This window comes from Acidilobus sp. 7A (assembly GCF_003431325.1).
Lineage (GTDB): Archaea > Thermoproteota > Thermoprotei_A > Sulfolobales > Acidilobaceae > Acidilobus.
On record NZ_CP010515.1, the window covers coordinates 1377568 to 1435238 of the forward strand.

Sequence of the window (57671 nt, forward strand, 5' to 3'; positions counted from 1 at the left end):
GCTGACCCTTGTCTACAGACTGCTGTACTCCGCCTTAATTATGGTGGCGCTATACGCGGCCTTTCCATCGCTTGGGCACGTCTTCGTTGCGACGTCGCTCTCTCTAGCGATCTCAATAGCCCTTGGGCTTGAGTGGCTTCACCAAGTAGTGGGGTCTGACTCGTCGCCCTGGCCTACCCTGGCCGAGTGGGCTAGGACTTCGAGGCCGCTGCTAATTGCGTATGTTGTTGGCTTTGTGGCGTCACTTGACGCGACAATAGCGTACCCCCTCGTCGGCTCAGCCGTTGTGGCGGCCTTCTTCGTCGCGGCGGCCGTGGCGACGCTTGTAAGGGAGTCTGCAAATACAGGCCTTCGGTACCTTCACGTCTACGTCCTCTCAACAGGCAACGTGGCAGCTGCCCTAAGGTCAATCTTCATAGTGGCCTCACTCGCGACCCCGCTTTTTGTTTACGCGGCCGTGCACCCGCTCTACATAATTTATGTCTTCAATTACAAGTACGGCTGGGCATCATGGGCCCTGACAGTGTTTATGATAACAGCTATAATTGAGGTTCTGAACGGAGGGCTCTCAAACCTAGTGATGGGCTCTATAGGCGAAGTCGGCGAGGGCTCCGTCTCTAAGTTTGAGCGCTTAAACATAGTGACGTCTATACCCTCCTTAGTTTACATAATAGCGCTGGCCGGGGCCTTCATCATGCTAAAGGGCCTTCAGCTTCAACTTATTATATTGGCGTGGTCCGCTGTTTACATGGTGCGCTTTGCCCTGTCGGTTGGCATATACTATTACTGGTTCCTTCCAGGCAACGCCAAGGGAGAATTTAACAGGCGCTTGGCGAAGCTGGCCTTGAGCGCCCTGCTGGCTATTGCCCTCTCTCTTCTCTTTAGTCCGCTCGCGCCGCCAAGCAGGGGTCTCTTAAGGTCTATAGCAATTCTAGCGGAGATGGGAGTACCTTACTTAGCGGTGTACTACGCTATAGTAGCAGTTGTTGACCCTGAGCTAAGGTCGGTTGCCTCCAGGCTGCTTAGAGCGGTTTCAAGCGGCAGCCTATCTTTATAGTTCAGACCAGCTGAGCTGTGGCAACGCCCTGCTGCTCTGCGATATTAGGCCCGGTGGTGAGGCTAATAATAGAGGAGAGCGACAGTCGTGTCGGCGCGCATAGAGAGGCTCTCAACAGGAGTACGCGGCATAGACGAAATGCTAGGGGGAGGCATACCAAGGGGCTTCTTTGTTGCCGTGGTGGGGGAGCCCGGCACCGGCAAGACTATCTTCGCCCTTCACTATGCGTGGCGGGGCATAAAGGATAACGACAAGGTCATTTACGTGACGACCGAGGAGAGCAGGGAGAGCATAATAAAGCAGGCGAAGATGTTTAACATGGACTTAGATAAGGCAGTTGATGAGGGAAAGGCTATAATAATAGATGCGCTGCTCAAGTCTCAGAACGATGAGTGGTCGCTTGACGAGATCGACGTGGAGACCCTGGTAAACAAGGTGATAGAGGCCAAGAGGAGGCTGGGCTATGGCAGGTCAAGGCTAATAATTGACAGCATGAGCACCTTCTGGCTTGACAAGCCAGCAATGGCTAGGAAGTACAGCTACGCCGTCAAGAGGGTCCTATATAGGTGGGACTTCACGGTACTCATGACGAGCCAGTACGCTATAACTACGTCAAGCGCCTTCGGCTGGGGGCTTGAGCATGTGGCTGATGGCATTATAAGGTTCGGCAGGAGGGTCATAGGCGGCGAGCTCAGGAGGTACATCCTTGTAGAGAAGATGAGGCAGACGCCGCATGACCTCAGGGTCCACTTCATTGATATAAGGGACGGCGAGGGATTGGTCTTGCTGGGGCCAGCAAACTTCAGCAGGGAGGACCTGGCGTTGCCGGAGGACATCAAGAGAAGAATCAGGGAGTCTAAGGAGAGGGAGCCGGGGCCTTAGAGACTCAACGCAAAGGCGCGCTTGATCATCCTTAAACACTTTTGCCTCTGTCATGGTATACCTACATTTAAGCTGTCCCTATGGACACCGTGCACTTCCTTAACTGAAATAGAACCTAATCAGCATATGCGCTCGTGTCATTATTCTTTCATAGTTAAGAGGCTTGCCAAGTTAGAGAGTTTTTTTAACTTTTTCATTGAAAAATCTTAGCTCATCTGAAGGGCGAGACTTTCAACATACTATAAATTTTAAATTTGCGGGGGCTTAGGAACCGCTCAGGTGACAATTAAATGCCCAGGAACATAGTTGTGAGGCAGCTTAACCAGATCCCTATAGAGGATACAGAGGTAGAGCTCGTTGAGAGGAAAGGGCTTGGGCACCCAGACTACATAAGCGACGCTGTCGCCGAGGAGGCTAGCAGGCAGCTCAGCGCCTACTACAAGGAGCGCTTTGGGGCCATAATGCACCACAACCTGGACAAAGTCCTCCTTGTGGGTGGGCAGGCCTCGCCAAGGTGGGGAGGGGGTGACGTCATATCGCCCATTTACATTATAGTCTCCGGCAGGGCGACGACGGAGGTCAGGACTTCATCAGGTATAGAGGAGGTGCCTGTTGGCAGGATAGTCATAAAGGCCGTCAAGGACTGGGTTTCAAGGAACCTGAGGTTCCTTGACCCAGAGATCCACCTAGTGGTTGACTACAAGATAGGCAAAGGGAGCGCAGACCTCAGGGGCATATTTGAGTCAAGGTCAGGGTCCTACAGGGCTAACGACACTAGCTTTGGAGCAGGCTTCGCGCCTCTGAGCACTACAGAGAGGCTGGTTCTTGAAACCGAGAGGCTGCTTAACAGCAAGGAGTTCAAGTCAAAGGTGCCTGCGTCAGGCGAGGACGTGAAGGTCATGGGGCTCAGAAGAGGGAGGACCTTAGAGATAACGGTAGCCGATGCTATTGTGAGCCGCTTCGTGAGGGATCCGGAGGAGTACATGAGTGTCAAGGATGAAATAAAGGAGGCTGTGCTCAACCTTGCCAGCAAGCTGGCGCCAGATTATGATGTGAAGGTATATGTAAACAACGGAGACATACCTGAGGAGGAGGTGTTTTACATCACGGTCACCGGCACCAGCGCGGAGCACGGCGATGATGGAGCCACTGGAAGGGGCAATAGGGTCAACGGCCTTATAACGCCTATGAGACCAATGAGCCTTGAGGCGGCAGCTGGTAAGAACCCTGTGACGCACGTAGGCAAGATATATAACGTGGCTGCCATGGAGATCTCCCAGGTAATATATGAGAAGGTACCTGGCGCGAAGGAGGTTTATGTAAGGCTTCTGGGCCAGATAGGAAGGTCCATAGATGACCCGCTGATAGCCGACGTCTCCATAATACCTGATAACGGTGTACAGTTGAACTCCAACATTAAGCAGGAGGTTTCTGGGATAGTAGATGAATACCTAAGCAGGCTGCACTTCATCTCAGAGAGGTTCCTTAAAGGGGAGGTCCAGCTCTATTAATCTACTCCGCTACTTTTCATTTTATATATTTTATTGTTGTAAGAGTAGTCACCTTGACTGCCATACGATCTTTCGCAGTTTACTAGCTAGGCCCGTTTCTTCAACGACACTCTCAATAGTGGCATTCTTAGAAACTAACGATAAATTATAAAAGAAATGCGTCGTGGAATCGGATAGAAACTAACAAGTAATCAGACGTCGCTTAGACATCAGACGATTAGTACGATTTGCTTACTTAAACCTTAATTTAAACAACTTTGCGTTAATAGTTTTCCCTCATTTAAGCCGATTCCGTCTACTTACTCAACACGACCAGTGCCAACTATTATGTCAAGGCTGCACGACGATCTTTACTGCCTAGGGCCCTCATAGACCTGTACTCGCTGAGCAGCTGGGATAGCTTAGCGTTTACGAACTCGTCTGACTTAATCTTCCTAGCGAAGTCGGTCGCATCCTGAAGCACCTTTGAGCTGACGAAGTGGTAGCCAGCAGCCCGCACAACCTGGTAGTTATTGATGTTGAGCGGTGCTATGCCGTATTTCTTCGCTGCGTTCGGCAGAGGCCCCTCCGTCTCTTGCAGAAGAAGAGCCTTAACGCCAGCGCTAGCCAGCTCGCTGAGGACCTCTGCCTCAAAGTTCGTTGTGCTATCAACGATGACTACTTCGCCGGGCCTTATCGGACCTATCAAGTCCTCACTCCTCTTGAGGCTTGATCTTTTAAGCTCGTCAAGCCTCCTCGCCATCACAAGGCTACCTGAGACCACTTGGAGCAGGGCCTTCCGAAGGGCCTCCAGGTCCTCTTGAAGGGCCTCGTAGGACTTCCTTAAGTCTGAGAGCGTCGACTCAAGGGACCCGACCCTCTTCACGAGGGAGTTTACCTCGCTGTCTTTAAGGAGCTCAGCCTTTAACTGCTTCCTGGCCAGGTACAGCTCCCTTTCCTCGTGGAAGAGCCTATCCCTCAGCTCCTCCAGTTGCTTCGTCAAGGCAACCTTCTGGGCCTCCAACAGCTCAAGCCTCGAGTTCTCATTACATGGACCTTGTTGAACTTTAGAGTCCGTAGCGGGAAGGCTGCGCCTCTCCTGTTGCTGGCTCTCATGGTCTCCAAGCAGTCTTGATATCTGCTTCTCTATAGCCTCAGCTAAGGTGGCGCCTCTGATGACATCGGCCTTCAGTTCGTCAACGTCAATGTCTAGGCCCAGCCTAGAGGTGTAGGCCTCTACCTGGGAGAGCTTGTTATGGTAGTCTATGAACGCCTTGTAGGCGGCGGCCAGCGAGTCCCTCTCATGTGAAGTCTTAGGCTTTAAGTCAGAGCCAGCCGAGGCCTTAGACGCCATGTACTCTTTCTCCGCGACGCTAAGGTCATAGCCCGGCAGGTACAGCTGCGCGCCCAGCTGCGCCGCGAGCTTTCTAATGAGCTCTGGAGGGTCCGAGACGTCTGTGGCAACTATTATAGGCCTGCCAAGCTCTGAAATTAATTTAACTATCTCGCCTCTGTCGAGCTCCTTATAGCTGCCTAAGTGAAGAAGCCTTCCCTCTACGTCAAGGACTGCTATGCCTGTCGTCATGCCGGCGTCAACGCCCACTATGAGAGGCCTTGAGGGCCTCTCGCTGCTTTCTCCAAAGATGAGCTCACCCTCGTACTTGGTCTCAACCTTTATCATGTAGTCTATGCCGCGGTGGGGCCTCACTAGACCTACTAGCCTCTCGCGCGGCGCGTAGACTATGAATACAGCCGATTCAAGTCCTCCATCGCCGGACCTGTAAAAGACGTCATAGTCTATGTTGGCATTGTCAAGGGCCTCCTTAACCTTGTCTGCTGCTATCTTTACAGAGGCCCTTATCCTCCGCTGGTACCTTGCCTGGCTCCAGCCCCCGCTCTTTGAGCTTCTCCCTCTGCTGACTACAATATAGGTCTTCTCCCTGCTGAAGCCGACACGCCGTCCCCCTCCCTTCGCGACTATGGCGGCAACTATGAACGCCGTCCTCATGGGTGAGAGCTTTGACGAGGCCACATCAATGCCAGCACGCCTTGCAGCCTCAAGGACATCGAGCAGGCCCTCGCTCGTCGCCGTCGCCTGTACCAGCGCTGTGTCGGGGGGGAGTAGCGAAAGAAGCCTTGCTAGGCTCTCAGTTGAGCCGTCAGGCGAGAGCTCGAGCACGTTATCAGAAGCTATGTACTTTGGCCGGTGCTCCCACGCCAGTCTAACTATGGCTGGGAGCGCCACGGATTGATATTTAGCTATAAGCCTTAGGGACTGATCTATGAGCACAACAGAGTACCTGGCCCTATTTATGGTTGACAGAGGGCTCCCATATTCTATGTCAACACCCATGTAGATCTCGGAGGAGCCCTCCTGCGAGGACATCTTCAGCTACTCCCCGTTATCCGCCTCAGCAGGTCCTCGGCGTTTACTGTAAGCCCGAAGTTTTTATTAAAATATGCTGCAATTCTCTTGACGTCATTAGCTAGCAGACTCATGGCTGCAGGGTCCGAGGTGCTCACGTACTGGGGCCAGTCTATGATGTACCCCCTCAGCGTCTCGCCTGCAGAGACAAGCACATTGTACGGGCTAAGGTCGCCGTGGACTATGCCTGCCTCCTTAAAGGCTATCCTAATAGTGTCAACAACGTCATTAAGCACTTTAGTGGCCTGCTCCTCGCTTAAACCCTTCACAGAGGTCAGCTCCACGCCTTCTATGTACTCAGTGACCACGCAGTTAAGCTCCGATGTCAGGGGCTTCGGTACAGCGCCACCAAGGGAGTTCACCATGACAAGGGCCCTGAGCTCCCTCTCAGCGCTCTCAATAGCTACGTCCAACCAGGGCGCTCGCCTATCCCTTCTGCCATAGGCTCTCCTCCTGGCCATTGACCTGAATGACCGGGCCCCCTCCTCGTGGAACTTCAGCGAGACGGGCGCGCCGGAGGGGGTCCAGGCGATGTAGACCTCGCTCTCCTTACCGACGCCTATCCTGTCGCCCACTCCAGCCACTACGCCCCTTCTGATCAGCGCTATTGCCGACAGCACGTTAACGCCTGCAAAGGTTAGCTGAAATGAGAGCTCGCCGCTGACAACTCTTGATCTGACAATGCCCGCCTCGCTCAGCCTGAGGAGCACCTTAACGGCTATGTCATGTGGAACCCCTGCGTCCTTCTCCAGCAGGCTTATTGGGGCGTATTCGAACCTCCTGTGGAGCTTGTAGACCTCGCTTAGTATGTGATAGGCCGTTTTGTCAGCTAACCGCAGGCGATCATTTAGTGTAAGCGTCTGTCACCACTGAGCTAGCATAGGCACGGAGCAAAAATAAAGTTCAAGAAGAACGGCGAGTGTTGGCATTCGGCGGCTTACGCTGGTTTCGAGGTTTAAAAGGTGAGTCAAAAAAAGTTTACTATTAACACTATATAAGATGTTTTAGGGTAATTAAACATTCAGCATCTAGCTAGCTGCTATCCATACATTAGACTGAATAGTTAGATGTGAATACAAAGAAATATTAACTCGGTACAAATATAGTAATGCAGGCACGCTAAAGGAGAAGGTGGGATGAGATATGGAGGAGAGTGTACCTACTAAAGAGGGAATTTATCTGAGAGATAGCACCCTTTACGTGGTTGGCTCGCGCGCTATAGCTAAGGTCTCCTCCGCCCTGGCCAGCGAGAGTAGGGCGAAGATACTTGTTATTCTCCAGAAGGGACCGACGGACCTAGAGGACATAGCGACCCTGATAAATCAGAGTAAGGCTAACGTGAGCAGCCAGATAAGAAAGCTTGAGGAGGCCGGCATTGTAAGGTCACACTACATACCAGGCCAGAGGGGGATAAAGAAGGTAGTAGAGCTTACAATTAACAAGATAGTGTTTATGATAACGCCAGAGCAAGAGCGCGGAGCTACAAGCCCTGCTGCTAGCCAGGAGTCAAAGCGGGCCTGACGCGGCTTAGGCGCACGGGCACTCGAACGCTACTCACCAAAATCAACTACGTTAACGCTTCTCTTGGCTATGTTAACGTACATAGCGCCAGTTATTCTACACCTATCCCCCCGCTCAAGGAGAGCGGCCTCCCATCTATCTCCAAAAAACTCTCTCACCTTGGCGCCAAGAAGTTTGAGCTCACTTAAGTTGACAGAGGAGCTCATGAGGGCCTGAGGCATAGGAAGCCTTAGATAGGATGGCATAGCTATGTAAAACTTGTCTGCAGCGCATGAGTACTTGATTGCCTTCACAGCAACCTTTGCTTCAATGTAGTCCTCAGCCCTACTTATGAACATTGGTGGCAGGTAGCCCGTCTCAACCTCTACTATAATGCTCTCGCTGTCTCTATACGCATAGACGTCAGCCACATGCACGTCGTCAATTTTATATTCAACGGCGCTCTTGAAGCCCATCTCGGAGAGCCTCCTCGCGACTATCAGCTGTAAGGCTGCATGAAACCTTGAAATTCTAGAGAGTCTCCCTACGCCGTTAATATTACAAGGGTCCTCCTCCATAGCTTCAGAGGCTTCGACCCTCGAGTTAGCCCCCAGTGAACATTCTTGCGAGAAAGTTTTTCTTTAGAACTACCGTGCATAGAGTTGTCGTTGCACGTGCGCTGTGGGCAAAAATAATACTCACGTTTTCATTAAAAGCCTTTCAGGATTACTCGCGTCCTAGCTAAAGGGCAGCTATGGCCTCTCCGTCCCTCCCTCTTATGACGTAGTTCTTAGTGAAGATGGATATCACTAGTGCCAATAGTGAGAATGCGGCGCCTGTGAGGAATATGTAGTTAAAGGCGGTACTGCTCCCCTCCGTGAAGAAGTAATACATTCCGGCCAGTGCGTAGGGCACGAACGCCTTGTATGTAGTCATTATGGTGGCCGCTATTACAGGCCCGGCCGCGGATCCCAGGAACCTTACCATAGTGTTAAACCCTAGGCCTACAGTTACGCTGTCAGGAGGCATCGACATGGCTATCATATTAACTATTGGAATCAATATTGAGACCACCCCGACGCCAGCTATAAATGAGTCTAAGGCCAGCTGAAGCGGTCCAGGCCTGTAGAGGGCTAGGGCCATGAACCCTGCGGTGGAAATTATGGAGCCGTAGACGAGCGCCGGTTTAGGTCCAAGAGAAGTTGTAACCTGACCGATGAGCGGCGCTATGACTATCATAGCGAGTGTTGCAGGCAGCAGCGAGAGAGCGGCTGATATTACTGAGAGGCCAAGGCCGTACGGCGGGGCCTCCTCGGCATAATAGATCACCCCAAGGTAAAGCATGAACATGGCTACCCCTGATACAAGGCCAGCAGCATTGGCGACCACTACGTTCCTGATCCTCAGCAGCTTAAGGCTGATGAGAGTTCTAGGGGACCTGGCCTCATATGCGAGGAACGCGGCGTAGAGCGCGATCCCAGGTGACAGGAATGAAAGCTGGAGCGGCGACACCCAGCCCTTGTAGGGCGCCTCGGTTAGGTACAGTAACACAAGTGCGGTCCCGCCGGAGAGGAGCACGGTGCTCACGTAGTCTATCTTCTCGCGTCTAACAGGTGGGTAGTCACCGAGCACCAGAAGGGCCGCAATAAACATAATTATTGAGAGGCCGAACGCTATGTGGAACATGTAACGCCAACCAAGGTATTCCTCTATGTAGGCGCCGGCTATCATACCTACGGTCATCCCTATGGCGACCATAGCGCTCTGTATTCCTTGGGCAACGGCAACCAGACGGCGCGGGAACGTGTCAGTAATTATTGCAAGGCCCAAGGGGAATAGCGTGAAGCCGAAGCCCTGAAGCGCCCTGGCGGCTATCAGGGACTGAATGTTGGGTGCAAAGCCAGCCGCCAGCACGGCTGCGGAGTAGAAAGCTAGTGACGCTACGTAGAGCTTCTTTTTGCCGTAGACGTCGCCCATCTTCCCGAAGAGCGGGGCTACGGCTGCGCCGACCACCATGTAGGCTGATATCACCCAGGCAGCCTCCTCGTTAGTGGCGTTGAGGGCGCTCTGAATGTGGGGCAGCGAGGGCACGACCATAGCCTCAACGTACATAGTTATCATTGTCACTAGGGTGAGCACTGTGAGGACCGCGTAGGGCCCCCCATGACCCCTGCTCATTACTTGGGGTCACCTTCTTCTAGCTCCAATGACCGCCATCACTATCAATATTATCACTACAACGGCTGCTATTACGTAGAGGGCTAGGTTTGAGCTAGAGCCTGAGGGCAACTTCAGTTGAAGTCCCGAGCCGACGCTCAGCGGCACTAGCACAACCTGGTGCATCACTTGCATGGTAGGAGGCTGATACCAGGTGAGCAGGAGTGGAAGGTAGTAGGTGCCGGGTTTAATCCCCGAGCTCACGGATATCACGAAGGTGACGTTTGCGTAGGAGCCGCTTGTGAGGCTGCCGAGGCTCTCATTCATGAAGTCTACCGCCAGGAGCGGGTTCTCGCTGGAGGGTACATATGGTGTAAAGATCGGGTTGGGGAGTAGCGTGGCCGTCACGTAGCTGGCGTTGTCAAGCCCAACGTCGGCCAGCTCAACAGTGACATAGACGTTAGAGGAGCCCACGCTAAGGTCTCCATGGTACACGTTAATCACAGCGAAGTGGGCAGATGGTCTCACGTAGACAGTTATTGGTATCAGCGCGCTTCCTCCAGTGTAGCTTACGTTTAGGTAAACCGTGGCGTTGAAGGGCTCCGGAACCCTGAAGTAGCCGAAGGGGTAACTGGCTATCTCTGAGACGTTAGCAATTGAGAGGGGCGCTGTAACGTTGACAACGCGCCCCGGCGGCAGGTAGCCAAGCCTGATCACGCTCATATTAGGGTACAACAGGGAGAGGGGCCACGTAGGGATTACTTTCACGGTAACGTTGGAGGCTACGACGTTGCCCTCATTAATAAGGTAGGCCTGAAGCAGCGCCGCTAGGTCGCCCGCATATATTACGTTAGGATACGTAGAGTAGCCCACAAAGGCTATCTTTGAGTAACCTGTAATTGCCACTTGGAACTGAACTTCCTGGCTGCCCTCAATAAGCGTTGTCCCGCCCGTTGGGGTGGGGACTTGCACATAGTACTCTATGTCAAGGGTCTCATTATAGATGCCGACTGTAGCGTTTGAGGACACGTTATAGAGTGAGACCAGCCTAAGAGCGGCGCCAGGTTGCAGCAGCGGGCTGAAGGCGGACGGCTTGGGTTGCCCCCTCACGAGCTCCAGGGGGTATGAAGGCTTGAACGTAACTGAAACGTTGTAAAGGTTGACAGGGCCTAGGTAGTAGATAACTACGGTGAGAGGCAGAAGAGAGCCGCCAGGGAACGCCATGAGTGCATGGCTCTCGTTAATTCCCCAGAAGCTTATAGCAGTAAAGGTGGGCTTAACTTCATCAGCAAGCGCCTTTGAGGTTGTCCACGTGTACGACGCTAATGTAAACAGAGCTGCCAGGAGCGTCACAAAAACCAAGGCCTTCGCCGCTCTTGCCTTCAAGCCTTAGCCCCTCAGATATTACGAGAGTCGATATATAAAAGCTTTACTCTTAACATCAAGCAAAGCTGAGGTGACAATAGCGCATAGGACAGGTTTTCCTTGTACAAGGTTGCTAACGCCAATTTTATTATTAAGCGTGGCTGTTGAGGCCTTCAACAGGGTTGTGCTGGCGTCTGTTGCAGCTTTTAGGACAACTTGTTTCTTCCCTATGTCACGTTTTTATACGGCTACCAACTCATAGCTTATGGCGCAGGTGAGCGCCTTTGACGAAGAAGATCCTCATAGCTGGTGGAGGTATAGGAGGCTACGTTGCAGCGAAGAGACTGGTAGACGGCATTAGGAGTAGCGGCGTTGACGCCGAGGTAACAGTTATCAACAAAGAACCCTATCACTTCATGCCGCCGCTCTTCTTTGATGTGGCCCTGGGCTATGCCTCAGCTGACGAGACCAGGGCCCCTATACAGAACATGGAGAAGTACGGCATAAAGGTGACACTAGACGAGATACAGTCCATAGATGCTGCGAACAGGACCGTTGTCGGCGCCAAGGGCAAGTACCAGTATGACTACCTTCTGGTCTCCCTCGGTATAGACTACGGCTGGGGCGCGTACCCAAATCTTGACAAGGAGGGCGTCCACAACTTTGACCTTGACGGTGCGCTGAAGATGAAGGAGGCCCTCAACCAGGTTAAGGACGGGCAGAACGTAACTTTGCTGATACCTGAGCTGCCCTACAGGTGCGGCATATACCCATACGAGGCGGCAACCGCGCTCTCGTCCTTCTTCAGGGCCAGGAACAAGAAGGTTAGCATAAGGCTCCTAGACCCAATGCCCGCCCCAATAATCCCCCTGGGCTCAGCCATATCAAGGTTCATAGCGGATCAGCTCGCATACTACGGCGTTGAATACGTGCCCAACTTTAAGCTGAGGGAGATAGACCCATCAAAGAAGACCGTCGTAGGGTCCAGCGGCGAGTTCAAGTACGACCTCCTGGTCAAGGTGCCGCCGTCAAGGTTGCCTAAGGCCCTTGCAAACAGCGGCGAGGACTTCACGTGGAAGCAGGACCCGAGATGGGCCCCTGTGCTGCCTAACGGCAGGCACCCTAAGTACGATGACGTCTACCTCGCAGCTGAGCACTCATTGCCACCGCTCGGCATAGGTCTTGCCGGCGTCTTCGTTGAGTCCCTGGCCATAACTGCCGCTACTAACATGCTAGCTGATCTGGTCGGCGGCTTTGGGCCAGCGTTTGTGCCAAGCCCTGTCTCCTGCGTTGGTTACGCCGGCGACAAGGGCTGGGCTGGCACGTGCGAACTGCCGTTTGACGCGAGCAAAGGCATGTACGCAATGAAGTGCTACTTCGGCGGCGTTTACTCCATAGGGAGGCTGCTGAAGCAGGGGTTCTACCGTGGCTGGATTGACGGTCTTAAGTTCTGAGGGGGTGGCATGAATGGCTGAGGCAAAGAAAGAGGTAGCAGAGGGTGTCTCCCCAGAGGTTCAGGCCCAGGCGCTGGCGGAGCTCCTGGACGCTGTAGTTAACCTTAAGAGGAGCGGCATCCTCGGCATGCTGTCTTACCTCGCGGACAAGGCAGAGGAGTCCTTCCTCGCGGCGGCCACGGACCCAGCGCTTATGAGGCTCCTGGCCCTGCTTTCCTCAGTCACGTACGGCATCATGAACGTTGACACAAGCGACCTTTCAAACGCCCAGAACAACTTGACGGACCTGACTTCATGTGCAATGGAGTCCCTAGGCAAGCTTGATCTAAGCAAGCCTAAGAGCGTCGGCCTGCTAGGCCTTATGAGGTCCCTCAGTGACCCTGACGTCTCACAGGGCCTTGGCATACTCTTAGATATAATGAAGCAGCTAGGAGCCTGCGCCAGGAGCAAGGGTGCGTCAAAGGCTTAGAGCATCTTTATCTTTAAATAATGAATAAAATAAAATTTTCTTATTTATTTCTGAGGGCGTGACGCCAAGGACCCGAAGGACCTTGCTATGTTAAGCAGCGCGTTCAGACCTTTCAGGGTTTCCTTGTTGCCCAATAGGAGCACCAGGTCGCTGAGGCTGTTTACCTGTGGCGCCGAGGCAAGGGCGGCGGTAGCCTCCTTAAGCGCACCGACGTCAAGGCTGTCTATAATTTCAACGAGTGCCTGGAGCTTGTTGAGCGTCTCAGGCCTTGTCATCCTCTCAAGCAGCTGCATTATCTGAGGGAGCCTGTCAATTACTATGAGCGTTTCAGGTGTTATTAGTAGCTTAGCCACCGCCTTCATCAGCTCCTCGTCAGAGAGCATGTTGTCCAGCATAGATACCATGTCTAGGAGCCGCTCGAGCGCCTCAGCCTGTCTCTCAGCCTGGGATACCATACACATCACCTCATGGGAACAGCTTCCACAGCCTCTCAGGGGACGTGTTCTCAAAGTAGGCGTCAAATATGGGGTCCCAGAACTCCGGGTGTTTGAGCACGTCCCAGTAGGTGTCAGCGAAGAACCTTTTCATAATGAAGAACACGCTCTTGGGAGGCAGCTTTACAGAGGGGTGGCCAAAGTCGCTTATGACGAAGGTTCCCAACTCCATGCCTATCTCGGTGGGGCAGTTAGTCCTGCCCGTGTTCCGAGCGTCAAAGCCAAGGAGCCTCTTCTCAACAACCTTTGCCTGCAGGTGGGCGGTCACCCCAGTCCTCGCATTTGACGCTGCGGAGGCGTCGCCTATTGCAAATGCGTCATCGAAGTTGCCAACGCGGTTGGTAAGCTTGTCAGCCTTTATGAAGCCGTCCTCGTTCTTTATATCCTCGGGCAGGATATTTATTTTGGGCCCCTTGTGGATAGGAACTACTATCGCTGCGTCAAACGGCAGCTCGCCGCCCTCTAATGAGGTCATCTTTTTGTTGTCCAGGTCAACCGTGTCAACGGTGAAGAAGGTCTCTATGTTTATCCCCCTCTCCTTTAGCACGGGCTCTATGACCTCGTTGAAGGTCTCGGCAGGGTACGCCCTCGGATATGGGACTGCTATGGTTATCTCTATTTGATCCCTGATGCCCCTGGCCCTGAAGGCCTCGTCGGCCAACAGCACGCCCTCATATGGTGATGGGGGGCACCTGTGCCCAGGGTCAGCGACGGCCACGACAAGCCTGCCCTTCTTCATAGAGCTGATTGTGTTGAACGCTCTCCAGGCGTTCTCAGGCGTGGAGTGAAAGTCACCGTAGAGGGAGACCAACTTCTCGTTCCCCTTGACCGCTGCGTGGTCTATTGAGAGGCCAGGCGCTATGGCCACTATATCATAGCTAAAAGTCTTTCCTGAGCTCGTGGTAACGGTCCTGTTGTTCAGGTCTACAGAGGTTACGCTATCTATTATCAGCTTCACATCTTTCTTAACTAGGTCCGCAAGCTCCCTCTTAAGCTGCGAGTCGTCGCCCCTGAAGGCTATCTGAAGCAGTTGCGGCAGGTAGTAGTGGTATGGCGTGTCATTAATTAAGGTCACTGAGAACTCCTCCCTTCTGGCCAGCGAGTTAGCAAGTATAAGGCCACCGGCCCCTCCGCCAACGATAACAACGTTCTGCTTCTTCTCTGAGGTCATGCGCACAACCACCGTCATATGAAGAGCATCTGGCCTCCTTCGGCCTCCTGGAGGAACGTGGCCACGCCAACCACGTCATCTACTAGGCTAGGGTCGAAGTCCTCCTTCTTCAGCCCCATTACGCTTGCCATCATGCTGCATGCGTATACCTTGGCGCCCATGCTCTTGGCCTCCTTAAGCATGTCAACCCAGCTCGGCACCCTGTTAGCCTGCATGCCCTTGGCAAGCGCTGGCACCATGGACTCGAACTCCTTAGGCCACGTGGGCTGCGCAGACTTCTTGAGGAACCTTAGCAGTGCCCACCCGGTCACAAATATTTGAACCTCATAGCCTAGGGCTGCGGCCCCCTGAGCTATGACGCCCACGGGTATTAACTTGTCCTCCGTTCCAGAATAAACAATTATGGAGAGCTTGCTCAAACCGCTCACCTCTCCTCTTTTTAGAGAAAGTGACTCTGAGGTAAATAAGGTTATATTGGAGAGCAAATCTATACATAGGAAAGGGAAACGCGGCTGGGCGCTCGCTTCAAGGGACGCCCAGGATAACGGTAAGAGTGGTATGAGAGACCCACTGTGATAAACTCCATTACAGTACTATTCAGTACTATTAGGGCGTTCGCGGCACGCATAGCTATAAACATTAGGAACAGCTTGCAGCCGGCCTCCTCCCGCCCTGAGGGGCGAGGCCTGCTTTTCATTCTGCCACCCGTAGCTGTGCTCGGGGTTCAGTACGAACGACAAAGCTATAAGCTACATTTAACATTAACCTAAACCTGTGCAAGGGGCGTGAACGAGGTTTTGAAGACTCTGCCGCCGGTGACCTTAGACCAGGTATTGGGGCTCGTCAGATACGTGGCGGCCTACGGTGGGGTTGTGGACTCCTCGAGGCTGGATGATCTACTAGATATAAACATGGACCTCCTGCCCCACGTTGTTGATGCTGCTGTGAGCCTACGGCTCCTCAGGACAGAGGGCGGGAATCTCATCATAACGCCTGAGGGCAGGAAGGCCATAGAGCTGAGCGGGAGGGACCTTAGGGCGTTAATAAAGTCCCTAAGCGATGACGTAAGACCTTTTAAGGATATCTTCGAGGCTATAGGTGATTCTGACGCAATTAGCGGGCAACTGTTAAGGAACATACTCAGGCGGGCAGGCTACGTAAACATCGAAGATGCAGTTATGATCTTCACCGAGTGGCTGGCCTACATGGGGATAACGGTCCTTGAGGAGTAAGGCTTTGAGTAGGGGTTCAGCTCCTACATGAGTTCACTGTTTTACGGTCAGAGCCTCATCCTTATTCCCTCGCACCCCGCTCGGGCCTGGGGCGCTCAGGGTTACCTGGGGCCCCACGCCCTGAGTAGCCTCGGGGAGAGCCTGGCGGCTCTTCACCCCTCAAGGGGACCCCGCCGATGAGCATGTATAATGAACATTAAAGACCTATGTGAAGCGCGAAGCAGCTGCGGAAGGCGGTTTGGGATATCGACTTTACAGCGGCGCTTAACAGCAGGTTTCGAAGATACCGCACACGGCATGTATTATTGTCCTGGACCATGCCATTGATAACGTCACTTAAGGGAAGGCGTTTAGTTTTTAAAAGGCCTCGTCTAAAATAAAAGCAGCGGGCCCGTAGCTCAGCCAGGATAGAGCGGCGGGCTTTTAACCCGTAGGCCGCGCACGCCTTGGCCAGCGCGGGCGGATGTCCCGGGTTCGAATCCCGGCGGGCCCGCCAACATTAGTTGGCTTCAAGTTCGTCACGTTATTAAGCTGGGCTATGTAATAGACTAAGTTACGGTTCAGGCAGCTCTTTACGCTTCGATTTGATCAATAGATCAGTTAACTAGAAAACCTCAGGGCACAACCGGACCCTGAGGAGGGCTGGCCGGTAGTTTGCCTGCACTTAGGCAAGTGGATGAGAGGATACTAAACCACAAGCTGGTCCCTAAGCACAGGATACTTAGCATAGAGGAGGCGGTCGAGGTCCTTAATAGGCTTGGAGTTAAACCATGGCAACTGCCGAGGATAAGCGCCAACGACCCCGTCATAAAGCTGTTGGGTGGTAAGCCAGGGGACATTGTTGAGATAGAGCGCGACTCACCCACGGCTGGGAAGCACGTAGCCTATAGGGTGGTAGTTTCTTATTGAGGCGGTGACGCTTATGTCGACGGACTGGAGGCTCACAAAGGACGACCTATGGATCGTCTTCAGGCAGTTCATACGTGAGACGGGCCTGGCGAGGCAGCACCTAGATTCGTATAACGCCTTTGTCACAGAGCGCATACAGGATATAGTTGACTCCTTTAAGGAGATAAGGCCCCTCTACAAGCAGGTTGGGGGCAAAAAGAAGGGAGTCGTCGCTGAGGAGGGGCCAGACATTAAGGTAGTCCTAGGGAAGGTTCGTGTAGGCGAGCCCCAGGTTAAGGAGGCCGACGGTAACCTGAGGCGCCGCGACGTGACCCCGCTGGAGGCTAGGCTGAGGAACTTCACCTACTCAGCCCCACTGTACCTCGAGATGACGCTTGTTGAGAACGGCAACGAGGTGGACACCGAGGAGGTTAAGATTGGCGACTTCCCGATAATGGTGAAGTCCGTAGTTGACCCCCTCTCGAAGGCAAGCCTCAAGGAGCTCATGGAGGCTGGCGAGGACCCCTACGACCCAGGGGGCTACTTCATAATAAACGGCAGTGAGAGGGTGATAGTGGCTCAGGAGGACCTCGCAGTTAACAGGATTATAGTCGGCGTCTCGACAGCCAACACGGCTAAGATAACACACAGTGCCAAGACAGTCTCAACGGTCCTGGGCCTGAGGAGGCAGGTGATAGTTGACAGGATGAATGACGGCTCCCTTGAGGTCAGCATGAGCAGGCTAAACTACAGGATACCGTTCATAGTTATGATGAAGGCTCTGGGCCTCGAGAAGGACGCCGAGATAGCGGCCGCTGTGTCGCCAGACCCTGACGTGCAGAGGGAGCTCCTGCCGAGCTTTGAGAAGGTGAGCGCCGCCATAAGGACCAAGGAGGATGCCCTTGAGTTCCTAGGCAACAGGATAGCGCCAGGGCAGCCCAAGGAGATAAGGATCCAGCGCGCCGAGGAGTTCATAGACACGCAGTTCCTGCCGCACATAGGTCTTACGCCTGCCGACAGGCTAGCAAAGGCCTACTTCCTAGGCGAGATGGCCAACAGGGTGCTCCAGCTCTACCTTGGCAAGAGGGGCGAGGACGACAAAGATCACCTAGCTAACAAGCGCCTTAGGCTTGCAGGCGACCTAATAGCAGAGATATTCAGGGACGCCTTCCAGCAGCTAGCCCTACTCATATCAAGCGAGCTTGAGGAGTACATAAGCCAGCACAGGAAGGTCAGAGACGTTAAGAGCCTCGTGAGGCCCGATATAGTAACTGAGAGGATCAGGGCCGCCCTGGCCACGGGCAACTGGACTGGAAACAGGACAGGCGTGAGCCAGGCCCTGGACAGGACCAACTGGATGAGCCTCCTCAGCCACCTGAGGAGGGTCATATCGCCGCTCAGCAGGGGCGAGTCAAACTTTGAGGCCAGGGACCTGCACGGCACCCACTGGGGAAGGCTCTGCCCGTTCGAGACCCCTGAGGGCGTTAACTGCGGTCTGGTAAAGAACCTCGCAATGACGGCCTACATCTCAGTTGGAGTTAACGAGCAGCACATAAGGAACCTACTCACGAACATGGGCGTCATATCGCTGGAGGAGGCCATAAAGGAGATCGCTAGCGGCGAGCCGGAGGCATCAGCGAAGTACGTTAACATGGCCAAGGTGTTCCTGAACGGCAAGCCCATAGGGTACGTGCAGGATGGGGCTGAGCTTAGGCAGAGGCTAATATCGCTGAGGAGGAGGGGCGAGATAAGCTATGAGGTGAGCGTGGCTTACTTAGAGAATGGCAACGTTAAGGAAGTTTACGTAAACACTGATGAAGGAAGGCTTATGAGGCCTGTCATAGTAGTTGAGGATGGCAAGCCCAAGCTGACAAAGGAGATCGTGGAGAAGGTGAAGCGCGGTGAGACGTCGTTCTGGGACCTAGTCAGGAACGGAGTGGTGGAGTTCCTGGACCCAGACGAGGAGGAGAACGCTTATGTGGCTGAGTACCCTGATGAGATTACACCTGAGCACACGCACCTGGAGCTCTGGACGCCTGGCATATTCAGCGTCGTGACCTCTATAGCGTCGTTCCTAGAGCACAACCAGAGCCCGAGGAACACGTACCAAGCAGCTATGGCGAAGCAGGCCCTCGGCCTTTATGCGCTGAACTACCAGTACCGCATGGACAGTCACGCCTACCTGCTACACTACCCCCAGAAGCCCATAGTGCAGACTAGGTCGCTTGAGGAGATCGGTTACAATGAGAGGCCCTCCGGGCAGAACTTCGTGGTGGCCATAATGCCCTTCATGGGGTACAACATGGAGGACGCCATTATAATGAACAAGACAAGCGTTGACTACGGGCTCGGGAGGACCCACTTCTTCAGGGTTTATGCAGTGACCGAGAACTCCTACGCAGGTGGCCTCAAGGATACCATAACTGTGCCGTCGCCAAAACTTTACGACCACAAGGGCGACCAGTACTACACTAAGCTTGGGCCCGACGGCATAGTCGAGCCTGAGGTGGAGGTTGACGGTGGCGATGTGCTAGTTGGCAGGGAGAGCCCGCCGAGGTTCTTGGGCGAGGAGCGCGTTATGACAATCGGGGCTCTAACGAAGAGGGACACAAGCGTGCAGCTCAGGTACGGGGAGCACGGCGTAGTTGACACTGTGTTGATAACTCAGACCACGGACAGGAACCTCCTAGTTAAGGTTAAGGTCAGGGACCTCAGGATACCGGAGCTCGGCGACAAGTTCGCCAGCAGGCACGGCCAGAAGGGTGTGGTTGGCATGATGTTCCCTAGGTACGACATGCCATACACAGAGGAGGGCATAGTGCCCGACATAATAGTCAACCCCCACGGAATACCTTCACGTATGACCGTGGGTCAGCTGCTTGAGCTCATAACGGGCAAGGCGGCCTCGCTCGAGGCTAAGTACGTTGACGGCACGCCGTTCTTTAAGGACGACATAGGCCCCTATAAGGTAACACTCATAAAGCACGGCTACAGCCCTGACGGCGCTGAGGTCATGTATGACGGCCGCACAGGCCAGCTGATGGAGTCACCAGTAACTATAGGCATAGTGTTCTACCAGAGGCTCTACCACATGGTCGCGGACAAGATGCACGCAAGGGCTACTGGCAAAGTGCAGCTGCTCACCAGGCAGCCCACCGAGGGCAAGGCAAGGCAGGGAGGCCTCAGGTTTGGGGAGATGGAGAGGGACTGCCTCGTTGGACACGGCGCTACGATGCTGCTCAGGGACAGGATGCTTGAGGGCAGCGACGCCCATACTATGTACGTCTGCACGTTGTGCGGCCACATAGCGTGGTATAACAGCAAGAAGAACACCTATGAGTGCCCAATACATGGCGAGAACGGCAATATAAGGCCTATCAAGGTACCTTATGCCTTCAAGCTCTTCCTGCAGGAGATAATTAGCATGGGGATAAAGCCTAAGATAGAGGTTTCAGATAAAATATCCCTGCTCGATAGGGTGTCAAAGGACAGCCTGTCAAAGCTGAGCAACAATGAGGGGAAGCAGGGAGGCAACGGCTCTAATGGCTCAGGTAGCGCTTCGTGAGGTGAGGGAGCATGTCGTTTAGACAATCCGAGGAGCAGGAGAGGTACGTCATAAGCGGGATAAAGTTCAGCCTGCTTAGTCCGCGCGAGATAAGGGAGATGGCCAAGGTAACAGTGATAAGGCCAGAGATATATGAGGTCGACGGCTCCCCAGTGATGGGCGGCCTCAGGGATCCTCACTTCGGCGCCATAGAGCCCGGCGAGAGGTGCCCCGTGTGCGGCAACACGAGACAGGACTGCCCGGGCCACTTCGGCAAGATAGACCTCGCCAGGCCCGTCGTGCTGCCGCACCTTGGTGATAAGATCTACCAGCTCCTTCAGGCCACGTGCAGGAGCTGCGGCAGAATACTCATACCACCGCAGAGAGCAGCCTACATGCTGAGCGTCTACAGGAGGCTTAAGGATAAGTGGCCAGTGCTGGCTGAGGTCTTCATAGACGAAGTCATAAAGGAGGCTTCGTCAGTCTCGGAGTGCCCGCACTGCGGTGCTAAGCAATATAAGATCAAGTTTGTTAAGCCGTACAACTTCTACGAGGTCAGACCCGAGGGCGAGGTAAGACTGACACCAAGTGACGTTAGGGAGAGACTAGAGAAGATACCACATGACGACGTTGAGCTCCTGGGTTGGGACCCTGAGTCAGCAAGGCCAGAGTGGGCAGTGCTCACGGTGCTGCCGGTGCCACCGCTTGCGGTCAGGCCCTCAATAACTATGGAGAGTGGCTCAAGGGCTGAGGACGACCTAACGCATGCCCTGGCTGAAATAGTCAGGCAGAACGAGAGGCTCAAGAACTTTATCTCCTCAAGCGCGCCTGAGTCCATGATTGAGGAGGCCTGGCAGGCCCTGCAAAATGTAATAGCCGCTTATATAGACAACGAGCTGCCCAACATCTACCAGCTGTCTCACAGGGGCAGGAAACAGCTGAAGACGTTGGCCCAGAGGCTCAAGGGCAAGGAGGGTAGGCTCAGGGGGAACCTCAACGGCAAGAGGGTTAACTTCTCATCAAGAACCGTCATATCACCTGACCCGCTCATCAGCATAGACGAGGTTGGAGTGCCTATAGAGGTAGCCAAGATACTCACAGTACCCATGGTAGTCACTAGGTTCAACATAGAGGAGGCCAGGAGGTACGTCCTCAACGGACCCAACAACTGGCCTGGGGCTACCATAGTTTACAAGAAGAGGGAGGGCATGAAGCTTGACCTGAGGTACCAGCGCAACCTCAGGCAGCTGGCCGAGAGCCTCGAGGTTGGCGACATAGTTGAGAGGCATTTAGTCGACGGTGATATTGTGCTCTTCAACAGGCAGCCGAGCCTGCACAGGATGTCAATAATGGGTCACAAGGTAAGGGTGATGCCTGGCAGGACCTTCAGGCTCAACCTGCTTGTATGTGCGCCTTATAATGCTGACTTCGACGGCGACGAGATGAACCTTCACGTGCCAAGACTTGAGGAGGCACGTGCAGAGGCGCTAAACCTGTTGCTCGTTGAGAACCACATACTGACGCCGAGGTACGGAGGACCAATTATAGGCGGCAGGCAGGACTACATAAGTGGCTCCTATCTGCTGACCGTTAAGACTACCCTGCTGGACAGGGAGACAGTTAATAAGCTGCTCGCCGCCGCAGGCTACACCAGGGAGCTGCCAGAGCCTGCTATACTGAGACCGCGGCCGCTGTGGACAGGGAAGCAGCTAGTAAGTCTCTTTATGCCATCGGACTTCAACTTCAGGGGAAGGGCTAAGATAAATGCAGGGGACCTGAAGTGCGACAGAGATGACTGCTTCTACGACTCGTATATAGTGATCAGAGGCGGCAGGCTCCTAGAGGGAGTTTTAGATAAGAACGCCATAGGGGCCGAGCAGCCGGAGAGCGTGCTTCACTACATAGCGCTGGAGTACGGCAACGCCGCAGCGAGGGAGCTGCTGGACACCGCGTACAGGATGTTCATAAGGATGCTCGAGCTCAGGGGCTTCACAATCTCCACGAGTGACATAGAGATACCGGAGGAGGCCAAGGAGAGGATAGAGAAGATGACTGAGGAGGCTAAGGCCGACGTCATGAGGCTTATAGAGCAATATAGGAACGGCACGCTTGAGATAATACCTGGCAGGACCCTGGAGGAGAGCCTTGAGCTGAAGATAATACAGAGGCTGCAGAAGCTGAGGGACGACGCCGGTAAGGTGGCCATAAGCTACATGAACCCATTCAACAATGCCTTTATAATGGCCAGGACGGGTGCTAGGGGCAGCGACATCAACATAACTCAGATGGCTGCAATGCTTGGGCAGCAGACGGTGAGAGGTAGAAGGATAGTGAGGGGCTTTAGGACGCGCACGCTGGCGCACTTTAAGCCAGGCGATCTCTCGCCTGAGGCGCGCGGCTTTGTCGTGGGTAATTTCATGGATGGGCTGAGGCCTCACGAGGTCTTCTTCCACGCTGCAGGCGGTAGGGAAGGCCTGGTCGACACGGCGCTGAAGACCTCACAGAGCGGCTACATGCAGAGGAGGCTCATAAATGCTCTCCAGGACCTCTACGTTGCCTATGACGGCACCGTGAGGGACTCAGAGGGCAGCATCGTTCAATTTAAGTATGGCGAGGACGGGGTGGACCCGCAGAAGACATATCACGGGAAGGCCGTCAACATTGACAGAATCGTTGAGAGGATCAAGGTGAGGGGGTGAGGCGAGATGTCTGACGCCGCATCAAGCAGGAGAACTAGGAGGTCCAGGAAGAAGGAGGCAGAGAGCGACGAGGGCGGCGAGCTATTGAAGAGCAAGCTGGAGGCCGCTAGGTCAATACTTCCGCCGAGCCTTTACGAAGAGCTCTACTCTAAGGTTGCAGAGAGCCAAGACCTCACGATTAGGCAAAAGATAGAGGCCATAGAGGAGGCTGTCAGAAGCTACATAGCGTCCATGGTACAGCCAGGTGAGGCTGTAGGAGTGGTCGCAGCCCAGTCGATAGGTGAGCCTGGCACTCAGATGACCCTCAGGACGTTCCACTACGCAGGCCTGATGGAGTTCGACGTGACGCTCGGACTCCCAAGACTTATAGAGATAGTTGACGCCAGGCATGAGCCCTCAACACCACTGATGAGGATCTACCTTGAGGAGAAATACGCTGATAACTTAGAGGTGGCGCGCAGGATAGCAAGGGACATAGAGTACACGACGATAGGGAACATAGTTGACGAAGTGAGCTACACGCTGGGCGATAGGACGTTCATTATAAAGCTTGACCCTGAGATGATGTCTGATAGAGGCATCAGCAAGGATGAGCTGATGGAGGCCTTTGAGAGGCTCAAGCTGGGCGAGGTGAGCTGGAGTGATGATGAGAGCGCTATACAGCTTGTTGCAAGTGAGAGCGTTCTGCCTGACGAGGCCCTCTACGACCTGCGCAGCTATGAAGAGATATTAGCTAAGATAAAGAAGGGGTACGTTAAGGGCATTAAGGGCATTAAGAGAACAGTCATACAGGAGCACGTTGATGAGAAGACTGGCAAGAAGGAATACGTGATAGTCGCCGAGGGCAGCAACCTTGCCGAGGTGATGAGGGTTGATGGCGTCGACCCTACTAGAGTGGAGACCAACAACGTCTATGAGATAGCTGATGTGCTTGGAATAGAGGCCGCCAGAAACGCCATAATAAAGGAGATAATGGACGTCCTTCAGAACTCAGGCCTCGACATTGACGTAAGGCACGTGATGCTAGTAGCCGACATTATGACGTGGACTGGCAAGATAAGGCAGATAGGCAGGCTGGGCGTTGTAGGCGAAAAGCCAAGCGTGATAGCGCGTGCAGCGTTCGAGGTAACGGTTAACCAGCTCTATAGTGCTGCAATAAGGGGTGATAGGGAGAAGTTTGAAGGTGTGACGGAGAACATAACAGCCGGGCTCCCGCCTAAGGTAGGCACGGGCGTCGTGATGTTATCAGTAGGCATTAACGCTCTTAAATCTCTCCAGCCCAAGGTAGTCCAGCAGGAAACTCCAAGTAGTTCAGGCTAAAAGAGGGGGGCACCGTGTCTGAGGCAGCCTTCGAGAGGGAGCTTAAGTCTGTGGCGAAGAGCGGGAAACTTAGCCTCGGCAGCCGTAAGGCTGTCAAGCTGCTTCTAAGAAACCAGGTCAAGGGCATAATATTAGCAGATAACGTGGAGCCTAAGGTAAGAGGGCTCATAGACTCAACAGCTAAAATAAACGGCATACCAGTTTATGTTTACAAGGGCACCTCAGCGGACCTCGGCTCACTGTTAGGAAAGCCATTTAAGGTCTCAATTATAGCTGTGCTGGACCCTGGCGACTCACGGATACTTGAAGTTATGGAGAGCGCTAAGTAGGGGGGTCATGGTGGCTCAGGCTGATAATGGTAAGGGGGACAGAATAAGTTTAGAGGAGCTTCGCTTTATCTCGCTCTTCCAAGATATAACAGGTGCCATGGTTTATAGGGCGATAGAGGATGCAGAGAGCAACAGGCTCTTTTACCTTGTTGACAAGAATGACCTGGGCAAGGCAATAGGTAAGGACGGCAGGAACGTGAAGACCCTCTCGAAAATATTGAACAAGAACGTTGAGGTAATAGGGTATGCGCCTGACCTAGAGTCAATGGTAAGGAACCTCTTCCCAGGGATCTCGGTCCTTAAGGTAGATGTCGTTGACAAGGGTGACGGCAAGGTTATCTATGTCAAGGTGAAGGACGACGAGAAGGGCAAGGCAATAGGTAAGGACGGCAGGAACGTGAAGAGGGCCAGAGTGGTACTTCTAAAGCTGTTTAACGTAGACAAGGTAGTCATAAGGTGAGAGTAGAGGTTTTAAATGCGCACTAGGCGCTGAGTGAGGGGATTAAGCGATGCCCGAGGGGCCGAACGGTCTCTTCGCCGCCCGCAAGCTGAGGAAGAGCAGGCTGAGGTTCAAGTGGGCCAAGAGGGAGTTCAAGATAAGGATGCTGAAGCTTAAGGAGAAGTACGACCCGCTCGAAGGTGCTCCCATGGCGCGCGGCATAGTCCTGGAGAAGGTAGGCATACCATCAAGGCAGCCCAACGCAGCCCTGAGAAAGTGCGTCAGGGTGCAACTGGTTAGGAACAAGAAGGTTGTTACGGCATTCGTTCCTAAGGACGGTGGCATACTTTACATAGACGAGCATGACGAGGTTATAATAGAGGGTATAGGAGGTCCTAAGGGAAGAGCCATGGGTGATATCCCTGGGGTCAAGTACAAGGTAATAGCTGTTAACGGCGTCTCGCTGGACGCCCTGTGGAAGGGCAAGAAGCAGAAGGTGAAGAGGTAAACTTTTAATAATCCTTCTCTTAAGGCTGTCCTTCCTCCCCTTCCCCCTCGCCGCCCTCGCGGCTCTCCATCTCGACGAGCTTCTTGTTGACATAGATAGGCTTATCACTTATCAGGGCCAGATAAATGGCATGGCTTGGTATCATCTTGACGCTTATGCTGATGCCTCCATCTTCGAACTCGACAGTAGCCGTGTAGACGCCAGTCTCCATTTCGACCTCATCTATGACGACCCTCTTTAGGGTCCTCCTGAGGCTCTCCTTGAAGTCCTCGTGTGAGGAGAGGAACGTGTAGATGCTCTGCCTCCTTGGCGGCAGCTCGCCCTCATTAAGTATCTTTATGGCCTCAGCGACGTCAACTGGTATGTTAACCATTGTGAACTCCTCGCCGTCCTCAAGAAGGAGCGAGATGCCCACTATGTAAGCCCCAGCGCCGCTTACGTCCTGGACGAGCTTATAGAACGGCTGTACGTACTTCACTCTCAGCAGCTCATTCTCTGACAAGCCTTTGGCGCCCCGTAACTTCTGTAAAACCAAGACTCTTAAATGCAACTTGCAGCACTAGCTAAAGGTCATGGATGCCGAAGTTCGCTTAAAAACCGCCTGAGTAATGCTTCAGGGGGTGCATACATGGCTGAGCAGGTGAAGCTGCCAGACCTCTCAGAGGTTGGGAACATCAGCGGCCTCAGGCTGTTCGACAGGTGGAGCTGGAGGGACGTCGAGGTTAGGGACCCGAGCCTGAAGAAGTATATAAGCCTAAGACCAGTGGTGTTGCCTCACACAGGGGGAAGGCACGAGCACAGGAGGTTTGGGAAGGCCGAGGTTCCTATAGTGGAGAGGCTTATGAACAGGCTTATGCAGCCAGGCAGGAACGGCGGCAGGAAGGCCCTCGCATATAACATAGTTAAGGCGGCCTTCGAGATAATAAACCTAGAGACTGGTGAAAACCCACTGCAGGTACTTGTCCGGGCTATAGAGAACGCCGCCCCGAGGGAGGAGACCACCAGGATCATGTACGGTGGCATAATTTACAGGGTCTCCGTGGACGTCTCGGCTCAGAGGAGGGTTGACCTGGCCCTGAGGTTTATAGCTGAGGGCGCAAGGCTATGCGCCTTCGGCTCCTCTAAGAGCATTGAGGAGTGCCTGGCGGCCGAGATAATAGCGGCCTCCAAGGGTGACGCGTCAAGCTATGCTATAAAACAGAAGGAGGAGATAGAGAGGATAGCCCTCAGCTCAAGATAAACAGCTCCTTGGTGCACGTGGAGACCTTCAGCTGTATTTTTAAATCCCGCTCACTTCACTAGCTGTGGGCTGTATGAAGAGGTGAAACGTAATGCCCGAGAAGCCACACCTTAACCTGGTAGTGATAGGGCATATAGACCATGGCAAGAGCACGCTCACAGGCAGCCTGCTTTACAGGCTGGGGGCGATTGACCCTAAGGTAATGCAGGAGCTTGAGGAGCAGGCCAAGCAGGCTGGCAAGGAGTCCTTTAAGTTCGCCTGGCTCCTCGACAAGATGAAGGAGGAGAGGGAGAGGGGTATAACTATAGATATCTCTTTCATGAAGTTCGAGACCAAGAAGTACTACTTCACTATAATAGACGCGCCAGGCCACAGGGACTTCGTTAAGAACATGATAACCGGCGCCAGCCAGGCTGACGCGGCCCTGCTGGTGGTCTCCTCCAGGAAGGGAGAGTTCGAGGCCGGCATGAGCGCTGAGGGCCAGACCAGGGAGCACGCCATACTGGCCAGGACTCTGGGCATCGAGCAGCTCATAGTGGCCGTGAACAAGATGGACGCTCCCGACGTGAACTACAGCCAGCAGAGGTACGATGAGATAACTAATACCATGAAGAAGTTCCTGAAGGGCCTTGGATACAACGTGGACACTATACCGTTCATACCGGTTAGCGCCTGGACTGGAGAGAACATTTTGGAGAGGAGCCCCAACATGGCTTGGTACAAGGGGCCAACACTCGTGGAGGCCCTCGACAACCTGAAGGTCCCGCCGAAGCCTGTCGACAAGCCCCTGAGGCTGCCTATACAGAGCGTCCTCAGCATACCTGGAGCTGGCACCGTGGTCACAGGCAGAGTTGAGACGGGTGTGCTGAAGCCGGGCGACAAAGTGATAGTAATGCCCGCTGGCATAGTAGGCGACGTAAAGAGCATACAGATGCATTATCAGGACCTGCCACAGGCCGAGCCCGGAGACAACGTGGGCGTGGCCCTAAGGGGCATTGATAAGAACCAGGTCAAGAGAGGCGATGTAATTGGCAAGACCGACAACCCGCCCACCGTGGCTGAGGAGTTCACCGCCAGGGTTGTGGTGGTCTGGCACCCGAGTGCCATAGCTGTTGGCTACACCCCAGTGCTACATGTCCACACGGCCTCCGTTGCTTGCAGGATAACTGAGATAGTCGCTAAGCTGGATCCCAGGACAGGCAACCCAATAGAGCAGAACCCGCAGTTCATAAAGGCCGGCGACACAGCTATAGTGAAGTTCAAGCCAATAAAGCCGCTGGTCATCGAGAAGTTCAGCGACTTCCCACAGCTTGGCCGCTTTGCCATGAGGGACATGGGCAGGACCATCGGAATAGGCGTAGTGACTGACGTGAAGCCGGCTAAGGTGGAGACCAAGAAGTGAAGCGGTGCCAGCCATGGCGTTTAACTTAAGGATATGGCTCTGGAGTACCAACGCCAAGAGCCTAGAGCAGGTAGTGGCACAGATAAAGGACATAGCTGAGAAGACAGGGGTCCCCATGAGGGGGCCAATACCCCTCCCCACCAAGAGGCTCGAGGTTCCAATATTCAGGCCCCCCCACGGGGAGGGCAGCAAGCACTGGGAGCACTGGGAGATGAGGATACACAAGAGGCTAATAGACATAGAGGCCGATGAGAGGGTGCTGAAGAGGCTGATGAGGGTACAGGTTCCAAGCGACGTTTATATCGAGATAAAGTCGGGTAGATAAGTCATAGCTCTTTGCCGAGTTTCTCGAATCGGCTGCAAGCAAGTGTTTCTTTACTTTGTACGACAGTCATAGCGTAGATTAACCGTCTAGGCCTTCTCACGGGGAAACGGTTTTTAGAGGTGCGCGCGTAAAGATGTATGGCGCCGGGGTGCCCGAGCGGCCCAAGGGGACGGGCTTGAGACCCGTTGCTCCACCAGGGGCGCGTGGGTTCAAATCCCACCCCCGGCGCTTCGGCGTTCTGCAGCGCACGCTTTGCCAAGCGCCTCGGCGAGGAAGTAACCATAAACCAGCGGACGTCAGCGACGAGTTCCCCTGAGAGCTTCTTCAGAGGAGTTTACAACTGAAAGCCTCGCCCTTCAGGGCGAGGAGGAGGTCAGGGCCAAGCCTCCTGCGTTTTAACTCCGCAGGCTCATTATACTAACAGGGGGCCAATGAACGCTGATATGCCATTTGAGGAGGTAGCTAATGCCTTCAGCTCCATGGAGGGCGTAACTTCAAGAATTCAGCTAACCCAGCTGCTTGCAGGCCTCCTTAAGAGGACGCCGGCCGACGTAATTGATAAAGTTGTTTACATGATACAGGGCAAGCTAGGGCCTGACTGGAAGGGCATACCGGAGCTCGGCGTCGGCGACAAGCTGCTGGTGCAATCCATGGCTATGGCTTATGGCAAGAGCGAAAGCGATGTTCAGAGGTTGGTCGATAAGCTGGGCGACCCTGGCAAGGTCGCTGAGCAGTTGGCCCAGACGGGAGGACACATCAAGAGCAGCCTCCTGGCGTTTATGGGAGGCGCTTCGGAGCAGCTCACAGTGAGCAGGGTCTTCGACTCATTCATGAAGATAGCCTATGCCACAGGGGAGAGCAGCAGGGACCTGAAACTTAAGACCCTGGCTGGGCTCCTCAAGGACGCTAAGCCCATAGAGGCCAGGTACATAGTGAGGTTCGTCGAGGGCAGGCTAAGGCTCGGGATAGGGGATGCTACAATACTTGACGCTCTCTCGGTGGCCTATGGGGGCACGACAGCTGTCAGAGATGTGGTTGAGAGGGCCTACAACCTGAGGGCGGACCTGGGCGAGATAGCTAGGATAGTCGCCCAGCAGGGCGTTGAGGCTCTCAAGGGTCTCAAGCCTGAGGTGGGGACGCCCATAAGGCCGATGCTAGCCGAGAGGGCCAGCGACGCCAAGGAGATACTGGCTAAGGTGGGCGGTAGGGCCTATGTGGAGTATAAATACGATGGTGAGAGGGGCCAGATACATAAGGACGGCGACAAGGTGAAGATATTCTCAAGGAGAATGGAGGATATAACGTCGATGTACCCTGACGTCGTGGAGGGCGTTAAGGACGCAATAAAGGCTGAGAGGGCTATAATCGAGGGCGAGATAGTTGCCATAGATCCTGACACAGGGGAGCTGAGGCCGTTCCAGGAGCTCATGCAGAGGAGGAGGAAGTACGACATAGACAAGATGATGAAAGAGATACCTACGAGGCTATTCCTCTTTGACATAATGATGAAGGACGACGAGGACCTCACTACCAAACCATTGCCCTACAGGAGGAAGGTGCTTGAGTCCATAGTGCAACCTAACGAGAGGGTAGTAATGAGCAACTACATAGAGAGCTCCGACCCGGACGAGATAATGAACTTCTTCCTTCAGGCCATATCAGATGGCGCCGAGGGCGTCATGATAAAGGCTATACATGATGAGAGCACATACAGGGCCGGTGTGAGGGGCTGGCTCTGGGTCAAGCTTAAGCGTGACTACAGGAGCGAGATGACCGACACCGTCGACCTGGTGGTGGTTGGGGCGTTCTACGGGAAGGGCAAGCGCGGCGGCAAGCTGGGCACGCTGTTGCTGGCAGCGTATGACCCTGACAACGACGTCTTTAAGACCGTCTGCAAGGTGGGGACCGGCTTCACAGATGCCGACATTAACGGCATGTACGATATGTTTAAGCCGCACATAATAGATCACAGGCACCCAAGGGTCATCTCATCGATAGAGGCTGACGTGTGGCTTGAGCCAGTGAAGGTGGCTGAGGTTATAGGCGCCGAGCTCACGTTGTCCCCGGCCCATACGTGCTGCATGGATACCATAAGGAAGGGCGCCGGCATATCGATAAGGTTCCCAAGGTTTATAAGGTGGAGGGACGATAAAGGACCTGAGGACGCGACTACGGAGCAGGAGCTGCTGGAGATGTATAAGAGGCAGCTGAAGAAAGTTGAGGAGAAGTCCACGGAGTCAGAGGCGTAAAAGGGAGGACGAGGACTTAGTAGTAGAAGAAGCCATCAGGCTTTCAAAGATCTCTTTTGACGCAGCGCTTAGAGGCGACTACGCTTACTCCTCGCACGTAAACAGTGTGATACTCAGGATCTCCCAGGTCACCAGGGTGAGGCTCCCGCTCGACATTAAGAGGTCCTTCTGTAAGGGGTGTGGCGTCACTCTGATTCCCGGCGTTACGGCCAGAGTTAGGGTCAGGTCTGAAGGAAAGCGCAAGTATATAGTGAGAAGGTGCCTGGTCTGTGGCTATATACATAGGCTCCCTCTGGGGCAAACGCCGCAGAGGCAGTCGCAGGGAGCAAGCTCAGGGCTATGAGGTGCAGGGTTTTTCATTTACCTGCTTTCTAAAGCATGTTAGCAAAAGTCACAGAACAGAGTTACTAGCACCATCCTCTTTGCAGCAGGCCTTAGGGCCCAGCCTCCTAGGGCTGACCTCCGCCGAGGGCCCTTGTGCCCAGGGAGGCCCCCGCGTCAACAACTATTACCTGGCCTGTTACGCCGCTGGCCTCAGGGCTAGCCAAGAAGGCCACAACCGACGCCACCTCCTCAGGGGTCACGAGCCTATGTGGCGGTATTGCAGCCAGATACCTCTGCAGTGAGCCGGGCTGCCCAGACCTCTTGTCAAGCCACTCAAAGTAGCTGAGGCCGAGCCTGGTTGACACGAAGCCTGGCGCGATGACATTAACTGTTATGTTCTTCGGGGCAACCTCCACGGCCAGCGACCTGGCGAGCCCTATAAGGCCTGACTTGGCCGCAGAGTAGGCCGCGAGGAACTCGACGCCATAGAGACCGGCAACGCTTGAAATGAAAATTATCCTGCCCCATCCCCTCGGCATCATGTAGTTTAAGGCCTCCCTTGCAAGCACGTAGGGGCCCGTCAGGTCATAGTCTATCTGGGCCTGCCAGAGCTCCGGGGTTATGTTAGTGAACTCTGAGGCGTAGCCCACGCCAGCGTTGTTAACAAGGATGTCGACGCTGCCCAGCTCCTCAGCTGTAGTCGTGACAGCCCTTTTAATCTCATCCCTTGATCCAAGGTCCATCTTGATGTAAGTTGACCTAGCTCCTAGCCCCCTTAGCTCGTTAACAGTCTTTGCGGCCTCCTCGGACCTCTTCCTGTAAGTTATAGCTACGTCGGCTCCTAGGCCTGCAAGCTTAAGCGCTATGGACTTTCCTATGCCTCTGTCTCCTCCTGTGACGAGGGCAACCTTCCCCTTCAGGGAGGAGCATCGGTCAGAAGCCATGCACTCACCATCCCCCAGAGGGGTCTGTTCCCGAGTTCCAGATCATCCCATCTCCTGTGCTGCGCGAAGAAGATAATAAGTCTTCAGCCTTCCCACATGAAGGCTTAACAAGATGAACGACAAGCCTTGCCCTTACAGGGCGGGGAGGAGGTCAGACTTTTTCAGAGGCTGGAGTCCTTCAGGCAGTTATATGAAGAGGGTATGAGATTTAAGGGCGCCGCGCAGCCCCCACTAGGGTAAGAAGGCGTTCAGTATTGTAAGGGACGCGAGCAGCGCCTCCTCGCTTCTAACGGTCTCCGTGCCCTGCAGGGGTGCGGCGTTTACTATAATATCATAGAGCCTTTCCGGCGAGTACTGAAGGAGTCCAGACTTAGGCCCTCCCACGACAAGCGTAACTGGCCTCTTGGACAGGTCCTTGAGAATGCTATAGCTCGTGGTGCCATACTTGCTCGTGCCTATTATAGAGAATCCCTCAGACTTCAGCTTCTGGAGCTCATCTATGAGCCTCCCAGACCTCTTGATGGTGTAACCCGTGTAAATGTTGCCCCAGGAGGAAGGCTCAAGCGTAAGCTCCTTACTAACGCCTGTCACCCTGGCCGTAACTATGCTGCCCTTGTCGACAGCGCAGGGCCTTAGGGTGCCCTCGCCCGCGTCGCCTAGGTAGGCACTGCACTCAGCGCCCTTCTTAGAGGTTATGAGGACGTCTATAATATCACCGACCCTCGGCTGCTTCGGAGGCATATGGTTAGGGAGGTTCAGCGGCGGCATAACACCAGCATATTTTAGATTATTGCTGATCCCCACGACCTTCTTCTTGAGGTGAGGCGGAACTACCTGGTAGCTTAGCAGCTCGGCCAGGAGCTCCTGGTCATCCTTTGTGGAGTCCTCATCAAGGTATATTCGAACCTCGTCAACCCTAAAGATGGCAAGGGCGCGCGATATAATTCCAGCCTTATACGTCTTGTCCCTGAGGTCCTGCTCCACGCTCAGCACGCTAGCAGGTAACAAAACTAAGAGCCTCTGCCTCCTCCTGGGCGAGGGCCAGGGAGGGCTTATCAAGACTGGCTGCCTTCCTCCTTACTGCCCTTACTCCTGCGCTGCTCTTGGCCTCTCTGCTCCTTTGTACTGAAGAGTGTCGTCCTCTGCCTGCCACCCATACCCCTCACCAGAGGCCTTGTTGCCCTTGAGGTTATTAAGTGCAGTGGGCGTAGTGCTTCTGACCTCCTCCCCGCCCTGAGGGGCGAGGCTTTCAGTTGTAACAAGTCCTAGGGCTTGGAGAGCGCTGTGCCGCCCGTGGACCAGGAGGACTTTACTCCGCCTCTTCAAAAGCTAATTACTTTAGCCCGCGGCTGAGGCCGTGGGGTTCAGCTAAATGGCATACTACTACAGGAAGAGGAGTGACGTACACCCAGCCCTAAGGCTAAGGGAGCTCACGAAGGGCCCTGGAATAACTGTGGTTCCTGGCGTCTTTGATCCAGCATCAGCGCTGCTGGCGGAGAGCGTGGGCTTCAAGGCCATCTACCTCTCAGGGGCCGCCCTCACGGGAAGCCTTGCGATGCCCGACCTGAGCATAATAACGTTCAGCGAGGTCCTCGACGCCACCAGGAGAATAATGGAGGTCGTGGACCTGCCAGTGATAGTCGACACTGACACGGGCTTCGGGGAGGCCATAAACGTGTACAGGACTGTTAAGGAGCTTGAGGAGGCCGGCGCCGCAGCGGTTCAGATAGAGGACCAGGTGCTGCCCAAGAAGTGCGGCCACCTGGCTGGAAAGCACGTGGTGCCGCCTGATGAGATGATAAAGAAGATAATTATGGCCACGGAGGCCAGGCGCCATGACATAGTGATAGTGGCCAGGACGGACGCCCGTGAGGTCGAAGGCCTTGACGCCGCAGTAGAGAGGGCCCAGATGTACGTTGAGGCTGGCGCTGACGTCATTTTCCCGGAGGCCCTTCACGACCTGGACGAGTTCAAGGAGTTCGCTAGGAAGGTCAAGGCGCCCCTGCTGGCAAACATGACAGAGTTCGGCAAAACGCCTTACATAACTGCCAAGGAGTTTGAGGAGGCCGGGTACAGGTTCGTCATATTCCCGGTGACTACGTTCAGGGCAGCCATGAAGGCCATGAAGGACGTGCTGCTAGAGCTGAGGGAGAAGGGGACGCAGAAGTACGTGCTTGACAGGCTCATGAGCAGACAGGAGTTCTATGACCTGATAGGCTACTACGAATACGAGAAAAGGGACTCCGAGGTGGCTGAGAAGGCTGAGGCGCTGGTGAGCAGACTTAAGGAGAAGAGTAAGTCGGGCTGAGATTTAGCTCCTCCTTTAAGAGCGCGCAGGCGCTCAGGGCCAGCATTCTGTTGAGCTTTTTGCAGAGGTGGTGCGGGGGGTGGGCTTCGAACCCACGCAGGCCTACGCCATCGGGCCCTCAGCCCGACCCCTTTGACCAGGCTCGGGCACCCCCGCGCCAGGAGTTTCTCGTATCAGAAGGCTATTAAATGATTTCGCCTATTTTAACTCTGCAGCTAGTCTAGAGTAATAAGGTGCAGCTGACTTGAACGGACAGGACAAGAAGGGGGGCGTTAACAAGGCGATAAACAGGCTCTTGATAAACATGACGGTGAGGACCCTGTGGATCTACGTCCTGGCAACGCTAAGAGAAGGCCCTACGTACCCCTACCACCTCAAGAAGATTATAAGGCAGAAATTTTCATTCAGCCCTCCTACAGTGACTCTTTATACTGTTGTCTACAAGCTTGAGAAGGACGGTCTCATAGAGAAGACTCCTGACGGCATGTATAGGATAACTGAGGAGGGGGCGAACGCCCTTGACATGGGATCCAGGCTTCTGCTCGACATGGCTCACAGGGTCAGTAGGCTCAGCGCCAGTGCCGTCACCGTAGAGGAAGCTAAGGCTTCCTCTAACGAGGGGCCTCAGTGAGATCGGTGCTCCTCACTTCTAACTCGGAGCAGGTCAGCTATATCATAGGCCCCTTAAAAGCGGGGCGACCAGTGTAAATAAGGCTTCCTGCTAGAAGGGGCTTGGCGGGCCGCGTGACAGAGGAGGGCCTGAAGGAGGTCGTAGTAGAGTACGCGGGGTCTAGGTTTAGAGCGTACTTAGATGCTGCCTCAGGTCTCCTCCTGTGCCCTATCTGCAGAAGAGCCAGACTAGCTTCACCAGAGGACCTGGTCGCGCACATATTAGCTCATGCAACAAGGGCTTTAGACATGAGGAGGGAGCCGCCTAAGAGGGAGCACGGCGCCGCCTCAGAGAGCTCGTCAGAGGAGGAGGGTTAACGGCAGTCAGCAAAGGCGTGGATCCCTCAGCTGTGAGCCTCAAAGGCTCGCTGACGACTCTTAGCAGCGTTTCAAGCGGCTCCCATCTGATGGAAACGCTATTATAGGGAAGGGAAGATATAAGTCTATGAGGCTCTCGGCTGACCTCCTCCCCGCCCTGAGGGGCGAGGCTCTTGGGGCAAGGTCCCTCAAATATCTATTTCAGGTTATAACCTCCTTGCGCTGTACCAATGTAGATGCTTTATGAGGCTGGAGTGCGGCGATATCCCCTACTACCTCGAGGTACCTGAGGGGCTTAGGCTTAAACTTAGCGGCCTGAAGGCCATGCTTCAGTTGCCTGACGGGCTGAAGCAGTACTCTAACATCATTGCAGGCTGCGTCTCTGAGTACACAGGCGCCACAGTCGTGGTTCAGGGTGACAGCGTGTTTGGGGCATGTGACCTGCATTACCAGGAGCTTCTGCAGTTTAATGACATAGACGCTATACTTCACGTCGGTCACACTCCGTATCCGGACTACCTCGGCGACAGGGTGAACGTGAACCCAAAGGGCAGGGTCAAGGTGATGTTCATACAGGCCAGGTTTAAGGGCCTGCCCAACGAGCAAACTCTCGGCGCTCTGCTCAACGTTATCAGAGCAAGGGGCCTCACAAGGGTGGCCTTAGCTACAACAGTTCAATATGAGCCTGCCTACAGCAAGGTCCTCGAGTTCCTCAGGCGCAATGGCGTTGAAACGGTCACCTTTCGCGGTCCAGCGGAGTACTACGAGGAGGGCCAGGTGATAGGTTGCGACTACAGCTTCGTGCCAAGGCGTGTTGATGGCTTTGTAATTGTGAGCTCTGGCGAGTTCCACGCGCTAGGGCTTTACCTGGCAACACTTAAGCCCGTGATACAACTCGATGTCACCAGGGACTCTGTGAAGGATTTGACGGGGGCAGGCGAGAGGCTCTACGCTTCAAGGCTCTTCAGGGTCTCACAGGCTATGGATGCTTCCCGTTGGGGCGTTATAGTCGGAACTAAGACAGGCCAAAACAGGCCATGGGTGGTCAGCGCCCTTGAGAACGTGATGAAGAGGCGTGGCGTGAGTTATATAGAGATCTACGCTGGTCTCCTTGACAGGTTAACGCTGGCCAACTTTGACAGCGACTGGTATCAGGCCTTTGTAGTAACCAGCTGCCCCAGGCTGCCGATAGATGACTTTAACGATTACCAGAAGCCCGTCTTAACCCCTGGGGAGGCCTTTATGGCGCTCATGAGGGCTCTTTCGCCTTACAGGTTCCCATGGTAAACCTCTCATTCACGCCGCTTACGCGGACTTTGACGCACAGACGGCGTACCGTGATCGCATTCAACGAACTTGACGTATTATAGGCAGGCCTTCACAACGTTAACAGCTCATACCAGCTACTGTCACCTACGGGAAGAGTGATAACAGCTCCCCGCACGTCACCTATGAGGGGGCGACCTGGAGGTCAAGCTGAGTAGACTGAAGGTGCTACTTGAGAGGGAGGTGCCGCGCATAGAGGCCCCATCTCAGGGGCTTGAGCAGTACACGACTCCAGCAGAGCTCGTCATAGATATGCTTTCAGTCCCTCTCAGGAAGGGGCTACTTGATGGGGCTGCTGTTGCAGACCTCGGCTCAGGAACCTGCAGGATAGCAATAGCGTCCCTGTTGCTAGGCGCTGCCAGGTCAATAGCTGTTGACTTTGATCAGAGGTTTGGGGAGGCCTGTGCATACTCTGCGCAGAGGCTTGGCGTTAGTTGGGGCCTGCTCTTCGTGGCAGCCTGGATAGGCAGCGACATAGGCCCCCTGCGCGCCGGCTCTATAGACGTCATAGTAATGAACCCCCCATTTGGAGTCTGGAGGAGGGGAGCTGACAGGGAGTTCATGGAGTACGCTATGGGCCTTAAGGCCAAGGAAATAGTGGCTCTTGTCAAGTCAGGCAACCTAGACTTCCACACCAGGCTTGCCACGTCAAGGGGGTACTCGCTCAACTTTTTAGGGACGCACGACTTCCTTATACCTGCGGCTATGCCGCACCACAGGAGCAGGGTCAGGCGGATAAAGGTGGACATAGTTGAACTCACAAGAGCCTAAGCGCGTGGTTCCAGGGGACGTTATAGCGGTGATCGAGGAGTACTCAGAGGGTCAGAGCGTCTATGTAGACCAGCAGATGGGCGTGCTAAGGGCGTCAGCCGTGGGCAGACTTAAGCTGGACAACCAGGCCAAGGTGGCCAGCGTCGTCACCAGGAGAAACGTTAAGGGACCCAGGAAGGGCGCCACGGTGTTGGGGTTGGTAACGCAGGTTAAGGAGAACTTGGCGTTCGTTGACATCTATGGTGAGGTTGCCCTAGAGCCAAGGCCAGGGGGCTTCATAGAGTACTCCGGCGTGCTCGATGGAGTTATAACCCCTGAGAGCGTCGGAGTTGAGCATATAGACGATATGCTCAACTACGTGAGGCCAAACGACATAGTAATAGCCAGGGTTATGAGTACCATAAGTCCCTACCTGCTCAGCATAAAGGGACCTCAGTTTGGCGTAATCTACGCCCTTTGCTCTAAGTGCGGCGAGATGCTCACCCTTGAGAACGGCACCCTCAAGTGTCCCAGGTGCGGTAATGTCGAGAGCAGAAAGCTCTCCACCTTCGTCTCTTCAAAGCTGATAAGGCTTGACGTAAGGAGGCTTATTCTAAGGAGGTTCCAGTAGTGAGCTCAAGGAGGAAAGTTGTCATAAGGGCGCCGCCTGAGACCTCTGACCTGGAGACCCTGATTAATAAGATAGCCGAGAAGGCACCTGCCAGCGTGATATCGGCCTCGCTGGTCAATGGAAAGCTTGTCCTGGAGTTTCAGGGATCCATGAGGTCCTCAAAGGAGATAGTGAAGGCAGTGAAGGAGGTGCTAGGGTCCCAGAGGCCACGAGCCTACCGGGACACTATCAGCGCTGATGAGCTTAAGAGCTTTGGCTTTCGGGGGCCCTTCGATGTCCTTGCCTTTGTGCTTAGGAAGCTCGGCCATGACTCAGAGTGGGAACCACCTGAGCTGAGAACTGACGCGCCAAGGGACCTAGTAAAGGAGGTCTCACAGAGGCTCGCAAAGGCCAACTCTCAGCTGAGCGGGCTCAGGCTCTCCGAGTCTGCTAGGAAAGCAGTTATGGCTTCCTCGGCGCTCTTAGGTAAGGATGTTATGGAGACTATAGACGCTGGCCTCAGGAAAGGGGTCCTCGTCAAGGATAAAAACGATAAAATATCCTCGCTGACAGGCTGGAGAGAGGCTGTCGACCTGCTGAGGGGGTAGCAGGAGTTGACTGATGACGTCAAGATATATAGGACAGGGACGACCTACGTGGTGGAGATAGAAAACGAGGACCACACGATGGGCAACCTGCTCGCGACCACCCTCATTGGCGTTAAGGGGGTGAGCAACGCTTACTATGAGATGGAGCACCCTCTCTTCAGGAGGATCAAGGTTTACGTTCAGCTTGAAGACGGCTATAACATAAAGGACGTGCTAAAGGAGGCCCTGAGTAGGATTAAGGAGATGAACGAAGAGTTCAGGAGGCAGTTCGTCGAGCGCGCTAAGGCCCTCGGAGTAGACCTTTCTTGAAGAGGGAGGCGAGGGTTCTGGTCACGGCATGCAACGACGTGGCCTGCGCAGGGCTAGTGGTCAGGCTGACCTCAATAGATGGCCTCGCGACCTCCTATGAGGGCTGCGAGGGTCTGTGCAGGAGGCTCGCCTCCAAGGGCCTGCTGGAGGAGTCCAGGTACTTCATAGGCAACTGCGGCTGCGGCCTTGAGAGGGCGCCGCTAGATGCCGAGAGGCTCGGGTGGGCTCTCCTCTTTGCGGGTAGCTTAGCGAAGTCAATGGCAGACCTTAGGGAAGAGCTCCTTAAGCGCACGCTGTGAGCTACCCCGTCCTAACGGGCGGGGCATCCCCACCTCGCGGTGAGGACTTCCTGCTTCTTCCAGGAAACTTACTATACACCCCCTCTGAGAAGGGGATGTATAGCAGAGATCTCCTGTCTACAGGCTCTAAGGGCAGCCCCGACCCCGCACGGAGAACATTTAGAGAAGCGTTATAGTCACGGTCAGCGACCCAACCGCACCTGGGGCAGACAAACACGCGGTCAGCCAACGTCAGATCCTTCTTAACGTACCCGCACCTAGCACATGTTCTTGAGGTATTCCTCGGGTCTACCTTCGCCACCCTCCTGCCAGCTCTACTAGCCTTGTAGGAGAGGTGGCTCATGAACTTGAAGAAGTCAGCATGAAGAATGTGCTTTCTCAAAGCTTTACTTTCACTGTCCTCAACCATCTCCTTGACGTCAAGGTCTTCCACGTATATCTCATCATACTGCTCTACGAGCCACGAAGTTACCTTGTGAATATAGTCATTCATGAGATTCTTCACGCGCTCGTGCATCTTGGCTAACTTCTTTCTGGCCTTCTCATAGTTTCTAGACCCTTTTCTCTTTCTAGATAACGTTCTTTGCAAAGTCCTTACCCTCCTCTCGACCTTATCAAAGACCTTGGGGTTCTCTACCACTACACCATCAGAGGTAGTTACGAGATTCTCCACTCCTAGGTCTATTCCAACCACTTTTCCAGTTTTCTCGAGAGGTTTCCTTTCGGCCTCAACCTGGAAGATAGCATACCATCCAGTTGCGCTCCTCTTTATTATTACCCCTTTTACCTCGTCTTCTAACGGTCTGTGGAAGAGCACTTTCACCTCCCTATCTTTGAGAGGATCAGCTTGTCTTCATCAATCTTGAAACCAGACTGGTTGTAGTTTATGATCTTCACGATCTTCTTGTACCTCAGTTTCCCCACCTTCTTTCCTCTCTTCTTCAATTCATGAAGAGCATTGATGTTGTACCATAACTGGTTGTTCACCATTTGAAGGGCTTTGGAGTAAACTAGTTCTTTTCCCTCTATTTTCAGGTCTTTCAACATGTCTTGGGTGTCCTTAGGTGTTATCTTTTTCCCTTCTTTCCTTGCGTTATTCACCGCGTCTAACAAAGCATTGTATGCTTTAGCTTCAACCTGCATGACCCTGAGTAGTTTTTCCTCTACTTCCCTAGTTGGGTAAATCCTGTACTTGAATGACAGATGAATTTTGTTATTCTTTTCCCTGGCTCTCTACATATTTTTTCTTCAATACCTCCAGTGTTACCTGCCCACTTTCTAACGACTATAAAAAGATTTCTATAAGGGGGCTATCCATCCCCCACCTTACGGAGGGGACTTTCGCCCTCGTAACCCCCAGAAAGTTAAAAGATCTGCTGGGTAACATTACAAAGGTGCGGGGGTGCCCGAGCCTGGCCAAAGGGGGCGGGCCCAAGACCCGTTGGCGTAGGCCTGCGTGGGTTCGAAGCCCACCCCCCGCACCATCAGGGGTACACAACCTTTCCGCTGTCCGGTAGCGTCCTGTACCCTGGAAGCGACCTGCTAAGCTCCTTAGAGAAGTCGCTAGAAGACAGGGCTTCAAGGAACTTCCTTACGCTCGGCTTATTAAGCTTGACCTTTCTAACCACGAAATCATACACCTCCTCACCGACAGGTATGAAGTCAAGGCCGAACTGCACAGCCACGGCCTCCAGGGAGAGGCCTGTATCAGCGCGCCCTTGAAGTATTGCGGTAGCCACGGCAGTGTGCGTCTTCACCTCATATGTGTAGCCATTGACAACCTTCTCAGGCCTCTCACCTTTCAGTAGCTGTCTCAGCTTCATGTCAAGGAGCACTCTCGTGCCGGATCCCTTGTTCCTGTTAACTATGGTTACATCTGGCCTCAGTAGATCCTCAAACCCTCTTATGTTCTTGGGGTTTCCCTTCTTAACGAGCAGCCCTACTCTCCTGGCGTAGCCCCTATATATGTAGACATCGTTCTCGAGGCCCATCACCTTGGGCATGTGCACGTTGTACTGCATTGTGCCCTCATCAAGTAGGTGGGTTCCTGCCAGGTCAGCGTCGCCTCTCTTAACCGCTATCCACCCTCCCATGGAGCCCACGCTTATGACCCTTGACTGCTTTGTGAGACCAGCGACCCTGAGGACGACCTCGATGCCAGGGCAGTTGCTACCTATTATGTTGAGGTCAGGTATCCTGAGGCTCGGTGAGAAGAGGTTAACTGTGACCTCTTCGTTTTCGTCGAAGTACTCTCTACCCTCCTCGGCCACTATGAAACCGTCGGAGAGCCCTATGCCTGCTATTGAGCCAGAGCCTGTCATCAGCGGATAAGCTGATAGACTTCCATCGGAGTTCTGAACCAGCTGCACGGGTATAAGCTCCATGAATCCCCTGCCGGCCTGGAACTTTAATGGTATCCTAGCCTTAACCCTTGGCAGCTCAGCGCTAGGCTCCAGGCCCCTCATCATGAGCACCACAGGCGCCACAATGTTATACATGTTCATCATAGCTGACAGCGGAAAGCCTGGGAGACCGAAGAGTATCTTGCGTCCCTTCACGGCTATGACTGTTGGTTTCCCAGGTCTAGCCTTAAGTCCATGAACTATTAGCTCAGCCCCCACGTCATTGAAGACCTTGTATATCATATCCCCGTACCCGGCCGACGTGCTACCTGTAGTTATAACGATGTCTGAAGACTCCAGGGCTTCATGCACAGCTGATCTCATAGAGTTATAGTCGTCGGGAAGTATGCCCTTAAACGTGACCTCCGCACCAAGCTCCCTTAGCATGGCAGTTATAACGTAACCGTCGACGTCGTAAAGCTTTGCAATGGATAGGGGCTTACCGGGCGGCACCAGCTCAACGCCCGTTGAGAACACAGTGATCTTAGGGGGCCTGTACACCTTAACTTTATCTATGCCAAGCCCCGCGAGTACGGCTATCTCCCTTGAAGTGAGCAGCGTGCCAGTCCTTAGGATGTAGTCACCAGCAGAGACGTCAGAGCCTGTCTGGTTTATATTTTCGCCAGGCGCCACGGGTCTGTATACCGTCAAGGCATCCCCGCTTCTGACTACATACTCTTCCATTACAACAGCGTCGGCGCCTCTTGGTATCATGGCCCCAGTGGCTATCTCTACGGCTTCCCCTGGGCCCACGGCGCTCTCAGGCGGCAAGCCTATGCTGGCCTTGCCTACCACCTTAAGCTGAACAGGGGTCACGTCGCTGGCGCCCGCAGCGTCAAGGCTTCTTATTGCATAACCGTCAACTGTTGAGCGGTCGAAGGGAGGGTAGTCGATAGGCGCTCTAACGTCCTCTGCCAGCACCTTGTTAAGTGCCTCCTCCAGCGGGACCTCCATGACATCAAGGGGCCTTATGCCTCCAACCTTTTCATTTAGGAGCCTAAGGGCTTCAACGACGGACACCAGCTTATGAAATACCAGGGCCACGCTATTTGCACCCTAGCGCTCTGAGTATATTGCTGATGGCATTAAATGTGTGTTGTGTAGGGGCTATTACTCTGACCTCTGGGCAACGCCTACTAACCTCTGAGGACGTCTTGGGACCTATCGCTATGACCAGGGAGTCCTTTGCATAAGGCCTTAAGAGATCACACGCCGCTCTTGCTATTCCAGCGGATGATATTATTATAATGTCAAAGTGGGAGGCCAGCTTCTGCTGGCTTAGATTGGCTGGCACCTCCCTGTAAATGTCAACCCTTAAGACTTCGACTCCGTGGCTTCTTAGAGTGTTCTCTAGCTCCAGGTCCCCATTCTCAGACCTAAGCGTGAGGACCCTCCTGCACTTCATGCTCATAAGCTCTCCAAGCTCCCTGCTGCCGTAGCTGCGCGGGTAGTCTGCTTCAATGTTGAGCGTCTCCTTGATCGATGTTGCAGTTGAGCTTCCAACTGCGAACGCCTTAACGCCGGCTGGCCAGGAGCTAATGTAGGGCCTTAGCAGCCTCGGGGCCCTTGGACTCATGAATGCAACGCAGTCGTATTGACCGCTTACTATATAGTCAGCTGCCGCCTTCAAGGCATTATGTATAGGCACGAGATCAATAGTCTTTAACCAGTATATAAATTCAAAATCCTTGAGGTCTAGGGGCAGCTCAGGGCCTAAGTAAAGTACTCTGCACCCCTTCTCCAAAGTCTTACCCTCTCTGAGACGGCTTTGCCTATGTAGATGACGGCTGGGTTAGTTATTACACCTTTCGACCAGGCTTCCCTAAGTGATGATAAGGTTCCAACTACGGTTACCTGCCTTCTCGTGGTAGCCCACATCACGGCGGCCGCCGTCTCCTCGGGGCCCCTGACCTCTTTAATGGCATCAAGTAGGGCATCCAAGTTTGATACGCCCATGAGGATCACAAGAGTGTCAGCCCCCTCAGCAAGCAGCCTAAGCTTCCTTAGGTAATCTTCGTAGTCCTTCCCCTCAGCCAGGTGGCCAGTTATAACTGCAAACGATGACGCGAAACCTCTTCCGGCCAGCGGTATACCGGCGTACGCTGAAGCCCCAACGAAGCTCGGTATCCCAGGCACAACCTCACACTCAATATTATGGCTCATGACAAAGGCACACTCCTCCTCCCCCCTTCCGAAGGTGTAGGGATCACCCCCCTTCAGCCTGACAACGAGCTTACCCTCCGAGGCCAGCTTAACGAGGAGCCTGTTTATCTCATCCTGGCTTAACTCGTGCCTTCCTGGCCCCTTCCCCGCATATATCTTGATGCAGCCCTCCTTAGCGTAGCCTAGGAGCTCTTGGGGCACCAGCCTGTCATATATTATGGCGTCAGCGGCCCTTATGGCCTCAAGGGCCTTCACTGTAATGAGCGTCAAGTCCCCTGGCCCAGCGCCAACTATCATTACCTTGCCGGCCAACTAGGGCACCCTGAGGCTCTGGGCCAGGGCCTGGGCCACCTTCCTTGGCTCGCTCAGGTCGCCCTTGGCCTCAGCGAAGTTCATAACCTCCCCGTCCTGGCTCGCGGCCGCTGCGATCATGAGGAGGCCCCCAGTGCCATACGCCATAGAGACTGCCCCTATGGGCGAGTGGCACCCAGCTCCAACGAGCTCAACAAACGTTCTCTCAGCTATTGCCATTGCATGCGTGACCCTGTCCGTGACCTCGCTTAGCTTCTTAAACAGCGGCGACGATGTAGACATAACAACAGCTATTATGCCCTGGCCTGGCTCTGGCGGGAACTTATCAAGAGGCAGGAGCACTCTCCTCTGCTGTATCCCAAGCCTCCTGAGCCCAGCCTCAGCCATAATCAGGTAGTCGGCCTCGCCCCTGTTAAGCTTGGAGATTCTTGTATCTACGTTACCCCTAATAGTCTTTATAACAACGCCCCTGTTGTTGTGCCTCACAAAGGCTGACCTCCTGACGCTTGACGTGCCGACTGAGAGACCTGGGGGTATGCCTTCTAGGCCGGCGACCTCTGGGGACCTTGGACCTATGATCAGGGAGTCGTTCGGCACCTCGCGAGGAGGCACAAAGGCTATCTCAAGGTCCTCCTCGAGCCTGGAGGGGAGGTCCTTCATGCTGTGCACGGCCACATCAGCGCGGCCATCTAGCACGGCCATGTTTACCTCCTTCTCAAAGATCCCCTTGACGCCTATGCTGTAAAGGGCCCTATCCTGGACGACGTCGCCTTTAGTCTTAATTATGATCGGCTCATATTCGACGTGCTCCCCGAGCCTCTGCTCAATGTACCTCATGGCTATGGAGACCTGCTCTAGGCTAAGCCTGCTGCCCCTTGTGGCGACTCTCAGCTTTATCATGGGGCTTCACTCACTACGGACCTCAGCGCCTCCTCGGTGTCAGCTATTACGTCATCACTGTAGTGCTCTGAGCTCGTGAACTGGGACTCGAACTGACTTGGAGGCACAAAGACACCGTGCCTCCTCATGAGCTCATGGAACCTTGCGTAGGCCTCGCGGTCGCTGGCCCTGGCCTCATCAGGGGTAGTTACCGGCCCCCTAGTGAAGAAGAGCTGGAACATGCTTTCAACTCTGTTGACGCTGGCTTTACCCTTAAAGGCGCTTTCGGCGTACTCGGAGACCTCCTTGGCGGCCCTTGACGCCCGTGAGAGGGCATCACTGCTCTCAAGCACCTCTATGGTGGCCAGCCCGGCGGCCATAGTGACGGGGTTTGCGTTGAAAGTGCCTGCGCTGAACACGGGGCCACTTGGGGTGAGAAGATCCATGATCTCGGGCCTCGCTACCACTGCACCCACCGGGAAGCCTCCACCTATTATCTTGCCGAGGGTCACTATGTCGGCTCTCACGCCGAAGTACTCCTGAGCGCCTCCCATGGAAAGCCTGAAGCCTGTTATTACCTCGTCAAATATGAGCAGTGCGTTGTACTTATTAGCGATGTCCCTGAGGCCGCGCAGGAAGTCACGAGCTGGCGGTATGACACCCATGTTGCCTATAACCGGCTCAACAATTATGGCAGCCAAGTCATCCCCAGCGACCCTGGCAGCCCTTTCAACGGAGTTCAAATCATTATATTTGGCAACAAGCGTGAGCGCCGCCACCTGTTGCGGAACGCCCCTGCTGTTCGGTACGCCGTACTCGCTGGCGGCGCTTCCAGCCTGGACAAGGACGTAGTCATGCGCACCATGATAGCAGCCATCGAACTTGATTATCTTATTTCTACCCGTGAACCCCCTTGCCAGCCTTATGGCAGTCATAGTAGCCTCGGTCCCTGAGTTAACGAACCTAACCTTGCCCCCTGGCATTACATGGCCCACAACTTTCTTAGCCAGCTCAACCTCAGCCCTAGTTGGGGTGCCATAGAGCCAGCCGCTCTCCACCTGCTCTATGACTCTCCTCTTCACTGCGTCATTAGCGTGGCCGAGTATTAGAGGGCCATAGCCTAAGACATAGTCTATCAGCTTCTCATTGTCCTCAGTAATCAAGTAGGGGCCGTGGCCGCCCTTAACGAAGAAGGGGAAAGGCCTGACAGAGGCTCTGACTGGACTGTCAACTCCGCCCACGAGGAACTTACGTGCCTCGTCAAAAAGCTCCTTGCTCAAAGTCCAGCCCCCTTAAGCGCCTCTCCCTCGACTTTATAAAGCACGCTATTGATAAGTAACGCGCTTCCAAGGTCGTCGTTAGCTCTCCAGGCGCATTGAAAACAACAGCGGTCCGTCCTCAGGGTGGCCTGGCATAACAGCGACGTGTGCATATCATAGTAGGGAGGTATGACTTAGTTGCCAGGCAGCTCTTAGGCGGAGGTGTACCATGATCCCTCTTGAGGTAATACGGGGTAGTTCGGTTTTTGGCGAGAGAGCGGCCAAGCAGGGGGTAGGGGTCACATGTTAAGCAGAACTGACTGGGAGCTGAAGAAGGAACTTCCCGCAGCCGTAGTGGAGGTTGCAAAACGTATAGCGGGTTCTGAGAACATCGAAGCCATTGAGGCTGCACTTAGGAAAATAGCTGACAGCGGCGACTCGTGGGTCTCAAGGGTGGCTAGGGAGCTGGCGTCTGACCAACGTGAGCTCCAATCAATAATTAATGGCATGAAACATGGACTTAAGCCGAGGGACGAATCTATAGAGGAGGTTGTATACTGGATAAAGAAAGGTAACGACATCAGGTCCTCAGGTACCTAAAGCCCTCCTCCAGCACGCCTGCTATTTGCCTCCTTGCGACCTCCCTTAGCTCCGCCGCCTTAGACCTGAGCGTTATGTGATCCTTGATATTGTCGGAGTAGGCATACAACAGCACTACTGGAATAGAGCTTTGATCGAAGAGCGCTCTAAGATACGAGGACTCGTCCCAGTTAAACATCTTAACACTCGAGCTCCTCAACGTCTCAGTGTTTACTATGGTGCCCTCAAAATGGTCGACGACTATGTCAGGCTCCTTAAGCTCCTTTCTGAGACCTTCCTGAAGGTCTGAGACTTTGTTGCCGATGAAGTTGAGCATCTGGGAGAGTGCTGCGGGCATGGGTTCCACGCCGTGCTCCCTTAGCTTGTTTATGGCAAGCATTACAAGCTCCTCGCTCCTCTTAACTAGCGAGACTGGTAGGAGGTCACGCCTCTCCATGAGACTCAAGGCCCACCTCTTGCTCAGCTCATCTGAGCCACCAGCGGCCAACCTAGCTATAATGTCGAGCTCTGGGTCATCAAAGTAGTAGGCATCATCTAGGATAGCTTTTGCTAGCGAGCTTGGGCTTATGGCGTCCCTAAAGTCGTCTGAGTACATGGGTAATGTTAACTTAGCCCTTGGAATCTCCCTTATGAACCTTGAGACAGACTTAGAGATGGCCATTATCTTGTGGTGGAAGTAGACGGAGCGGTACATCTTATATCTAGCATCAAATATATCCTCAAGCGTCTGGAGGCTCTTGATGTCAAGGGATAAGATCACATGACCGTTATCTGTAATAGAAACCTTGAGGCCCTCTATGAGTCTGTCAAGGTCTATGTTACCGTAAACTATCCCAGTGGCCTGGGCATCCCTCTGAAGGTAGTCGAGCCTATCAGCGTCCGCTATTTCGTTAGATATCATGTCGTGGATTAGACTGAGGCTCTCGGACTTAAGTCCTAGCTCCTTGGTCGAACCTGTCGAGCTAGGCCCCATAGGGTTAAGTAGCCCCTCTACAACGTCTAAGTAGGGCTTTAGCTGTTGCATGTCATGACTTGATTCAGCGAGCTTCTTAATGGCTTCAATGAACGCGAGGCCGTAGGCCTCGTGCACCTTCAATGTCCCTCTTGAGAGCCTGGCCAGCTCCTGGTAGAGACTGCTTGCGCCTTCTCTCTCGTCGTACTTGGCCATGTACTCGATGGCGCTCTCGCTCATGTGGCTGTATGCCAGGTGGCCCACGTCGTGAAGAAGTCCAGTAAGCCTCGCGACTTGAACAACGACGTTCATGTGCTTCTCATCACAGTACTCGAGCAGCTCGGAACACAGGGTTGGGTTGTGCCTAAGCTCGGCAATGACCTTTGACGACATGTATGACGCTATGTGCATGACACCAAGGGAGTGCTCGAGCCTGCTGTGCCTAGCCGAGGGGAATACCAGGAAAGCCATGCCGAGCTGCTTAATATTGTGAAGCCTCCTCAGGAACGCTGTCTGGAGCAGCCAGTACTCCGCCTCGTTGATTGGTATGAATCCATGAACGGAGTCCTGCACCACGCCTTTCTGCTTAAAGGCCCCTATGAGCTCGTTCTGCATTAAGCGCACCTTGGGGGCTCAGCGCTAACGTGAACGGGGAACTTTATAAGAGTTCGGCCTTCACCATGACTAACAGTCGTTTCATCTGTTGCCACTTGGCATCATCACTTCTCTCCCTCGCCATGCTGTCTATGGGACTGGCCCCTTGAGGACGTGGGGGAGTTTCACTGGGCGCCATCCTTCGCCTCGCGACTGCCCATCTCTGCTAAAGCGACGCCATCCGAGCTTAATGCCGGTGCCAACATTAAGCTTTAGAGTAATTTATTTATTATATTGATAATTATAAAATAACTAATATTTGTGCAAAACGCTACAGGCTCTAAGTGAGGCCCGCCTTCTCAAGGGCCTCCTTATACCTGCCAGTTATTGACGTGTCGCGCGGGTCCACGCCGTTAAGGGATGCAAGGTAGACTGAAGTGAAGCCGCCCAGCAGGGAGCCCTGAAGTAGCTGGGCGAGGAGGCCGTTGCCTCTCGGCGTGACCCTGACCAGCGTGTCCCTCTGCTCACTGTAGACCTGCCTAAGAAGCTCTTCAAGCACAGAGCACACCTTCCCGTCGCCCTCTATGAGGATGAAGCCTTTCCTCTCGCCGTGCTGTTGCTGCCACACCACTAGGTCGTTGTGAGCGGACTCAGGGTAGAACTCCGTCTTAGCAATGGCCTTCGCGTTCTCGCTGAACTCCTGCCTCCACCTGTGAGCTACTATGTCGAAGACGCCGCAACCGGCTATGATGTAGAGGTCTTTGCCCTTCAGCGCCCTCGCTATGGTCTCGCCCTCGCCGCGAGAGGTTGACCTAAGGGCCTCGGCGGCGTCCTTAACCTCGCCCTCGTTGGCGACCTCAACCCCAGCTGCGCTCAGTATGCCAAGGGTGGCCCCAGCCAGCATGCCGAGGGCGGTCCTGGGGTAGTAGCCTGGCTGTATAGTGGCCAGGGGCAGGCCTGTCTCCCTGGCCCAGGCGGCCAACTTGCCGCCGCTTGTTACAGAGAGCACCAGGGCACCCTTGGCATGCGCTTCCCTCGCGCAACTCACGGTCTCATAGGTGTTCCCGCTGTAGCTTATTGCGACTACGAGGTCCTCGCTGCTCAGCCAGGCAGGGGCTCCATCTGCCTTATGGACGATAACGGGGAACCTGGCGCCCTTAGCTGTGGCTAGGGCCCATATGTAGTCGCCTGTGACGCCACTGCCGCCCATGCCGCACAGCAGCAGGGAGCGCGGGCTGACGTGTGGTGCCTTGGCTTTGACAGCAGAGCTGTATGACGTGAGCAGCTGGTCGGGCCAGGTCTCATAAAGCTTCAACATTTCCTCAAGGGCCGTCTGTAGAGCCAAATCTATCACTAGGCTAGGAGTTGCTGCCAGCTAATAAAAGGTTGCCCTAAGCTCTTGTAGGAGGGCCCTTCAGAACTCGCCGTAGAGAATCCTCATTTCGTCTAGGCTTAGCGCCTCGCCTCTCTTAGCTTTCTCCTCTATCTCTTTGCGCTTCTCCTCGAGCACCTTGAGCTCTATACCGCGCTGCTTCGATACCTTCAGCTCCTTCAGTCTTACCATCAGCTCCCTGTACTTGTTGTAGAGGGCGTCCAGTTCGCCAGTGAGTATGTCTATGTTTTTGCTCTTCTCAGAAATAGCCTGTTTAAGTGAATCTATCTGCTTGTTAAGTTCATCAATCCTAGGTGTGAGCGACGCTATCTGGGCCTTGAAGCTCCCGGCCTTCTGCCTCATCTCAGCTATCTTGTTGTTATACTCATTCAGCTTCATCTTCAGGGCCTTGACCTCGGCCTCTATCTCCATTATTGATATCTCCTCCTGGCGTGCCTTCCTTATCCTTTCCGCCAACTCCTCAAGGCGCTCTATTTCCTCGACTAGCTTTTTCTCCTCCTGGGGTGGTAGCACGGACGTCTGCTGCCTCCACTCGAGCTCCTCTATCCTCTTCTGAACTCTCCTGAGGCTGAGCTTAGCCACGCTGCCCTCCTTGTCTAACAACTGTCTGGCCTCCCTCAGCTGCTCAACCTTAGCCTTGAACTCGTTGACGGCTGACGCCCTCTCCTGGTTGAGCTTAGCCAGCTGGTCAAGGAGCTCCTTGCGGTCTGACCTCAGCTTAAGGAGCTGGCTTACAAGCTCCTTCTTCTGCTCTATTAGCTTTGCCCTCTGGTCCCTGAGGCCCTTAACGTCATTAATTAGTTGCATTCTGGCGTTCTTCACTTCAACTACCTTGTCCCTTATCGCGTCAACAAGCTTGTAGAGGTCGTCCTCCTTCATGTTTGAGATGTCAACTGTTACAAGCTGTCTTATGTCCTCGGGCAGGGCCTCTGGGGGAAGAGGCTGAGGCGTCCTCCTGGGCCTCTGCTGGCCCTGCCCGACGATACCCTGGCCCTGCGGAGCCTGTTGAGGCGAGCCCTGCTGGGCGTTCGTCTGTGCATCTTCTATCTGTTGCTTGTCTATGGCAAGGCGGTCACCGTTCTCCAAGTTGTTCTTCCACCTCCCCAAGCACTATGCGCGCATCAGCTGCAGTCGCTTGTTCTCTGCGTGCGAATACAGGATTTATATCTACCTCTTTTATAGACAAGTGGTTGTAAAGTAGGAGACTGACGCGAGAGATTACTTCGGCCAAGCTATCAATGTTCGCCCCCTGCAGGCCCCTGTAGCCCTTCAGCAGCCTGAAGGCCTTCGTCTCAGACATCATAGAGGCGGCACCTTTGAGTCCCACAGGGGCTAGCCTCATTGAGATGTCACTTATCAGCTCGACCAGAAGACCTCCTGAGCCAAACGTCACAATTGGGCCAAACTGTGGGTCGTGTATGCCGCCGACTATTACTTCGAATCCTTCGGTCACCATCTTCTGCAGCAGCACGCCCTTCACCCTGGCACCGGGAGCCAGCCTTCTGACGTTGTCCATTATAGTCCTGTAAGCGTCGACGGCCTCTTGATCGCTCTTAATATTGAGCACAACGCCGTTAACATCACTCTTATGGATTATGTCAGGGCTCACAACCTTCATAGCTAGTGGGAAGCCGACGCGCGCGGCGCACTCCCTGACCTCAACCTCATCTGACGCCTTGCAGTACTCCGCCACTGGAATTCCATAGGCCCTCAGCACGTCTAAGGCCTCGTCTTCGAGTAACTTCACGCGGCGCTCCTCCAGCGCTCTCCTTATGATACCCTCCACCGCGTCCTTTGCGCCCTCGCTCACATGAGGAATTATATCAACAGGCTCCTCGGCCCCGATGCACCTCGCACACCTCCATAACGTTGAGAGGGCCCTGGCCGCCCTGTCTGGGAACTCAAACGTTGGCACGCCTACGTCCTCCAGGGCCCTGGCCAGCCTCTCACCGTACTCGGCTCCTATAGTTACAACTACCATCGGCACGTCAGGGTGGCGCCTCCTGATGTTCAGTATAGAGTTCAGAGTCTTGTCAAAGTCCATAGTTGGGGGCTGCACAAGTGCTACCAGAAGTATCGCGTCAGCGTCCCCATTATTTATGAGGGTCTCAGCTACAGCCTCTATCTGCTCGGGCCTGCTGTCCCCCGTCAGGTCGAAGGGGTTCTTGAGCGACACCCTGTAGGGGAACAGACCCTTGAGGGCCCCTAGGGTGGCCTGTGAGGGCGGGGGAACCAAGAGGCCCCTAGAGGCTATATTATCGGCTGCTATAACTCCATGGCCGCCAGAGTTAGTTATAATGGCCACCCTGGGCCCCTTCGGAACGCCGCTAGTGCTGAGCACCTTGGCCGCGTCAAACATGTCCTGCAGGTCTTCAAGTACTATAGCGTTGGCCTCACGCATGACCTCATAAAAGGTCGCATATGAGCCAGCTATTGACGCCGTGTGGCTCATGGTTGCCCTTGAGCCCTCTGACGTCCTGCCGCCCTTCAGGATGAGCACGGGCTTTCTGGCCTTGTAAGTGACGTCCCTTATGGCGCTCACCAGCTCCCTGCCCCTGCTCACGCCCTCTAAGTACATCAATATCACTTTGATGTCCGGCGACTTGACTAGGTAGTTTAGACTATCAACCTCATCTATATCTACCTTGTTGCCAAAGTTTATTGCCTTGGATATCCCAATGTTGTTGGCGGCAGCCCAGTCCATGAGGGTCGCGAGGAGGGCTCCGCTCTGGCTGACGATTGCTATGGGGCCAGGCTTAGGTCTCCTCATCCTTTCCAAGGGCAGGAAGAAGGTGTCAACACCATTAGAGGCGTTGTAGACGCCTATGCAGTTTGGCCCGAGCACCCTTATCGAGTACTTCTTTGCTACGCTGACTACCTCCTCCTGTAGCTTGATGCCCTCCTCGGTCCCGGTCTCAGCGAAGCCCCCGCTGAATATTATGACCCCCTTAACGCCCTTTCTTCCTGCGTCATCAAGGACCGAGGGGGTTGCCATGGCATTCACAGCTATCACGGCGACGTCAACATCTTCCTCTATATCCGAGAGGGAGCGGTAGCTCTTAACGCCATCGACATTGTCATACTTAGGGTTTACGACGAACAGCCTCCCGCCGAACTTATGCCTGAGATTATTCAGTATGACTCTACCCATGTTGTCGGCTCTGGGTGAGGCGCCAACAACTGCAATGCTCTTTGGCTCAAAGAATACCTCAGCCCCTACTGTATACATTCGTTATCATCCAAACGATGGCAGTATCCTTGGGGTTAAAAGCGTTAGAGGGTTGACATGGATGTACCTGACGCGACACGCCCTAACACTGGGCCTCAAGGCGGCCTGCTTTGCACGATTTGAAGCAGGGCTGTTTCAGGTCTTGCCAAGCACGCTGACAAGCGCTAGGTGTTAAAATATATTAGCGCTCTGTCCCAGAGTATTTAGGGCTTTTGCATGTCATCCCAGAGTGTTACGTTAACAGTCGAGGAGGCATACAGGAGTGACAGGCCAGGCAGGAAAATAGTGAGAATCAGCGACTCAACGATGCGCAAGTTGGGCATAGAGACGGGCGACTTCGTGCTCATCAAGAGCCCGAAGGCGATAGAGGTGGGGGTTGCCTGGCCCCTAAGAGGCGAGGGGGAGGAAGTCATAAGGATGGACGGCCACATGAGGCAGGTCCTCGGCGTGAGCGTTGGGGATAAGGTAGAGGTCATGAGGGCCGACAACCTCAAGCCTGCCAGGAGGATAGAGTTAGCCCCTGTGGGTCAGGCCACCGTGCCTACGTTCTTTGGGGCTGTGCCCATAAACATGGTTGTCTCGCCTGATGACCTAAGGGACGAGCTCGTGCGCAGGCCTCTGATAAGGGGTGACCTAATCCCGCTCTCTGATGAAATTCAGCTGGCGGTAGTTGACACCAATCCGACAGACCCCATTTACGTTACTGATGACACGGAGGTCCGCATAAGGAGCGAGCCCGTCAAGCCCTCAGAGTACCCGCTCCTCAGTAGGGGGACCAGGGTAACCTGGGAGGACATAGGTGACCTTGAGGAGGCCAAGCAGAGGATAAGGGAGATAGTGGAGCTGCCCATGAAGCACCCTGAGATATTCCAGAGGCTCGGCATAGAGCCGCCCAAGGGCATTCTCATCTACGGTCCTCCTGGCGTTGGCAAGACCCTTCTCGCCAAGGCGTTAGCCAACGAGATAGGGGCCTACTTTGTGGCAATAAATGGCCCCGAGATAATGAGCAAGTTCTACGGCGAGAGCGAGGAGAGGCTGAGGGAGGTCTTTAAGGAGGCACAGGAGAACGCACCATCCATAGTCTTCATTGACGAGATAGACTCAATAGCCCCCAAGAGGGAGGAGGTCACCGGCGAGGTCGAGAAGAGGGTCGTAGCTCAGCTTCTGACACTAATGGACGGCATACAGGAGAGGGGCAAGGTCATCGTAATAGGCGCCACCAACAGGCCTGACGACGTGGACCCAGCCCTCAGGAGGCCAGGGAGGTTTGACAGGGAGATAGAGATAAGGCCGCCTGACAAGCAGGGCAGGCTTGAGATTCTGCAGGTCCACACGAGGAGCATGCCGCTTGACAGCGACGTCAACCTAGCTGAGATAGCTGACCTAACGAAGGGCTACACGGGGGCTGACCTGGCCGCCCTAGCTAAGGAGGCAGCCATGGCTGCGGTTAGGGAGTTCATGAACACAGGCAAGGTTGACCTCTCGAAGCCCGGTGAGATAAAGAAGGAGGTACTCGAGACCCTCAAGGTCAGCAGGAGGCACTTCCTGGAGGCCATGAAGGTCGTGAGACCAACGCTGATACGTGAGGTGTTCGTGGAGGTCCCGGAGGTCCACTGGAGTGACATAGGCGGCCTGGAGAGCGCGAAGCAGGAGCTGAGGGAGGTCGTGGAGTGGCCGCTCAAGTACTCCGACGTGTTCCAGAAGATGGGAGTTGAGCCGCCAAAGGGCGTGCTCCTCTTCGGCCCTCCAGGCACAGGCAAGACCCTCCTCGCTAAGGCCGTTGCAACGGAGAGCGGGGCCAACTTCATAGCCATAAGGGGGCCGGAGGTGCTCAGCAAGTGGGTCGGCGAGAGCGAGAAGGCCATAAGGGATGTCTTCAGGAGAGCCAGGGAGGTGGCGCCGGTCGTGGTGTTCTTCGATGAGATTGACGCCATTGCGCCTGCAAGGGGCTACAGCTTCGACAGCGGCGTGACTGACAGGATAGTGAACCAGCTGCTCACCGAGATGGATGGCTTAGTGCCTCTTAACAACGTTGTTGTGTTAGCCGCTACCAACAGGCCGGACATAGTAGACCCAGCCCTTATGAGGCCCGGCAGGTTTGACAGGATAATCTATGTGCCGCCACCTGACAAGGACTCGCGCAAGCAGATATTCCAGGTACACCTGAGGAAAGTGCCGCTGGCCAACGATGTTGACATTGACAGGCTGGCTGACCTAACAGAGGGCTACACGGGCGCCGACATAGCCGCGGTGGTGAGGGAGGCTGTCTTCGCGAAGCTCAGGGAGAAGCTAGAGCCGGGGCCTGTTGAGTGGAGGCACTTCCAGCAGGCCCTGAAGAAGGTCAAGCCGAGCCTAACGCGCGAGGACGTGGCTAGGTACGAGCAGATGGGTGACAGGCTGAAGAAGCTTGTGCTCTCAACGTGAGGCGGGATCTTGGACCACGTCGAGGTTGAGGTCAAGCTGAGGGTTCCCTGCGAGGCGCTAGATGAAATTGCAAAGAGATCGTCAGCGGCAGGGGGAAGCGTTGAGCCTCCTGTTGACGAGAGGGACGTGTACTATGAGCACCCGTGCAGGGACCTCATGACATCAGACGAGGCCCTAAGGGTGAGGTATGTCAACGGTCTCCCGCTCTCGCTCACATACAAGGGGCCGAGGGGGCCAGGGGACCTTAAGTCAAGAGAGGAGGTAATAGTCGAAGTCAAGTCAGACCCTGACAAGCTGCTCAGGTTGCTCGGGTTCACGCCGTCTATAGAGGTTCGCAAGAGAAGAACCTACATAAGCCTGGGCTTCGCCGAGGTCACCTTGGACGTCGTTGAGGACCTGGGGTGTTTCGTTGAGGTGGAGGCGGCTAACAGTGACGCTAATGAGGTCAGGAGGACCTTGGAGCTCCTCAACATAAAGGGAGAGGCCGTCGCTCAGACCTACGCGGAGCTGATAGCTAAGATAAAGCGGGAAACTAACGCGATTTAGGAGCTCTTTTCACATGGGAGGCTTTTCCATAATATTTTAAGGCTAATGCTGTTCTCGTTGAGAAGCCTCCGCTGTCCCTCAGATATACTTTGCGAGCTCGGGCCTCTCCTTAACAAGCTCGTTGGCTATCTCCTTAGCGACCTCGTCGAGCAGTGAGCGGCCCTTGGGACTGAGCACCCTTCCGCGGCCCGCTGTCTTCAAGAGGCCCGCCTGCTCCAGCTGCTGGAGTATTCTCCTTATGTTGCTCCCGCCGCCCTCAGCGAAGCGAGCTGGCCTTACGCCGTTCCTCTTCCTCCCGCCGTACATTACTCTGAGAGCTCCAACGCCCACAGGCCCGTCAGCCAGGTAGAGCTTCCTAAGTATCGAGGCTGCCCTCACATACCACCACCCAGGGTTGTCGGGCGGCCTCTCCCTTGAGACGCCCGTCTTAGCGTAGAGGGCCCACTCAGGCGGCCTCACCTGCTCTACGTTCTTGAGCCTAGCAGCCAGGCGCTCTATCAGCCTGTCAGCTGGGACGTCGGTTACGCTTACCACATTTACCCCCTACGGGAAGCCTTTTCAGCGCGTAGAATTAAAAGCGTTTAGTGGCGAAGCCGGTGATAAAGGGGGCATACTATGAGTTCATAGCGTTCCCCTGCAGCGTCAATGGGCGCTATTCAATGCCGCTTGGAGTTGTCTTTGATGAGAAAAAGCAGTTTACGGTTTACAAGGATACAGGGTTCCTCAGGTTCCTCGGCAAGGAGGGGGTCCTCCTGCTGCTCTCACCCTCAGACCCCCTGCTCTTTGTAAAGAGTGTGGCCCACGCCTTGGAGCTTGAGGTCAGGTGGGATGAGGCAAGCGGGTGCCCAGAGCTTAAGGGGCTGGGAGGAGTCTACAGATGTCATTATCATCAGCTCAGCGACAGAGGCAATAGCGTGACCTACTCCTGCAGCCTTGAGGAGGTCGAGCCGCCCCAGGTCCCCTACACCAGGGCCTATGGGTGCCTCGTGGAGCTTCTCGTGCTCCTGACCAAGGCTAGGGCTGGGGTCTACGAGGGCTGGTACCTTGAGTACGCGCGGGGCCTTAAGTGGTGCGTCGAGCACTCAACCAGGGGGTCGCCTGAGTACGTCAACACAGCTAATGCAATACTGCAGGAGCTTGAGTCAATTGTTAGCCCGGGCGCTGGCAGCCGTGGAGGTCTACAGGGAGGTGGCACAGAGGGAGCTCGGCTACCCAGAGGTCAAGGAGCTCACGTCAGCGATGCACTTTGAGGGCATCATTACGTGTGACGAGCTTTGCGCTAAGCTGCATAAACTATTAGAGACCATCTCTGACAATCACGTCTGCGTTGCAGGCCCCCTGGCGCGCCCCGAGAGGCTGAGAGGCTGCCCTGTGCTCCTGGCCCCTGAGGGAGGAGTTCCACCGCTTATGGAGGCTGGGCTGAGGCCCCTTGCTGTCACCACTGACGCCGACTCGTCCTTGAGCATACTCAATCGTATAGTTGAGATCTCGGACTACATTATGCTTCACGTTCATGGTGATAACCTCCTGAGGGCGTCAGCGCTTGTCAGCAGCGTCCCGCGGGCTAAGCTCCTGCTCACCTCCCAGGTGGACACGCCATTTTGTATATACCCCTCAGGGGCCTTCACCGATGGCGACAGGGCCGCAGCTATAGCTATGGAGATGGGGGCGAGCTCTATTAGGCTTGTAGGCTTTGACTTCAGCTCCGTGACATGTGGACACAAGGACTACTGCGACAGTGATGAGAAGTCGGCTAAACTCAGGACTGGAGAGAGGGTGCTCCTCAAGGTAGCGGGGAGGTTCGGTTATCACTT

General features: G+C 54.4%; 54 protein-coding genes, 4 tRNA genes and 1 pseudogene (2 of these 59 only partly in view). 36 read left to right on the forward strand and 23 right to left on the reverse strand.

Features of this window, described 5'->3' with window-relative positions; genetic code table 11:
• The 3 genes from SE86_RS07025 to SE86_RS07035 form a co-directional block, all read left to right on the forward strand.
• On the forward strand, nucleotides 1-1057 hold the 3' portion of the coding sequence (locus SE86_RS07025) for a hypothetical protein (protein WP_148666804.1). It extends 416 nt beyond the left edge of the window; 1057 of the gene's 1473 nt are visible here — the last part of the coding sequence; its start codon lies off the left edge, out of view; the stop codon is at nucleotides 1055-1057.
• 87 nt (nucleotides 1058-1144) lie between these two features.
• Nucleotides 1145-1939 carry a KaiC domain-containing protein gene (locus SE86_RS07030; RefSeq protein WP_174221349.1) on the forward strand — a complete coding sequence of 265 codons (795 nt, stop codon included), beginning with the start codon at nucleotides 1145-1147 and terminating at the stop codon, nucleotides 1937-1939.
• A 290-nt stretch (nucleotides 1940-2229) separates the two neighbouring features.
• The gene (locus tag SE86_RS07035; RefSeq protein WP_117354857.1) at nucleotides 2230-3450 is read left to right on the forward strand and encodes a methionine adenosyltransferase; all 1221 of its coding nucleotides are present in this window, start codon (nucleotides 2230-2232) and stop codon (nucleotides 3448-3450) included.
• A 325-nt stretch (nucleotides 3451-3775) separates the two neighbouring features.
• Here SE86_RS07035 and SE86_RS07040 read toward each other — a convergent pair whose 3' ends face one another.
• Nucleotides 3776-5815, reverse strand: coding sequence for a DUF460 domain-containing protein (locus SE86_RS07040; RefSeq protein ID WP_117354858.1), 2040 nt, complete (start codon nucleotides 5813-5815; stop codon nucleotides 3776-3778).
• Nucleotides 5816-5817: 2 nt separating this feature from the next.
• On the reverse strand, nucleotides 5818-6564 hold the full coding sequence (locus SE86_RS07045; RefSeq protein ID WP_158543154.1) for an RIO1 family regulatory kinase/ATPase: 747 nt from the start codon (nucleotides 6562-6564) through the stop codon (nucleotides 5818-5820).
• Between the two features lie 433 nt (nucleotides 6565-6997).
• Here SE86_RS07045 and SE86_RS07050 point away from each other — a divergent pair, with 433 nt between their 5' ends.
• On the forward strand, nucleotides 6998-7375 hold the full coding sequence (locus tag SE86_RS07050) for an ArsR family transcriptional regulator (RefSeq protein WP_117354860.1): 378 nt from the start codon (nucleotides 6998-7000) through the stop codon (nucleotides 7373-7375).
• Between the two features lie 29 nt (nucleotides 7376-7404).
• Here SE86_RS07050 and SE86_RS07055 read toward each other — a convergent pair whose 3' ends face one another.
• The 3 genes from SE86_RS07055 to SE86_RS07065 all read right to left on the reverse strand — a co-directional run bounded on the left by SE86_RS07055 (nucleotide 7405) and on the right by SE86_RS07065 (nucleotide 10897).
• Nucleotides 7405-7932 (reverse strand): hypothetical protein, encoded by a 528-nt coding sequence (locus SE86_RS07055; protein WP_117354861.1) that lies wholly within the window; start codon nucleotides 7930-7932, stop codon nucleotides 7405-7407.
• A gap of 163 nt (nucleotides 7933-8095) precedes the next feature.
• The gene (locus SE86_RS07060; protein WP_117354862.1) at nucleotides 8096-9532 is read right to left on the reverse strand and encodes an MFS transporter; all 1437 of its coding nucleotides are present in this window, start codon (nucleotides 9530-9532) and stop codon (nucleotides 8096-8098) included.
• A 9-nt stretch (nucleotides 9533-9541) separates the two neighbouring features.
• Nucleotides 9542-10897, reverse strand: coding sequence for a hypothetical protein (locus SE86_RS07065; protein ID WP_117354863.1), 1356 nt, complete (start codon nucleotides 10895-10897; stop codon nucleotides 9542-9544).
• A 263-nt stretch (nucleotides 10898-11160) separates the two neighbouring features.
• On the opposite strand from SE86_RS07065, the gene SE86_RS07070 reads away from it, so the two are divergent.
• Together SE86_RS07070 and SE86_RS07075 are read left to right on the forward strand one after the other, a co-directional pair.
• A complete protein-coding gene (locus tag SE86_RS07070; protein WP_117354864.1) occupies nucleotides 11161-12330 on the forward strand; it encodes an FAD/NAD(P)-binding oxidoreductase in 1170 nt (389 codons plus the stop codon).
• Between the two features lie 13 nt (nucleotides 12331-12343).
• A complete protein-coding gene (locus tag SE86_RS07075; protein WP_117354865.1) occupies nucleotides 12344-12799 on the forward strand; it encodes a DUF1641 domain-containing protein in 456 nt (151 codons plus the stop codon).
• Between the two features lie 44 nt (nucleotides 12800-12843).
• Here SE86_RS07075 and SE86_RS07080 read toward each other — a convergent pair whose 3' ends face one another.
• Genes SE86_RS07080 through SE86_RS07090 form a run of 3 tightly spaced genes read right to left on the reverse strand, consistent with a single transcriptional unit; the run spans nucleotide 12844 to nucleotide 14892 of the window.
• Nucleotides 12844-13254, reverse strand: a complete 411-nt coding sequence (locus tag SE86_RS07080) for a DUF1641 domain-containing protein (protein WP_117354866.1) — start codon at nucleotides 13252-13254, stop codon at nucleotides 12844-12846.
• 10 nt (nucleotides 13255-13264) lie between these two features.
• Complete coding sequence (locus SE86_RS07085) at nucleotides 13265-14464, reverse strand: FAD/NAD(P)-binding oxidoreductase (protein ID WP_174221368.1); 1200 nt, start codon at nucleotides 14462-14464, stop codon at nucleotides 13265-13267.
• A gap of 14 nt (nucleotides 14465-14478) precedes the next feature.
• The gene (locus tag SE86_RS07090; protein ID WP_117354868.1) at nucleotides 14479-14892 is read right to left on the reverse strand and encodes a DsrE/DsrF/DrsH-like family protein; all 414 of its coding nucleotides are present in this window, start codon (nucleotides 14890-14892) and stop codon (nucleotides 14479-14481) included.
• 357 nt (nucleotides 14893-15249) lie between these two features.
• Here SE86_RS07090 and SE86_RS07095 point away from each other — a divergent pair, with 357 nt between their 5' ends.
• From SE86_RS07095 to SE86_RS07135, 9 genes are all read left to right on the forward strand, one after another.
• Nucleotides 15250-15696, forward strand: coding sequence for an AAA-associated domain-containing protein (locus SE86_RS07095; RefSeq protein ID WP_148666805.1), 447 nt, complete (start codon nucleotides 15250-15252; stop codon nucleotides 15694-15696).
• A gap of 387 nt (nucleotides 15697-16083) precedes the next feature.
• Nucleotides 16084-16192, forward strand: a tRNA-Lys gene (locus SE86_RS07100).
• Nucleotides 16193-16350: 158 nt separating this feature from the next.
• Nucleotides 16351-16605: a DNA-directed RNA polymerase subunit H gene (locus tag SE86_RS07105; RefSeq protein WP_117354870.1), complete on the forward strand. Its 255-nt coding sequence runs from the start codon at nucleotides 16351-16353 to the stop codon at nucleotides 16603-16605.
• 13 nt (nucleotides 16606-16618) lie between these two features.
• Nucleotides 16619-20149 carry a DNA-directed RNA polymerase subunit B gene (locus SE86_RS07110; RefSeq protein ID WP_117355197.1) on the forward strand — a complete coding sequence of 1177 codons (3531 nt, stop codon included), beginning with the start codon at nucleotides 16619-16621 and terminating at the stop codon, nucleotides 20147-20149.
• An 11-nt stretch (nucleotides 20150-20160) separates the two neighbouring features.
• Entirely contained in the window at nucleotides 20161-22827 is a 2667-nt protein-coding gene (gene rpoA1 / locus SE86_RS07115; RefSeq protein ID WP_117354871.1) for a DNA-directed RNA polymerase subunit A', read from the forward strand.
• A 6-nt stretch (nucleotides 22828-22833) separates the two neighbouring features.
• Entirely contained in the window at nucleotides 22834-24147 is a 1314-nt protein-coding gene (gene rpoA2 / locus SE86_RS07120) for a DNA-directed RNA polymerase subunit A'' (RefSeq protein WP_117354872.1), read from the forward strand.
• A gap of 14 nt (nucleotides 24148-24161) precedes the next feature.
• On the forward strand, nucleotides 24162-24476 hold the full coding sequence (locus tag SE86_RS07125) for a 50S ribosomal protein L30e (RefSeq protein ID WP_117354873.1): 315 nt from the start codon (nucleotides 24162-24164) through the stop codon (nucleotides 24474-24476).
• Between the two features lie 7 nt (nucleotides 24477-24483).
• Nucleotides 24484-24936 (forward strand): NusA-like transcription termination signal-binding factor, encoded by a 453-nt coding sequence (locus SE86_RS07130; RefSeq protein WP_236747327.1) that lies wholly within the window; start codon nucleotides 24484-24486, stop codon nucleotides 24934-24936.
• Nucleotides 24937-24985: 49 nt separating this feature from the next.
• A complete protein-coding gene (locus SE86_RS07135) occupies nucleotides 24986-25423 on the forward strand; it encodes a 30S ribosomal protein S12 (RefSeq protein ID WP_117354874.1) in 438 nt (145 codons plus the stop codon).
• A gap of 19 nt (nucleotides 25424-25442) precedes the next feature.
• Here SE86_RS07135 and SE86_RS07140 read toward each other — a convergent pair whose 3' ends face one another.
• Nucleotides 25443-25925 (reverse strand): bifunctional nuclease domain-containing protein, encoded by a 483-nt coding sequence (locus SE86_RS07140; RefSeq protein WP_117354875.1) that lies wholly within the window; start codon nucleotides 25923-25925, stop codon nucleotides 25443-25445.
• 126 nt (nucleotides 25926-26051) lie between these two features.
• On the opposite strand from SE86_RS07140, the gene SE86_RS07145 reads away from it, so the two are divergent.
• The 6 genes from SE86_RS07145 (at nucleotide 26052) to SE86_RS07170 (ending at nucleotide 30982) form a co-directional block, all read left to right on the forward strand.
• A complete protein-coding gene (locus SE86_RS07145; RefSeq protein WP_117354876.1) occupies nucleotides 26052-26663 on the forward strand; it encodes a 30S ribosomal protein S7 in 612 nt (203 codons plus the stop codon).
• A 91-nt stretch (nucleotides 26664-26754) separates the two neighbouring features.
• On the forward strand, nucleotides 26755-28065 hold the full coding sequence (gene tuf, locus SE86_RS07150; protein ID WP_117354877.1) for a translation elongation factor EF-1 subunit alpha: 1311 nt from the start codon (nucleotides 26755-26757) through the stop codon (nucleotides 28063-28065).
• Nucleotides 28066-28078: 13 nt separating this feature from the next.
• Entirely contained in the window at nucleotides 28079-28390 is a 312-nt protein-coding gene (gene rpsJ / locus SE86_RS07155) for a 30S ribosomal protein S10 (RefSeq protein ID WP_117355199.1), read from the forward strand.
• Between the two features lie 142 nt (nucleotides 28391-28532).
• Nucleotides 28533-28618: transfer RNA gene (locus SE86_RS07160), tRNA-Ser, on the forward strand.
• Between the two features lie 215 nt (nucleotides 28619-28833).
• Entirely contained in the window at nucleotides 28834-30639 is a 1806-nt protein-coding gene (locus SE86_RS07165; RefSeq protein ID WP_117355200.1) for an ATP-dependent DNA ligase, read from the forward strand.
• The gene (locus tag SE86_RS07170) at nucleotides 30608-30982 is read left to right on the forward strand and encodes a ribonuclease P Rpr2/Rpp21/SNM1 subunit (protein WP_211096563.1); all 375 of its coding nucleotides are present in this window, start codon (nucleotides 30608-30610) and stop codon (nucleotides 30980-30982) included. Before SE86_RS07165 ends, SE86_RS07170 begins: the two co-directional genes overlap by 32 nt.
• Before the next feature lie 106 nt (nucleotides 30983-31088).
• Here SE86_RS07170 and SE86_RS07175 read toward each other — a convergent pair whose 3' ends face one another.
• Together SE86_RS07175 and SE86_RS07180 are read right to left on the reverse strand one after the other, a co-directional pair.
• Entirely contained in the window at nucleotides 31089-31907 is an 819-nt protein-coding gene (locus SE86_RS07175) for a 3-oxoacyl-ACP reductase family protein (RefSeq protein WP_117354878.1), read from the reverse strand.
• 231 nt (nucleotides 31908-32138) lie between these two features.
• Entirely contained in the window at nucleotides 32139-32966 is an 828-nt protein-coding gene (locus SE86_RS07180; protein WP_117354879.1) for a putative RNA uridine N3 methyltransferase, read from the reverse strand.
• A 313-nt stretch (nucleotides 32967-33279) separates the two neighbouring features.
• On the opposite strand from SE86_RS07180, the gene prpB reads away from it, so the two are divergent.
• Nucleotides 33280-34215 carry a methylisocitrate lyase gene (gene prpB, locus SE86_RS07190; protein ID WP_117354881.1) on the forward strand — a complete coding sequence of 312 codons (936 nt, stop codon included), beginning with the start codon at nucleotides 33280-33282 and terminating at the stop codon, nucleotides 34213-34215.
• A gap of 68 nt (nucleotides 34216-34283) precedes the next feature.
• Here the strand turns inward: prpB and SE86_RS07195 are convergent.
• Nucleotides 34284-34371, reverse strand: a tRNA-Leu gene (locus tag SE86_RS07195).
• A gap of 88 nt (nucleotides 34372-34459) precedes the next feature.
• Here SE86_RS07195 and SE86_RS07200 point away from each other — a divergent pair.
• The 8 genes from SE86_RS07200 (at nucleotide 34460) to SE86_RS07235 (ending at nucleotide 39104) form a co-directional block, all read left to right on the forward strand.
• Entirely contained in the window at nucleotides 34460-34846 is a 387-nt protein-coding gene (locus tag SE86_RS07200) for a PadR family transcriptional regulator (protein WP_211096564.1), read from the forward strand.
• A 113-nt stretch (nucleotides 34847-34959) separates the two neighbouring features.
• The gene (locus SE86_RS07205; protein ID WP_117354882.1) at nucleotides 34960-35202 is read left to right on the forward strand and encodes a hypothetical protein; all 243 of its coding nucleotides are present in this window, start codon (nucleotides 34960-34962) and stop codon (nucleotides 35200-35202) included.
• A gap of 243 nt (nucleotides 35203-35445) precedes the next feature.
• The gene (gene dph2 / locus SE86_RS07210; protein WP_117354883.1) at nucleotides 35446-36489 is read left to right on the forward strand and encodes a diphthamide biosynthesis enzyme Dph2; all 1044 of its coding nucleotides are present in this window, start codon (nucleotides 35446-35448) and stop codon (nucleotides 36487-36489) included.
• Nucleotides 36490-36693: 204 nt separating this feature from the next.
• Nucleotides 36694-37299: a 50S ribosomal protein L11 methyltransferase gene (locus tag SE86_RS07215; RefSeq protein WP_117354884.1), complete on the forward strand. Its 606-nt coding sequence runs from the start codon at nucleotides 36694-36696 to the stop codon at nucleotides 37297-37299.
• Nucleotides 37280-37909: an exosome complex RNA-binding protein Csl4 gene (locus SE86_RS07220; protein WP_211096565.1), complete on the forward strand. Its 630-nt coding sequence runs from the start codon at nucleotides 37280-37282 to the stop codon at nucleotides 37907-37909. Before SE86_RS07215 ends, SE86_RS07220 begins: the two co-directional genes overlap by 20 nt.
• Complete coding sequence (locus SE86_RS07225) at nucleotides 37909-38496, forward strand: DUF2067 family protein (RefSeq protein ID WP_117354886.1); 588 nt, start codon at nucleotides 37909-37911, stop codon at nucleotides 38494-38496. The genes SE86_RS07220 and SE86_RS07225 overlap by 1 nt, the downstream gene beginning before the upstream one ends.
• Before the next feature lie 6 nt (nucleotides 38497-38502).
• Nucleotides 38503-38805, forward strand: coding sequence for an RpoL/Rpb11 RNA polymerase subunit family protein (locus SE86_RS07230; RefSeq protein ID WP_117354887.1), 303 nt, complete (start codon nucleotides 38503-38505; stop codon nucleotides 38803-38805).
• Complete coding sequence (locus SE86_RS07235) at nucleotides 38802-39104, forward strand: hypothetical protein (protein ID WP_117354888.1); 303 nt, start codon at nucleotides 38802-38804, stop codon at nucleotides 39102-39104. Before SE86_RS07230 ends, SE86_RS07235 begins: the two co-directional genes overlap by 4 nt.
• Before the next feature lies 1 nt (nucleotide 39105).
• Here the strand turns inward: SE86_RS07235 and SE86_RS07240 are convergent.
• Nucleotides 39106-40313: pseudogene (locus tag SE86_RS07240) on the reverse strand (transposase).
• 187 nt (nucleotides 40314-40500) lie between these two features.
• Between SE86_RS07240 and SE86_RS07245 the strand changes: the two are divergent.
• Nucleotides 40501-40588 (forward strand) — tRNA-Leu (locus SE86_RS07245).
• On the opposite strand, the gene SE86_RS07250 is transcribed toward SE86_RS07245, so the two are convergent.
• The 5 genes from SE86_RS07250 to hemL are packed head-to-tail and all read right to left on the reverse strand — an operon-like array spanning nucleotide 40589 to nucleotide 46140.
• The gene (locus SE86_RS07250) at nucleotides 40589-42550 is read right to left on the reverse strand and encodes a molybdopterin biosynthesis protein (protein ID WP_117354889.1); all 1962 of its coding nucleotides are present in this window, start codon (nucleotides 42548-42550) and stop codon (nucleotides 40589-40591) included.
• Between the two features lies 1 nt (nucleotide 42551).
• Nucleotides 42552-43250: a uroporphyrinogen-III synthase gene (locus tag SE86_RS07255; RefSeq protein ID WP_117354890.1), complete on the reverse strand. Its 699-nt coding sequence runs from the start codon at nucleotides 43248-43250 to the stop codon at nucleotides 42552-42554.
• Nucleotides 43220-43981 carry a uroporphyrinogen-III C-methyltransferase gene (gene cobA, locus SE86_RS07260; protein WP_211096567.1) on the reverse strand — a complete coding sequence of 254 codons (762 nt, stop codon included), beginning with the start codon at nucleotides 43979-43981 and terminating at the stop codon, nucleotides 43220-43222. Before cobA ends, SE86_RS07255 begins: the two co-directional genes overlap by 31 nt.
• A complete protein-coding gene (gene hemC, locus SE86_RS07265; protein WP_117354891.1) occupies nucleotides 43982-44881 on the reverse strand; it encodes a hydroxymethylbilane synthase in 900 nt (299 codons plus the stop codon).
• Nucleotides 44878-46140 (reverse strand): glutamate-1-semialdehyde 2,1-aminomutase, encoded by a 1263-nt coding sequence (gene hemL, locus SE86_RS07270; protein WP_117354892.1) that lies wholly within the window; start codon nucleotides 46138-46140, stop codon nucleotides 44878-44880. The genes hemC and hemL overlap by 4 nt, the downstream gene beginning before the upstream one ends.
• Nucleotides 46141-46422: 282 nt before the next feature.
• Between hemL and SE86_RS07275 the strand changes: the two genes are divergently transcribed.
• Nucleotides 46423-46719, forward strand: a complete 297-nt coding sequence (locus tag SE86_RS07275) for a hypothetical protein (protein WP_117354893.1) — start codon at nucleotides 46423-46425, stop codon at nucleotides 46717-46719.
• Here SE86_RS07275 and SE86_RS07280 read toward each other — a convergent pair.
• From SE86_RS07280 to SE86_RS07295, 4 genes are all read right to left on the reverse strand, one after another.
• Nucleotides 46700-48286 carry an HD domain-containing protein gene (locus SE86_RS07280; protein WP_117354894.1) on the reverse strand — a complete coding sequence of 529 codons (1587 nt, stop codon included), beginning with the start codon at nucleotides 48284-48286 and terminating at the stop codon, nucleotides 46700-46702. The genes SE86_RS07275 and SE86_RS07280 overlap by 20 nt on opposite strands.
• A gap of 319 nt (nucleotides 48287-48605) precedes the next feature.
• The gene (locus SE86_RS07285) at nucleotides 48606-49610 is read right to left on the reverse strand and encodes an SIS domain-containing protein (RefSeq protein ID WP_211096568.1); all 1005 of its coding nucleotides are present in this window, start codon (nucleotides 49608-49610) and stop codon (nucleotides 48606-48608) included.
• Nucleotides 49611-49679: 69 nt separating this feature from the next.
• On the reverse strand, nucleotides 49680-50744 hold the full coding sequence (locus tag SE86_RS07290; RefSeq protein ID WP_211096569.1) for a hypothetical protein: 1065 nt from the start codon (nucleotides 50742-50744) through the stop codon (nucleotides 49680-49682).
• Nucleotides 50731-52887 (reverse strand): acetate--CoA ligase family protein, encoded by a 2157-nt coding sequence (locus SE86_RS07295; protein ID WP_117354895.1) that lies wholly within the window; start codon nucleotides 52885-52887, stop codon nucleotides 50731-50733. The genes SE86_RS07290 and SE86_RS07295 overlap by 14 nt, the downstream gene beginning before the upstream one ends.
• Before the next feature lie 216 nt (nucleotides 52888-53103).
• On the opposite strand from SE86_RS07295, the gene SE86_RS07300 reads away from it, so the two are divergent.
• Together SE86_RS07300 and cyaB are read left to right on the forward strand one after the other, a co-directional pair.
• Entirely contained in the window at nucleotides 53104-55311 is a 2208-nt protein-coding gene (locus SE86_RS07300) for a CDC48 family AAA ATPase (RefSeq protein WP_117354896.1), read from the forward strand.
• A gap of 9 nt (nucleotides 55312-55320) precedes the next feature.
• Nucleotides 55321-55857: a class IV adenylate cyclase gene (cyaB, locus tag SE86_RS07305; RefSeq protein WP_158543155.1), complete on the forward strand. Its 537-nt coding sequence runs from the start codon at nucleotides 55321-55323 to the stop codon at nucleotides 55855-55857.
• A gap of 78 nt (nucleotides 55858-55935) precedes the next feature.
• Here cyaB and SE86_RS07310 read toward each other — a convergent pair whose 3' ends face one another.
• A complete protein-coding gene (locus tag SE86_RS07310) occupies nucleotides 55936-56391 on the reverse strand; it encodes a 30S ribosomal protein S19e (protein WP_117354898.1) in 456 nt (151 codons plus the stop codon).
• 62 nt (nucleotides 56392-56453) lie between these two features.
• Between SE86_RS07310 and SE86_RS07315 the strand changes: the two genes are divergently transcribed.
• Together SE86_RS07315 and SE86_RS07320 are read left to right on the forward strand one after the other, a co-directional pair.
• On the forward strand, nucleotides 56454-57107 hold the full coding sequence (locus SE86_RS07315; RefSeq protein WP_148666806.1) for a DUF447 domain-containing protein: 654 nt from the start codon (nucleotides 56454-56456) through the stop codon (nucleotides 57105-57107).
• Nucleotides 57028-57671 carry the 5' portion of a hypothetical protein gene (locus SE86_RS07320; protein ID WP_117354900.1) on the forward strand. It continues 40 nt past the right edge of the window, so 644 of the gene's 684 nt are visible here — the first part of the coding sequence; it begins with the start codon at nucleotides 57028-57030; the stop codon falls past the right edge of the window. Before SE86_RS07315 ends, SE86_RS07320 begins: the two co-directional genes overlap by 80 nt.

Excerpts from the sequence above, each read along its gene's own strand:
- prpB (WP_117354881.1), top strand. The coding sequence starts at position 33,280 with ATGGCATACTACTACAGGAAGAGGAGTGACGTACACCCAGCCCTAAGG.
- SE86_RS07130 (WP_236747327.1), top strand. The coding sequence starts at position 24,484 with ATGGTGGCTCAGGCTGATAATGGTAAGGGGGACAGAATAAGTTTAGAG.
- SE86_RS07050 (WP_117354860.1), top strand. The coding sequence starts at position 6,998 with ATGGAGGAGAGTGTACCTACTAAAGAGGGAATTTATCTGAGAGATAGC.
- SE86_RS07085 (WP_174221368.1), bottom strand. The coding sequence starts at position 14,464 with ATGACCTCAGAGAAGAAGCAGAACGTTGTTATCGTTGGCGGAGGGGCC.
- SE86_RS07145 (WP_117354876.1), top strand. The coding sequence starts at position 26,052 with ATGGCTGAGCAGGTGAAGCTGCCAGACCTCTCAGAGGTTGGGAACATC.
- tuf (WP_117354877.1), top strand. The coding sequence starts at position 26,755 with ATGCCCGAGAAGCCACACCTTAACCTGGTAGTGATAGGGCATATAGAC.
- SE86_RS07060 (WP_117354862.1), bottom strand. The coding sequence starts at position 9,532 with ATGAGCAGGGGTCATGGGGGGCCCTACGCGGTCCTCACAGTGCTCACC.
- SE86_RS07075 (WP_117354865.1), top strand. The coding sequence starts at position 12,344 with ATGGCTGAGGCAAAGAAAGAGGTAGCAGAGGGTGTCTCCCCAGAGGTT.
- SE86_RS07275 (WP_117354893.1), top strand. The coding sequence starts at position 46,423 with ATGTTAAGCAGAACTGACTGGGAGCTGAAGAAGGAACTTCCCGCAGCC.
- rpoA2 (WP_117354872.1), top strand. The coding sequence starts at position 22,834 with ATGTCTGACGCCGCATCAAGCAGGAGAACTAGGAGGTCCAGGAAGAAG.
- SE86_RS07165 (WP_117355200.1), top strand. The coding sequence starts at position 28,834 with ATGCCATTTGAGGAGGTAGCTAATGCCTTCAGCTCCATGGAGGGCGTA.
- dph2 (WP_117354883.1), top strand. The coding sequence starts at position 35,446 with ATGAGGCTGGAGTGCGGCGATATCCCCTACTACCTCGAGGTACCTGAG.
- SE86_RS07135 (WP_117354874.1), top strand. The coding sequence starts at position 24,986 with ATGCCCGAGGGGCCGAACGGTCTCTTCGCCGCCCGCAAGCTGAGGAAG.
- hemC (WP_117354891.1), bottom strand. The coding sequence starts at position 44,881 with ATGATAAAGCTGAGAGTCGCCACAAGGGGCAGCAGGCTTAGCCTAGAG.
- SE86_RS07175 (WP_117354878.1), bottom strand. The coding sequence starts at position 31,907 with ATGGCTTCTGACCGATGCTCCTCCCTGAAGGGGAAGGTTGCCCTCGTC.
- SE86_RS07295 (WP_117354895.1), bottom strand. The coding sequence starts at position 52,887 with ATGTATACAGTAGGGGCTGAGGTATTCTTTGAGCCAAAGAGCATTGCA.
- SE86_RS07035 (WP_117354857.1), top strand. The coding sequence starts at position 2,230 with ATGCCCAGGAACATAGTTGTGAGGCAGCTTAACCAGATCCCTATAGAG.
- SE86_RS07110 (WP_117355197.1), top strand. The coding sequence starts at position 16,619 with ATGTCGACGGACTGGAGGCTCACAAAGGACGACCTATGGATCGTCTTC.
- SE86_RS07055 (WP_117354861.1), bottom strand. The coding sequence starts at position 7,932 with ATGGAGGAGGACCCTTGTAATATTAACGGCGTAGGGAGACTCTCTAGA.
- SE86_RS07300 (WP_117354896.1), top strand. The coding sequence starts at position 53,104 with ATGTCATCCCAGAGTGTTACGTTAACAGTCGAGGAGGCATACAGGAGT.
- SE86_RS07280 (WP_117354894.1), bottom strand. The coding sequence starts at position 48,286 with ATGCAGAACGAGCTCATAGGGGCCTTTAAGCAGAAAGGCGTGGTGCAG.
- rpsJ (WP_117355199.1), top strand. The coding sequence starts at position 28,079 with ATGGCGTTTAACTTAAGGATATGGCTCTGGAGTACCAACGCCAAGAGC.
- SE86_RS07040 (WP_117354858.1), bottom strand. The coding sequence starts at position 5,815 with ATGTCCTCGCAGGAGGGCTCCTCCGAGATCTACATGGGTGTTGACATA.
- rpoA1 (WP_117354871.1), top strand. The coding sequence starts at position 20,161 with ATGTCGTTTAGACAATCCGAGGAGCAGGAGAGGTACGTCATAAGCGGG.
- SE86_RS07080 (WP_117354866.1), bottom strand. The coding sequence starts at position 13,254 with ATGGTATCCCAGGCTGAGAGACAGGCTGAGGCGCTCGAGCGGCTCCTA.